57 protein-coding genes, 1 tRNA gene and 1 pseudogene (1 of these 59 only partly in view) are annotated in these 57225 nt (G+C 46.4%); 23 read left to right on the forward strand and 36 right to left on the reverse strand.

All coding sequences use genetic code 11. The features are described from left to right. Positions 1-256: 256 nt before the first annotated feature. Together NC997_RS05705 and NC997_RS05710 are read right to left on the reverse strand one after the other, a co-directional pair. Positions 257-550, reverse strand: coding sequence for a WGxxGxxG family protein (locus NC997_RS05705; protein WP_190438579.1), 294 nt, complete (start codon positions 548-550; stop codon positions 257-259). Between the two features lie 236 nt (positions 551-786). Next, on the reverse strand, positions 787-930 hold the full coding sequence (locus NC997_RS05710) for a hypothetical protein (protein WP_190530028.1): 144 nt from the start codon (positions 928-930) through the stop codon (positions 787-789). Between the two features lie 938 nt (positions 931-1868). Between NC997_RS05710 and NC997_RS05715 the strand changes: the two genes are divergently transcribed. The 4 genes from NC997_RS05715 (at position 1869) to NC997_RS05730 (ending at position 7643) form a co-directional block, all read left to right on the forward strand. Beyond that, on the forward strand, positions 1869-2723 hold the full coding sequence (locus NC997_RS05715) for a DUF4114 domain-containing protein (protein ID WP_190530112.1): 855 nt from the start codon (positions 1869-1871) through the stop codon (positions 2721-2723). Positions 2724-3000: 277 nt separating this feature from the next. Continuing rightward, entirely contained in the window at positions 3001-5964 is a 2964-nt protein-coding gene (gene polA, locus NC997_RS05720) for a DNA polymerase I (RefSeq protein WP_190530030.1), read from the forward strand. 25 nt (positions 5965-5989) lie between these two features. Continuing rightward, positions 5990-6907, forward strand: a complete 918-nt coding sequence (locus tag NC997_RS05725; RefSeq protein WP_190530033.1) for a DUF4351 domain-containing protein — start codon at positions 5990-5992, stop codon at positions 6905-6907. A gap of 163 nt (positions 6908-7070) precedes the next feature. Further along, on the forward strand, positions 7071-7643 hold the full coding sequence (locus NC997_RS05730) for a thermonuclease family protein (protein WP_190425059.1): 573 nt from the start codon (positions 7071-7073) through the stop codon (positions 7641-7643). A 36-nt stretch (positions 7644-7679) separates the two neighbouring features. On the opposite strand, the gene NC997_RS05735 is transcribed toward NC997_RS05730, so the two are convergent. After that, a complete protein-coding gene (locus NC997_RS05735) occupies positions 7680-7946 on the reverse strand; it encodes a LapA family protein (protein ID WP_190530035.1) in 267 nt (88 codons plus the stop codon). A gap of 74 nt (positions 7947-8020) precedes the next feature. Beyond that, positions 8021-9460: a phosphoglucomutase/phosphomannomutase family protein gene (locus NC997_RS05740; protein WP_190530037.1), complete on the reverse strand. Its 1440-nt coding sequence runs from the start codon at positions 9458-9460 to the stop codon at positions 8021-8023. A gap of 290 nt (positions 9461-9750) precedes the next feature. Between NC997_RS05740 and NC997_RS05745 the strand changes: the two genes are divergently transcribed. From NC997_RS05745 to tsaB, 3 genes are all read left to right on the forward strand, one after another. Further along, entirely contained in the window at positions 9751-10308 is a 558-nt protein-coding gene (locus NC997_RS05745) for an Npun_F5560 family protein (protein ID WP_190413034.1), read from the forward strand. Further along, positions 10301-10999, forward strand: coding sequence for a hypothetical protein (locus tag NC997_RS05750; protein ID WP_190413033.1), 699 nt, complete (start codon positions 10301-10303; stop codon positions 10997-10999). The genes NC997_RS05745 and NC997_RS05750 overlap by 8 nt, the downstream gene beginning before the upstream one ends. A gap of 78 nt (positions 11000-11077) precedes the next feature. Further along, positions 11078-11776, forward strand: a complete 699-nt coding sequence (gene tsaB / locus NC997_RS05755; protein WP_190530114.1) for a tRNA (adenosine(37)-N6)-threonylcarbamoyltransferase complex dimerization subunit type 1 TsaB — start codon at positions 11078-11080, stop codon at positions 11774-11776. Between the two features lie 95 nt (positions 11777-11871). On the opposite strand, the gene NC997_RS05760 is transcribed toward tsaB, so the two are convergent. The 7 genes from NC997_RS05760 to NC997_RS05790 all read right to left on the reverse strand — a co-directional run bounded on the left by NC997_RS05760 (position 11872) and on the right by NC997_RS05790 (position 19359). Beyond that, entirely contained in the window at positions 11872-12210 is a 339-nt protein-coding gene (locus tag NC997_RS05760) for a hypothetical protein (RefSeq protein WP_190530039.1), read from the reverse strand. Between the two features lie 485 nt (positions 12211-12695). Next, positions 12696-14471 (reverse strand): iron uptake porin, encoded by a 1776-nt coding sequence (locus tag NC997_RS05765; RefSeq protein ID WP_190530041.1) that lies wholly within the window; start codon positions 14469-14471, stop codon positions 12696-12698. Between the two features lie 146 nt (positions 14472-14617). Then, complete coding sequence (locus tag NC997_RS05770) at positions 14618-15763, reverse strand: ABC transporter permease (RefSeq protein WP_190530043.1); 1146 nt, start codon at positions 15761-15763, stop codon at positions 14618-14620. Positions 15764-15878: 115 nt separating this feature from the next. Continuing rightward, entirely contained in the window at positions 15879-16760 is an 882-nt protein-coding gene (locus tag NC997_RS05775) for an Npun_R2479 family HD domain-containing metalloprotein (RefSeq protein ID WP_190413028.1), read from the reverse strand. 554 nt (positions 16761-17314) lie between these two features. Next, positions 17315-18220, reverse strand: a complete 906-nt coding sequence (locus NC997_RS05780; RefSeq protein ID WP_206753381.1) for an alpha/beta hydrolase — start codon at positions 18218-18220, stop codon at positions 17315-17317. A 121-nt stretch (positions 18221-18341) separates the two neighbouring features. Next, positions 18342-18686: a DUF1815 family protein gene (locus tag NC997_RS05785; RefSeq protein WP_190413027.1), complete on the reverse strand. Its 345-nt coding sequence runs from the start codon at positions 18684-18686 to the stop codon at positions 18342-18344. 457 nt (positions 18687-19143) lie between these two features. Continuing rightward, positions 19144-19359, reverse strand: a complete 216-nt coding sequence (locus NC997_RS05790; protein WP_190413707.1) for a DUF2839 domain-containing protein — start codon at positions 19357-19359, stop codon at positions 19144-19146. Here NC997_RS05790 and NC997_RS05795 point away from each other — a divergent pair. Beyond that, on the forward strand, positions 19358-19498 hold the full coding sequence (locus NC997_RS05795; protein WP_348257766.1) for a hypothetical protein: 141 nt from the start codon (positions 19358-19360) through the stop codon (positions 19496-19498). The genes NC997_RS05790 and NC997_RS05795 overlap by 2 nt on opposite strands. On the opposite strand, the gene NC997_RS05800 is transcribed toward NC997_RS05795, so the two are convergent. After that, on the reverse strand, positions 19482-21110 hold the full coding sequence (locus NC997_RS05800; RefSeq protein WP_190530045.1) for an ATP-dependent DNA helicase: 1629 nt from the start codon (positions 21108-21110) through the stop codon (positions 19482-19484). The two genes, NC997_RS05795 and NC997_RS05800, sit on opposite strands and share 17 nt — an antisense overlap. A gap of 98 nt (positions 21111-21208) precedes the next feature. Beyond that, positions 21209-22789: a pentapeptide repeat-containing protein gene (locus NC997_RS05805; RefSeq protein ID WP_190429586.1), complete on the reverse strand. Its 1581-nt coding sequence runs from the start codon at positions 22787-22789 to the stop codon at positions 21209-21211. A gap of 643 nt (positions 22790-23432) precedes the next feature. Between NC997_RS05805 and NC997_RS05810 the strand changes: the two genes are divergently transcribed. Continuing rightward, positions 23433-24278 carry a prephenate/arogenate dehydrogenase gene (locus tag NC997_RS05810; protein WP_190530047.1) on the forward strand — a complete coding sequence of 282 codons (846 nt, stop codon included), beginning with the start codon at positions 23433-23435 and terminating at the stop codon, positions 24276-24278. Between the two features lie 146 nt (positions 24279-24424). Here NC997_RS05810 and NC997_RS05815 read toward each other — a convergent pair whose 3' ends face one another. The 5 genes from NC997_RS05815 to NC997_RS05835 form a co-directional block, all read right to left on the reverse strand. Continuing rightward, the gene (locus NC997_RS05815) at positions 24425-25024 is read right to left on the reverse strand and encodes a hypothetical protein (protein ID WP_190530050.1); all 600 of its coding nucleotides are present in this window, start codon (positions 25022-25024) and stop codon (positions 24425-24427) included. Continuing rightward, positions 25015-25848, reverse strand: coding sequence for a DUF692 domain-containing protein (locus NC997_RS05820; protein ID WP_190530052.1), 834 nt, complete (start codon positions 25846-25848; stop codon positions 25015-25017). The genes NC997_RS05815 and NC997_RS05820 overlap by 10 nt, the downstream gene beginning before the upstream one ends. A 6-nt stretch (positions 25849-25854) precedes the next feature. Continuing rightward, the gene (locus NC997_RS05825; protein ID WP_190530054.1) at positions 25855-26889 is read right to left on the reverse strand and encodes a TIGR04222 domain-containing membrane protein; all 1035 of its coding nucleotides are present in this window, start codon (positions 26887-26889) and stop codon (positions 25855-25857) included. A gap of 262 nt (positions 26890-27151) precedes the next feature. Then, positions 27152-27934, reverse strand: coding sequence for an ion transporter (locus NC997_RS05830; protein WP_190429584.1), 783 nt, complete (start codon positions 27932-27934; stop codon positions 27152-27154). 185 nt (positions 27935-28119) lie between these two features. Further along, positions 28120-29145: a sodium:calcium antiporter gene (locus NC997_RS05835; RefSeq protein ID WP_190530056.1), complete on the reverse strand. Its 1026-nt coding sequence runs from the start codon at positions 29143-29145 to the stop codon at positions 28120-28122. A gap of 498 nt (positions 29146-29643) precedes the next feature. Between NC997_RS05835 and NC997_RS05840 the strand changes: the two genes are divergently transcribed. Further along, positions 29644-30138 (forward strand): DUF427 domain-containing protein, encoded by a 495-nt coding sequence (locus NC997_RS05840; protein WP_190429582.1) that lies wholly within the window; start codon positions 29644-29646, stop codon positions 30136-30138. Positions 30139-30200: 62 nt separating this feature from the next. Here NC997_RS05840 and NC997_RS05845 read toward each other — a convergent pair whose 3' ends face one another. Beyond that, entirely contained in the window at positions 30201-30497 is a 297-nt protein-coding gene (locus NC997_RS05845) for a hypothetical protein (protein ID WP_190530058.1), read from the reverse strand. Positions 30498-30772: 275 nt separating this feature from the next. On the opposite strand from NC997_RS05845, the gene dapB reads away from it, so the two are divergent. Further along, the gene (gene dapB / locus NC997_RS05850) at positions 30773-31603 is read left to right on the forward strand and encodes a 4-hydroxy-tetrahydrodipicolinate reductase (RefSeq protein WP_190413020.1); all 831 of its coding nucleotides are present in this window, start codon (positions 30773-30775) and stop codon (positions 31601-31603) included. 83 nt (positions 31604-31686) lie between these two features. Next, positions 31687-32391, forward strand: coding sequence for a phosphate ABC transporter permease (locus NC997_RS05855; protein WP_190413019.1), 705 nt, complete (start codon positions 31687-31689; stop codon positions 32389-32391). Between the two features lie 41 nt (positions 32392-32432). Here NC997_RS05855 and NC997_RS05860 read toward each other — a convergent pair whose 3' ends face one another. The 7 genes from NC997_RS05860 to NC997_RS05890 all read right to left on the reverse strand — a co-directional run bounded on the left by NC997_RS05860 (position 32433) and on the right by NC997_RS05890 (position 38031). After that, positions 32433-33062, reverse strand: coding sequence for a precorrin-8X methylmutase (locus NC997_RS05860; RefSeq protein ID WP_190413018.1), 630 nt, complete (start codon positions 33060-33062; stop codon positions 32433-32435). A gap of 303 nt (positions 33063-33365) precedes the next feature. Next, positions 33366-34169, reverse strand: a complete 804-nt coding sequence (locus NC997_RS05865; RefSeq protein WP_190413017.1) for a TPM domain-containing protein — start codon at positions 34167-34169, stop codon at positions 33366-33368. Between the two features lie 271 nt (positions 34170-34440). Next, on the reverse strand, positions 34441-35088 hold the full coding sequence (locus NC997_RS05870) for a rhomboid family intramembrane serine protease (protein WP_190413016.1): 648 nt from the start codon (positions 35086-35088) through the stop codon (positions 34441-34443). Positions 35089-35114: 26 nt separating this feature from the next. Beyond that, positions 35115-35633 carry a DUF948 domain-containing protein gene (locus NC997_RS05875; protein WP_190429729.1) on the reverse strand — a complete coding sequence of 173 codons (519 nt, stop codon included), beginning with the start codon at positions 35631-35633 and terminating at the stop codon, positions 35115-35117. Then, a complete protein-coding gene (locus NC997_RS05880) occupies positions 35630-35998 on the reverse strand; it encodes a YtxH domain-containing protein (RefSeq protein WP_190438532.1) in 369 nt (122 codons plus the stop codon). The genes NC997_RS05875 and NC997_RS05880 overlap by 4 nt, the downstream gene beginning before the upstream one ends. A 130-nt stretch (positions 35999-36128) precedes the next feature. Continuing rightward, positions 36129-36464: a hypothetical protein gene (locus NC997_RS05885; RefSeq protein WP_190530060.1), complete on the reverse strand. Its 336-nt coding sequence runs from the start codon at positions 36462-36464 to the stop codon at positions 36129-36131. 298 nt (positions 36465-36762) lie between these two features. Then, entirely contained in the window at positions 36763-38031 is a 1269-nt protein-coding gene (locus NC997_RS05890; RefSeq protein WP_190530062.1) for an HhoA/HhoB/HtrA family serine endopeptidase, read from the reverse strand. Positions 38032-38406: 375 nt separating this feature from the next. Here NC997_RS05890 and NC997_RS05895 point away from each other — a divergent pair, with 375 nt between their 5' ends. The 3 genes from NC997_RS05895 (at position 38407) to NC997_RS05905 (ending at position 42387) form a co-directional block, all read left to right on the forward strand. Next, the gene (locus tag NC997_RS05895) at positions 38407-38868 is read left to right on the forward strand and encodes a DUF2127 domain-containing protein (RefSeq protein ID WP_347276166.1); all 462 of its coding nucleotides are present in this window, start codon (positions 38407-38409) and stop codon (positions 38866-38868) included. A 219-nt stretch (positions 38869-39087) separates the two neighbouring features. Further along, entirely contained in the window at positions 39088-39825 is a 738-nt protein-coding gene (locus NC997_RS05900) for a hypothetical protein (RefSeq protein WP_190530063.1), read from the forward strand. Positions 39826-40125: 300 nt separating this feature from the next. Further along, positions 40126-42387 carry a fused MFS/spermidine synthase gene (locus NC997_RS05905; RefSeq protein WP_190530066.1) on the forward strand — a complete coding sequence of 754 codons (2262 nt, stop codon included), beginning with the start codon at positions 40126-40128 and terminating at the stop codon, positions 42385-42387. A gap of 36 nt (positions 42388-42423) precedes the next feature. Here the strand turns inward: NC997_RS05905 and NC997_RS05910 are convergent, their stop codons facing one another. The 5 genes from NC997_RS05910 to acpP form a co-directional block, all read right to left on the reverse strand. Further along, a complete protein-coding gene (locus NC997_RS05910) occupies positions 42424-42684 on the reverse strand; it encodes a hypothetical protein (protein WP_190413006.1) in 261 nt (86 codons plus the stop codon). A gap of 349 nt (positions 42685-43033) precedes the next feature. Further along, positions 43034-43165 carry a hypothetical protein gene (locus NC997_RS05915; RefSeq protein WP_277877581.1) on the reverse strand — a complete coding sequence of 44 codons (132 nt, stop codon included), beginning with the start codon at positions 43163-43165 and terminating at the stop codon, positions 43034-43036. 81 nt (positions 43166-43246) lie between these two features. After that, the gene (gene tkt / locus NC997_RS05920) at positions 43247-45259 is read right to left on the reverse strand and encodes a transketolase (protein ID WP_190413004.1); all 2013 of its coding nucleotides are present in this window, start codon (positions 45257-45259) and stop codon (positions 43247-43249) included. A 287-nt stretch (positions 45260-45546) separates the two neighbouring features. After that, positions 45547-46800 carry a beta-ketoacyl-ACP synthase II gene (gene fabF / locus NC997_RS05925; RefSeq protein WP_190425191.1) on the reverse strand — a complete coding sequence of 418 codons (1254 nt, stop codon included), beginning with the start codon at positions 46798-46800 and terminating at the stop codon, positions 45547-45549. Between the two features lie 205 nt (positions 46801-47005). Beyond that, on the reverse strand, positions 47006-47257 hold the full coding sequence (acpP, locus tag NC997_RS05930; protein WP_190413002.1) for an acyl carrier protein: 252 nt from the start codon (positions 47255-47257) through the stop codon (positions 47006-47008). A gap of 380 nt (positions 47258-47637) precedes the next feature. On the opposite strand from acpP, the gene NC997_RS05935 reads away from it, so the two are divergent. The 5 genes from NC997_RS05935 to NC997_RS05955 all read left to right on the forward strand — a co-directional run bounded on the left by NC997_RS05935 (position 47638) and on the right by NC997_RS05955 (position 52210). Further along, positions 47638-48543, forward strand: coding sequence for a CoB--CoM heterodisulfide reductase iron-sulfur subunit B family protein (locus NC997_RS05935; RefSeq protein WP_190530068.1), 906 nt, complete (start codon positions 47638-47640; stop codon positions 48541-48543). A 220-nt stretch (positions 48544-48763) separates the two neighbouring features. Further along, positions 48764-49249: a hypothetical protein gene (locus NC997_RS05940; RefSeq protein ID WP_190413000.1), complete on the forward strand. Its 486-nt coding sequence runs from the start codon at positions 48764-48766 to the stop codon at positions 49247-49249. Between the two features lie 547 nt (positions 49250-49796). After that, positions 49797-50504, forward strand: a complete 708-nt coding sequence (locus tag NC997_RS05945) for a response regulator transcription factor (RefSeq protein ID WP_190412999.1) — start codon at positions 49797-49799, stop codon at positions 50502-50504. A gap of 1 nt (position 50505) precedes the next feature. After that, a complete protein-coding gene (locus NC997_RS05950) occupies positions 50506-51603 on the forward strand; it encodes a HAMP domain-containing sensor histidine kinase (RefSeq protein WP_190530070.1) in 1098 nt (365 codons plus the stop codon). Between the two features lie 406 nt (positions 51604-52009). Further along, positions 52010-52210, forward strand: a complete 201-nt coding sequence (locus NC997_RS05955) for a hypothetical protein (RefSeq protein WP_190412997.1) — start codon at positions 52010-52012, stop codon at positions 52208-52210. Positions 52211-52419: 209 nt separating this feature from the next. Here NC997_RS05955 and NC997_RS05960 read toward each other — a convergent pair. After that, a pseudogene (locus NC997_RS05960) lies at positions 52420-52528 on the reverse strand (WYL domain-containing protein); the annotation flags it as partial. 177 nt (positions 52529-52705) lie between these two features. Beyond that, positions 52706-52778, reverse strand: a tRNA-Phe gene (locus NC997_RS05965). Between the two features lie 222 nt (positions 52779-53000). On the opposite strand from NC997_RS05965, the gene NC997_RS05970 reads away from it, so the two are divergent. After that, positions 53001-53165: a metallothionein gene (locus tag NC997_RS05970; RefSeq protein ID WP_190413885.1), complete on the forward strand. Its 165-nt coding sequence runs from the start codon at positions 53001-53003 to the stop codon at positions 53163-53165. 114 nt (positions 53166-53279) lie between these two features. On the opposite strand, the gene NC997_RS05975 is transcribed toward NC997_RS05970, so the two are convergent. Beyond that, complete coding sequence (locus tag NC997_RS05975) at positions 53280-54158, reverse strand: metal ABC transporter permease (protein ID WP_190413887.1); 879 nt, start codon at positions 54156-54158, stop codon at positions 53280-53282. A 61-nt stretch (positions 54159-54219) separates the two neighbouring features. On the opposite strand from NC997_RS05975, the gene NC997_RS05980 reads away from it, so the two are divergent. After that, the gene (locus NC997_RS05980; protein WP_190530072.1) at positions 54220-54630 is read left to right on the forward strand and encodes a metalloregulator ArsR/SmtB family transcription factor; all 411 of its coding nucleotides are present in this window, start codon (positions 54220-54222) and stop codon (positions 54628-54630) included. Positions 54631-54661: 31 nt separating this feature from the next. On the opposite strand, the gene NC997_RS05985 is transcribed toward NC997_RS05980, so the two are convergent. Together NC997_RS05985 and NC997_RS05990 are read right to left on the reverse strand one after the other, a co-directional pair. Beyond that, a complete protein-coding gene (locus tag NC997_RS05985; protein WP_190530118.1) occupies positions 54662-55444 on the reverse strand; it encodes an ATP-binding cassette domain-containing protein in 783 nt (260 codons plus the stop codon). A 23-nt stretch (positions 55445-55467) separates the two neighbouring features. Continuing rightward, complete coding sequence (locus NC997_RS05990; RefSeq protein ID WP_190530074.1) at positions 55468-56499, reverse strand: zinc ABC transporter substrate-binding protein; 1032 nt, start codon at positions 56497-56499, stop codon at positions 55468-55470. Positions 56500-56834: 335 nt separating this feature from the next. Between NC997_RS05990 and NC997_RS05995 the strand changes: the two genes are divergently transcribed. Beyond that, positions 56835-57225, forward strand: partial view of an iron uptake porin gene (locus NC997_RS05995; protein WP_190530076.1) — the start only. Its footprint extends 1634 nt past the window's final position; only the first 391 of its 2025 coding nucleotides appear in the window; it begins with the start codon at positions 56835-56837; its stop codon lies beyond the right edge, outside the window.

Below are 57225 nucleotides of genomic sequence, written 5' to 3' on the forward strand. Positions count from 1 at the left end.
TAACTGTGTGTATGGCATCGCCCCCTCCTTAAGTTGCTCCTTGTCTCTCCTTAATTTTGCAATTCGACGATCGCCAACTGGCACACTATTTTCTCATTCATGCAGGAGGTCTAAAGACTAAAGACTCTGACTTTTGATTTATCTGGAATCCAAACAAGTTTAGAAAATTTCAAAAGCAAAAAGGCAAAGAAAAGATGTCCTCTTCTTTCTTTTGCCTTTTTTAGTACCGTTAATTTTCGTATAAGCCACCCGTTTTTTACTCTCTGTAGCCGGTACGACTTACTGGATCGGGGTCGCGGTAACGGGTTGGCTCTTCATGCTTGCGACCCGCTAAGCCTGCTAAACCAAGCAGTCCCAGCAAGCCCAACCAGCCCCAATCAAAATTGCGATCGCTTTCAACGGTTCTAACGTCTTGCCGAGGAGCGGTGTTTGTAGTTGTATTTGTATCAGTGTTGGTTTGAGCAGAAGCAGGCACAGTCAAAGGCAGAACCGCCATACTTAAGGAGAGAACGCCAGCTCCAATAAATTTGGATAAATCAGATCGTTTCATAAATAAGGCTCCTTATCCGTTCTTCACTCACAAACTTATAGATTTCCCTCCAAATCAGAATCAATCTACGGCTATAAATTAAAAACTTCTAGACTCTAACTATAGAGATAGAAAATGTCTCTTCTTTCCACCATTCTCCCCCTCTTTATAATTAGGTAATTTTCAGGGTATAAACCAAATTTAACTTTTTAAGACTGGGGATCAATAATAAGCTTGCGAATTTATGTGAGTTTGGCTTAAGCAGCAGGTAGTAAATGGTAGTCAATGGTGATAGAGGGCTGCTTGGTTTGGTGGCTCTTGCAATCAATCCGCACACCAGGTTGACCAGAAAGTTGCCCGACTGCGGTGAGGGAGCAGTCCATTTCTGGAAAAAGGCGCATGGAATTCTCTTCTAAAGAGACTAAACCTGCAAGGCAAGGGTTCTAAAGTCTCCGTACCGTCTGAACTCTGTTTGATAAAAGCTCTCACAACTTCTGCCCTCTTCATCTGAAGGAGATAGAAGTTGCCAGGCTTTGCTTGTCTCGATAGATAATGGCACCCATCAGGGTGCCTCCCTGAGGTGATGAGAATGCTCGCTCCGAGAAATGTTCTTCAACTGATCAACTTCAACTGGTCAATCAGTGTCTCAATCATCGACCGCTTTCGCAATAGCAGGTTAAACGTTCTCGTTTACAGTGTTGCAGCCCATCCGCGAAGCAATTATGGCTGCGAACAAGGTTCAAACCTTTAGCACCAGTTATCGACGCCGTAGAACTTTTCTTTTTATCTGAGCATCGGACAAGCAGATGGATGGAGAATTCAGCAGTTTCGGCCTATCTGTTATGGCTGTTCTTTATCCCGAACTCACGGTTACGTAATCTGCGTAGGCTGTCAGCATTATGCGTATTACCAGTTCCCGCTCGTGTTTTCACCTGACTCTGGAAATTTCCCCATTCTTGAGAATACTGAATTCTTATGGTTAGCGCTGTCCAAGAAAAAGCGCCATCCGCAAAATCCCTGAAAAGCTTTCAGAATATTTACCGATGTGCTTCAAAAAAAATGTTTTGAAGCTGAGGAAAATACTGCTTTAAATTCAAAACTAATTAGTAAAGTTGTAAGTGTATTTAAGGGTTTTACGTAAATATTCAATACTGTGAAGAAGTCAAAAAGAATTATAAAAGCTGTAGACAAAGAATTATAATTTCAGTTATTAATAAACAAGGAAAAGAAAACACACGTCTGCACCGGGCTTCTAAAGTAAAAACAAACTCAATTATTTTGGATTTATTTGCCGGTTGGATGGGGTGAAGTCGTTCATCGCCTTGGTAGAGGTACTCAAATGAAAATCAAACTAATTACTAGTCTGCTCGCCGCTGCTGCTGCCCTGACCGGCGTCATCTCTGCAACTGCACCGGCATCGGCTGAGATTAACTGGGGTTCTGTAAATACTGCACCCACAAAGAATGCATTGAGCCAATCTGATGATTTTTCAAACATCAGCACGCTTATCGATAGCTTAAACACGCAGATAAATAAGTCTCAAGAAAAATACGCATTTCCAGACTTGAGCCTTTTAGGCGGTAAATCATTTGATTTAAGCAAATTAACGTTGCAAAACGATACTGATGTTCGTGCTTACTTCGTTAATGAAGGAGCGGATTATAACAATCAGCTGGGTTATCAAGCACTTGACAGTAATGGCAATGTTGTTAAAGACGGATTGGCTTTCTGGGAACTCAACAGCAAAGAAAGCATTCGGGAAAATAGCACTAGCTTTACCAATCTAAAGCAAGGAGATTGGGTCAACTTAGGCAACTTCAGCAAAGGTACAACCCTGAACTTCCAGTTGAACGCTAATAGCTTATACAACACCGACAACGCCAAATACTCCTACGGCATTTACAATTCTGCTTTTAATGCTTCTAACCCTGATGGGCTACAGCACGCCAAAGGCTATCTCTTTAACTCCCGTTACCTGGTGATCGGTTTTGAAGATTTGTACGGAGATGGAAGCGAGACTGGCGTGACTCCAGCATCTGACCGGGATTTCAACGACACAGTTTTCATCGTCGATATCGGCAACCAAAGTCTGCAAAGCGTACCTGAACCATCTGCAACGTTGGCACTGGTAGCTGCAAGTACGTTAGGGATGTTTGGCCTGCGTCGCCGCCGCAACAGCCAAATCAATGGCTAATCCCCTGGCCTATCGCTGATAATCTTTGCAAGTTCAATTAGTCAATAACCCCTGTTTCTAGCCTGCGCCTGCGGGCTTTTTTATTGGGAAGTTTATCTAGCAGCAGCTTCGCTGTCGGCGTAGCAAGTGCTGAGCGCATAGGATATTTCCCCAGGGATAGCTAAAATCAGTCAGGCTGAGCCGTGGGATGAGATATCTAACGGCTTGTTCGCGTAAAGCGAGCAATCTGAGCCATCGTAAAGAATATCAGCTCTCTGGCGCTAGCTAAAATAAGGCTATGTCTCAATCTACCTCTGCCTCCAACCCCTCTAACTCCGCCGCTAGCTCATCTGATATGCGGCCTGTCTTCATCCTGGTGGATGGTCACTCGTTAGCCTTCCGCGCCTACTTTGCCTTTGCTAAAGGGCGGGATGGAGGCTTAAAAACAAAGACTGGGATTCCTACCAGTGTTTGTTTTGGCTTCCTCAAGTCGTTACTGGAAGTAATAGCATCCCAGCAACCTCAGGCGATGGCGATCGCATTCGACCTCGGCCTACCCACTTTCCGCCACGAAGCCGACGATACCTATAAAGCTGACCGCGCTGAGACGCCAGAAGACTTTATCATCGACCTGAAAAATCTTCACGACCTTTTAGATGCCTTCAATCTGCCAATTGTGACGGCACCGGGGTATGAGGCAGATGATGTCTTGGGAACGCTGTCACAAAAGGCGAGTGCTGCCGGGTATCGGGTGAAGATTGTTACGGGTGACAGAGATTTATTTCAACTGGTTGACACTGCAAAGGAAATTAGCGTTCTTTATCTCGGTCAAACCTTCTGGCAACGTGGCAGCAATACAGGACCAGTAGAATTTGGGCCAGAGGAAGTTAAAGAGAAACTAAAGGGCATTACACCAGAGCAGGTTGTCGATTACAAAGCTTTGTGTGGCGACGCCTCCGACAATATCCCCGGTGTCAAGGGAATTGGCGACAAAACAGCCGTGAAGTTGCTTACAGAATACGGCTCCCTGGATGGGATTTATGCCTCATTGGATGAGATTAAAGGAGCAGTCAAACAGAAGCTGGAAGCCGGGAAAGAAGAGGCATACCGTTCCCAGCACTTGGCAAGGATCGTTCTTGATGTCCCTCTAGACGTTAGTTTAGAAGACTGCCCGCTGAAGGGATTTGATAACGCCGAGCTAGAACCGCTGCTAGAAAAGTTAGAGTTTAGGACTTATCTAAGCCGAATTAAGCAGTTGCAGCAGGCATTTGGCGGTGTGGCAGAGGAAGCTAAACCCGTTGAATCTAAAGAAGAACTTGAAGAAATCAGTTTTGATGATGGCGACCTCTGGTTTTTCAGTGCCGCTGATACCGAAGCGGCTAGCAAGGCAGACACAAATGCTGCGAATCAGATTAGCGCCCAAATTATTGATACTCCAGAAAAACTGACAGAACTGATAAAGCAGCTGCAAAGTTGCACCGACCCTGACAAACCAGTAGCGTGGGATACGGAAACGGATGCCCTAGAGCCACGAGATGCCCAACTGGTGGGGATTGGCTGCTGCTGGGGCATCGAGCCATCTGAAGTTGCTTATATTCCCACGGGTCACAAAACTGGTGAAAATCTGGATAAAACGGCTGTCTTAGAAGCGTTGCGTCCGATTCTCGAAAGTGTTGACTATCCCAAATCGTTGCAGAACACCAAATTTGACCGGCTGGTGTTGCGCTGTCAGGGAATTAACTTGGCTGGGGTGGTGTTTGATACGATGCTTGCCAGCTACGTGCTAAATCCAGAAAACAGCCACAATCTCGGCGACTTAGTCTTACGGCATCTGGAGTTAAGTATCAGTAATTATGCGGATGTGGTGCCCAAAGGCAAAACGATTGCCGATATGGATATTCAGACGGTAGCCTACTACTGCGGGATGCAAGTCTATGCCACATTCCAGTTGGTACTAAAGCTACGAGAAAAATTAGAGGAAGTCCCCGCTCTTGAACGGTTGTTACGGGAAGTAGAACAACCTTTAGAGCCAGTTTTAGCCCAGATGGAATATGTGGGCATCCGGATCGATCCAGCCTATCTCCAGACACTCTCTCAAGAACTGGAAAAGGATTTAGCAGGAATTGAGCAAAAAGCTTATCAGGAAGCTGGAGAAAAATTTAGCTTGGGTTCACCGAAACAACTGAGCCAAATTTTATTTGACAAGCTCAAGTTAGATACTAAAAAGTCTCGGAAAATTCAGTCGGGTTATTCTACAGATGCCGCAACGCTAGAAAAACTGCAAGGCGATCATCCACTGGTCGATGCCGTTTTAGAGTACCGCACCCTCTCTAAGCTGAAATCTACTTACGTGGACGCTTTACCCTTGCTGATAAGACCCGATACTCAGCGGGTGCATACAAATTTTAATCAGACAGGGACGACGACAGGGCGATTGTCTTCTTCTAATCCCAACTTACAAAATATTCCTATCCGCACAGCGTTTAGTCGGCGAATTCGCAAAGGATTTGTGCCAGAAACTGGCTGGCTACTGGTTGCTGCTGACTATTCGCAAATTGAGTTGCGGATTTTGGCTCACTTGAGCCAAGAGCCGGTGCTGATTGAGGCATACCAGCAAAATGAAGATATTCACAGTGTCACCGCTCGGCTGTTGTTGGAGAAGGATACGGTGACATCTGAAGAGCGCCGATTGGGGAAAATTATCAATTTCGGCGTAATTTACGGAATGGGGGCGCAGCGATTTGCGCGGGAAGCTGGGGTGAAGGCGACAGAAGGGAGATTGTTTATCGAGCGGTTTAACGAGCGCTACCGTAAGGTTTTTGAATATTTGGAGCGGGTGAAGCGGGAAGCGATCGCTCACGGTTATGTCGAGACTATTCTAGGACGCCGCCGTTACTTTAACTTTGAGGGCGGCAGTCTCCGCAAGCTCCAAGGTAGCAATCCCGATGAAATTAACCTTGACAAACTCCGTAATTTGGGACAAGCTGACGCCGGTTCGCTACGCGCTGCCGCTAATGCTCCCATCCAAGGTTCTAGCGCCGATATCATCAAGATTGCAATGGATAAACTGCACAAAGTTTTGCAGAATTATCAGGCGCGTTTGCTATTGCAAGTTCACGATGAATTAGTGCTTGAAGTTCCTCCCTCTGAATGGGAAGAATTACAGCTTAAAATTCGTTCCACGATGGAAAATGCGGTTTCTTTGAGTGTGCCTTTAGTCGTTGATGTGCGTGCAGGGCAGAATTGGATGGAAACGAAGTAAAGAATCGTAACTTCAACAAACGCGGATGATTGACCATGACCGCTTATTTAAGGAACTCCTCACAACCTTTTTTGGGGAGTTCATAGAGTTATTTTTGCCAGAAGTAGCAACTTATCTGGAACGCGACTCCATAGAGTTTTTAGACAAAGAAGTCTTTACAGATGTTACTGCTGGCGAGCGTTATGAAGCTGATTTAATCGTCAAAGCTCAATTTCAAGGTCAGGAATCTTTTTTTCTAATTCATGTAGAAAACCAAGCTCAACATCAAACTGACTTTGGCAAGCGGATGTTCCGCTATTTCTCCCGCTTGTCTGAAAAATTCGATCTGCCTGTGTATCCTGTAGTGGTGTTTTCTTATAACAGTCCAAAAACTTCAGAACCTAACGTTTATCAGGTGGCTTTTCCCAATAAAGTCGTTTTGCAGTTCAACTATGATGTCATTCAGCTAAATCAGCTTAATTGGCGGGATTTTGTGCAGCAACCCAATCCAGTTGCTAGTGCCCTAATGGCGAAAATGAATATAGAGCCAAGCGATCGCCGCCGCGTAAAATTTGAATGTTTGCGTCTTTTGGCTACTTTGAGGCTAGATCCCGCCAAGATGCAATTAATTTCTGGATTTATTGACACTTACCTGCGCTTAAGTACAGAACAGGAAAGGCTTTTAAGAGCTGACATTGCTAGGATGGAGCCAACTGAGCAGGAGGTCATTATGCGAATTGTCACTAGCTGGATGGAAGAAGGTATTGAACAGGGAAAGCAACAAGAGGCACTGTCACTGGTTATGCGCCTATTGCCTCGGCGAATTGGCGCAGTTGCCCCTGAGTTACAACAGCGCATTCAGCAGCTATCTCAGACTCAGTTAGAGGATTTAGCAGAAGCGCTTTTGGATTTTTCATCGGCGGCAGATTTGGAGGATTGGTTACACCAGTTTGCAACTGAGTAAAGTGACTGGCAATAAATGCGTGTTAAACTAAGCGTCGATTAGAAGCGCGATCGCATTTCGCTGCACCACTCCAACTGCTAAAAGCCAGTAACAGGCGTCCGAAACTATTGGACAATGGAAACGTCTGTCCAGATGGACTTTTCTTTTGTAGTAAATATTTATAATGACCGGCACTCGCAAACTCATCCAAAATTCTCTCATCTGGACTGGTGCAGTTGTTCTCATCCTTGGATTGGTGGGATGTGAAGCTATTTTTGGTTCTCCTACTTACCCGGTTAAGCGAGTCAGCGATGGAGATACTCTCGCCGTAACGGATCGCAGTGGGAAAAACATCAACGTGCGTTTTGCTTGTGTGGATGCTCCGGAAGTTCCCCATTCTAGTAAGGAAAAAGCAAGCAAAAAAGCAGTAGATCAAAATCAATTCAAGTGGGGAATAAAAACCCAGCAACGATTGCAAGAATTGGTACAGCAAGGAGGCGATCGCGTTCGCTTAACTGTGACTGATACTGATAGGTACGGGCGTAAAGTTAGCGAGGTGCGCCTGCCTGATGGAACTTTTGTTCAGGAAGTGTTGGCAAAAGAGGGACTGGTACTGGTGTATCGTCAGTATCTAAAAGATTGCCCTAGCGCTGCTATCGTTGAGCAAGCAGAAGCTGAGGCGAAAAAGAGTCGGCGCGGCATTTGGCGTGACTCCAAGTTTCTGCCGCCGTGGGAGTATCGCAGTGAGAGTAAGTAGCAAAGGCTGATAGTTAATTGCAACAAACAATAACCATCAAAAGTCTTCGTCAGCATACTCACTGGCATCTTCTGATTGAGACTGATTACTGGAAGGCGATCCCCAAACAATGGGCACGATTGCACTCCCAATCGCCCCCGCGCCAGCACTAAACGCTAGCACGACGCCTACTGGCATCCGGATCGACTGGAAAGTTAGAAATTTCACCGATACCGGCGTGATGTTTTGAATGGACAACAGAGCGATCGCTGCGATGGAACTGGCTAAAATCAGCGAGGTAAGCAGGTTGGTAAGGGCTTTCATGGTGATAATGGCAACTGAGTAAGTTCCTGCTACCAAGTAGGAGCAAGAGCGATGTCCTTGCTCCTACCGATCGTTTAGACTATGACGGGTTCCAGTTGGTTAATGGTTTGTTCCATTTGCTGGGCAATTTGGGTCATTTTTTCTGGAGTATTCGTTTCTAGATAAACCCGCATTAGCGGTTCTGTTCCGGAAGGACGCAGGAGTATCCAACTGCCTTCTTCTAAGTAGAGTTTAATCCCGTCTTTGCGCCCTACTTCTTTCACTTTAATTCCTGCCACTTCTGCTGGGGGATTTTTAGTGAAATCATTGATGACAGCGGCTTTGTGGGCGTCATTTAAGTGTAAATCGAGACGTTTGTTGTACAGAGGGCCATCGGCTTCTGCGATTACTTCTTCTACTAGCTGACTTAAAGGCTTGCCTTCGTAAGCGATCGCTTCTGCCACCAGCATATCGGCTAAAATACCGTCTTTTTCGGGAATATGTCCGATAATGCTCAATCCGCCCGATTCTTCGCCGCCGATCAATACCTGCGTCTCGCGCATTTTCTCGCCGATGTATTTAAAGCCTACTGCTGTTTCGTAGATTTCCAAGCCGTACTTAGCAGCGAGGTTATCCAGCAGGTGGGTGGTGGCAACGGTGCGGACAATTGCACCAGTTTTGCCTTTGTTTTTGACTAAGTGACGCGCCAGCAGCAGCAGCACCGTGTTCGGTGTCAGCACGTTTCCTTGTTCGTCAACAATGCCGAAGCGATCGCTATCTCCATCCGTCGCCAAACCTAAATCTGCCCCGTCTTTTTTCACCGCTTCGACGAGTCCAATCAATTCCTCTCCTTTCGGTTCTGGCATTCCACCGCCAAAGAGAACATCGCGATAGGTGTGGAATGCCTCTGTATCGCAACCACAGCGCTCCAAGACGGTATCCAGGTAGCCACGAGAAGTGGAGTAGAGGGCGTCGTACTTCACCTTTAGCCCTGCGCTCTTAATTCGCTCTACATCCAGCAGGGTGTAAATAAACTGGAGATAATCTGGCTTGGGATCAAAGGTAGAAATCTTGTTGGCATTGTTGCCACTCGGCGGCTCATCCGTAGCGCCTTCAATATTTGCTACAATTGTATCCGTAATTTCCGGTGTAGCCGGACCAGCGTAATCGGGGATGTATTTGATGCCGCAATAGGGAGCTGGGTTATGACTGGCGGTGAACATCAGTGCCCCAGCAGAGTTGAGAAGCTTAGCGTTGTAAGCAATAACTGGCGTCGGGCAATCTCGATCGACAATTTTCACCGTCCACCCAGCGTCTGCCAAAACTTCGGCGGCAGTCCGGGCGAATTGGTCGGCTAAAAAACGGGTATCGTAAGCTACTAAGACGGGACGGTCTTTGGAATAGGCGTTTTCGAGATAACTCGCGATCGCCCGCGTAACTTTACACACATTGGCGAAGGTAAAGTCATCGGCGATAATCCCCCGCCATCCATCGGTACCAAATTTGATCTTGTTTGAACTGCTGGCTGCGCTCATCTTAACCACTTCCTCTTGATTCCACCTAAATACTACAAGACGCCTATCGCTTCAATCTCGCTACCGGATGACAAATGGTTTGTATAAACTGAACAATTTGTTCGCACCGGCAGAAAATCTAGCTGAATCTGAGGATACGATAGACCCAACCCTTAATTGCAAACAAGGGTAGCAATCAGGTGTTAATTGCCGTTGCAAATGGTAAATTAGCTGCAAAAGCAATATGAGCCATCCGCTATCGCCTCGCGCCTGCCATTAGGAAAATCATCTCAAAGGAGCCGTAAGCCATTGTGAGCCAGACAGACACGCCAAACCTACAAACGCTTCAATCTGACGCAACTCGCCTGCGCGAAGAGTTGCAGATGCGAGATCAACTGGTTCAGCAGTTGTCTCAAGAACTATTCCGGCTGGTTAAGGGCAATGCTAATTTTATGCCCAGACCGGAAGTTTCTGAGCGGCACATGGCTCAGATGAGAGCGCTGCGAGAACAACTGCAAGAGGTCGAGCAGCAGGTAACGTTCTACCAGGAACAGATTACAACCCGTGACACCGAGATTTATCAATTGCGGCAGTCTGTACAGGAATTAACCGACCGCAGCCGGATGCTAGAGCAAGTGGTGCAGGAGTTACCACAGATTTATCGCCAGAAATTTGCCGAACGCATGGCACCCGTGCGAGAAAAAGTGGCGATGCTGCAACGGGAAAACCGTCAACTCCATGCCGAGTTGCAAAGTGTCAGCTACCGTCTAGCTGTCAGAACCCGCCGCACGACGACCGGACTCGATCTGCCCAGTTTCCCGCGTACGGGTGTTCGTAATAGCCCGATTCCAACCTTTGGTCATGCGTAAAGTTCTGATTGTGGTTGATGCTGCTGATGAACTTCCGGTATCGCCCACAATAGCCGAAATTGTTTCTGCCCTCAAGCAAAGCGCGCTCAATTCCCCAGTACCGACAACGATACAAATTGTAGAGACGCAATTTATTGCCTCAGTCTGGGCGGACTTGCAAAACCAAGCAGAAATTCTTTGGTGTCCTTTAACGCTGAATTTGCCAGAAAGCTTGGAATTTCCAGCCCAATCCCTTTATCAGGCTTGCCGCGATGTGACTGGTTTACGCCAGTTGGTGGAGCAATTAGGATCGACGACGGGTGTCGGTGATTTCTGGTTGCCAATCGTTCTTACGGCAAAGGGGCCGCTCTACGGCGAGGTAATTGGTAGGGTTGAGGATGATGAAAGTAGGCGCTTAGAACCGACTTTGAAAGGTTATCGTCAGCCGGTGCATCTATCGGATATCTGGCGTCAGCCACTGTACCAACTGGGGCATCGATTGCTGCAATTTTTATCAGCGCCACCAGCTGTTTATTTATTACAGTTCGGCTTTCAAGAGCAAGGGATTTTTTTTGACCGACTTTTGCCGTTTCCAGGGGAACCAGCGATCGCTAGCATTAACGTCCAAAAGCCAGATTTATTTACCTGTCACTGGCACTGCTTGACGGGTCAAGCAATTTACGATCTCCAAATCAACGCTTTTCACGACTAAGAAGTCGCGGCTAGGCACTTGTAGGGACTCCGATTTATCGGGTTTCCCTATCTGGGCTATCGATCCCTTGAACTGGGCATAAATTCCGTGAAGCTCGATCCAACAAAATACGGCTTAGCACTACATACCAGCAGTCCTGAACTAGGTCTAGCACTCAATAACTTTTCTGGAGATTCGCGCTGTCAAACTTGGGATTTAGGGCGCGATTTATCCACTCATTTACATCATCATCTGGCTGAGTTTATTCAGCCGCAGATGTGGGCTGATTTGAAATTTATCTGTGTAGCAGTAGGTCCAGGCAGCTTTACAGGGACTCGCATCGGTGTTGTTACAGCGCGGACACTGGCGCAACAGTTAGATATTCCCCTATTTTCCGTCTCTACACTGGCATCTGTGGCTTGGTCAGAAGTCGGTAAAAGTAAACAGCAAGGCAATGGAAACAGTGAAGAATCTTCACTCAGTAATGCGATCGCTGTCCAATTGCCAGCTCAACGGGGTCAATTATTTACCGCCATTTATCAGGTATTGCCATCCAGTTCCGGACTCGCTCAGATGTTACCAGATAGCGTGATGACACCGGCAGTATGGCAACAAACGCTGGACAGTTGGCATCCCTATCAGCTAATTGATATCGCTGCTGGGGCTGGGCTAGGGGCAACCGTTTCGAGCCTACTAGAACTAGCCTATCTAGATTGGCAACAGGGGAAGCGTCCCCACTGGTCAGAAGCGCTACCCTTTTATGGTCAACACCCCGTTGAGGAGAAAACATCTGGGTAGAATAAGCGGATGCGATCGCTTAAAGATATCAAACAGTCGACCTCTACAATAATTTCGACACTATCTCAAAAATTGAGATGTATCACCCCTTGGCGCTACTGTCGCATAGAAGATACATCAAAAATTCTGCTTGACATGGGAATCCGTTGATTAGTGGCTTTACTGTCCGCTACAGGGGAGCTAGAATCAGTAGCTTTATTTCCAGCTTCAGAAACAACAACTTGCTCAGCATTGGTAGAATTGACGACAGTATTACCAACGTCAGATTTAACACTTGTATTCCACTCTGCGGTCTGTTCAGAGGAGCTTGAGTCGATAGTATCAACAATGTTAGTTTCTAAAGGAATAACCGTTTGGGCTTGAGAATTAGCCGCAATTAGAATAGAGCTTTGAGTTAAAATAAAAACTAGAAAAGAAAAAATAAATTTAGCCACTTTGACTCAACATCCTTCAAACAAATAATTAACTTTTGCAAAAGCAAAAATAATCTGTATCTATCTGCAATTACAGATAAAAATTTTGAAATCAACCCATAAGTTTTTCTGCCGTAAATGTTTTCCAGGGTAGACAAATACAGCAAAATTTACAATTTCTATTGAGGTTGATTAAAGAGCGACAAATAACAATTAGAGATTCTTGTAGTTGCCACTATAATTCCTTAACCGAACCTTATGTCAATTTATAGCTTCTACTCTTCTATCTACAAGCGAGATAACACTGAAAATAAAAAAATATTAAATTAAAAAAAAGTAGACTTAGTAAAATTACGGTAAATTTGGATAAAGTTTTTGTAGCTAAATAAAGGTTTGATGAGGTGTAAACTGGCATTTTGCATCAGAATATCATCCTGAGCGACATCCAAGAACTCCTGCGATGTTGCACTTTGCTGAATGTGACAAGTGTAGATAGGGAAATTTTCCTAGAAGGAGAAGCTAGTCCGTAATATACCTACAGCGATTGGGTCGCTAGCGGGTGTATGTCCCGGTTCAAAAATAAAGACTACCCCTGGCGTGATGCTAATGTTGTCCGTTGCCTGCCAACGATAGAACGCTTCTACATGAGTGGTCGTTCCAGGTTGTCCTCCTTCTCTGCCCAAACCCGTATTGAAAAAGTCAGGGATATTATTTCCTACGGGCAAATCGCTGCTAACAATTTTTGGTGGTTGTCCAATATAAATTCCTCCCAAATTTCCTTGTCCAAATAAATCGGGAAAATTGAGATACACCATATAGTTAGTTGTTTTTACATTTCCCGATCTTCCGGGAATGTGGGAATTGGTATAACCAGCCCATCCACCTAACGAAATGCGCGGCGTAATTCGCCAGTTAATCGTGGCACCAACGGCATTAGTTTGCAGGGATGCTGAATTACCAGTCAGTGGATTAATAGCACTCAACTGGTCGTCTCCAATCCCAGTCAGCAAAGAACCATTGGGAGAGTAGTCATTAACATAATACAAAGTGATATCAAGCGGATCGGTTGGGGTAAGCGCTAGTTGGACACCTGCGGTATTGTGCCCGTCAGGTTGTCCATCGCTATGAAAAAATCCTGGAATAGTAGTTGAGTAAACCGCCTGCAAACTGGCACGTTTAGCAAATTGCCAATCAAAACCGATACCGCCACGACCAAAGCCAATATTCAGAATTGGGTTTCTTTGGGCAAAAGCAGAAATTGGACCTGTAGCAGCGCTTTCCACACGATTTGGGCCTCGGAAAGCGTAAGCCATATTTACTCCTTCTGTCCCCACGAGAACAGCAAATTTGTCGGTGAGGAGGAAACGGTAGTTTAGATCGCTCAAAATCGCATCGTTATCATTAAACAATTCATAGCTCAGTAGGACATCGTTAGTTAGTCGAGGTGCAGTGGTTCCTTGACTCGCTTGGAGACCTGCTAACAGGTAACTACGTTCGTCAAATTGGGTAGTTAGATACAGCTGATTAAAATTAATTACGTTAATATTTGTACCCCGATCATCAGTCTCTTTTTTGCCATCTCTAGGAAATAAATCGGCGCGATTGTTGCTACGCCCTTGAACGCCAACAATTGTCAGTCCGCTCAATTTAGTGGTTGTAGAAAATTGGGTTGCTTCTATTTCCGCAGTGCGAGCTTCCAAGCTACCCACGGAACCCCGAAGACTGGCCAATTCGATTGCAAATTCTGATTGCAATCGCTGTAAGGTAGCCAATTCCTCTTGTCTGATTCCATCAGCAGTTGCTATCGGAACCAGGTTAGTAATTTGCTCCAAACAAGCATTTAACCCGGCAGCAAATTCATACCGCGTTAGGGCACGATTACCACGATAAGTACTGTCCGGATAGCCCGCGATACAGCCATAGCGTTCGATAAGCGATCGCAGTGCTTCATATGCCCAATCTGTGGGTTCCACGTCTGTCAGCTGAGAAACATTGGTCACTTGCTCCATCGAAGCTTCAGCAGCGTCTGACTCTTCTGCATTTTCCTCCTCTAGTTCCTCCACCTGTTGCAAAGTCGTGTTGTTATCAGGCTGATTATCCAAATTTGGTAAATCTGAATCTGTCTTTAGAAACGTACTAATTTCTTTGCTACCTTGAGGAGTTTTATCTACATCCGCAGAATAAGCAGTTTGAGAGACAAAGCCACTGACTAAAATCAAGCTAAATAACCCGTATTTCAAACTTGAACAAATAATTTTTTTGAATATAATTTTCAATATCATTTGCTTCCAACTCCTATCAGATCACACGTTTCCGAGCTATATGAATAGCTCGGAAACAAACTCAACAAAAAACTTAGCAGAGTCAGTTCACAAATATGACCGACTCTGCTAAATATGTCACACAAATTCGCAAAAAACTTTTAAAATTACCGCCGCAAACTCCGGGGATCGAGGGCATCCCGCAGCCCATCGCCTAGCAAGTTAAATGCTAATACAGTGAGGATAATCAATAGCGCTGGAGGCCAGATCAACCAAGGTTGTAACACCAAAATTGATGCATTTGTTGCTAGCGATAGCATATTCCCCCAAGACGGATCTGGCTGCTGAATTCCTAGCCCAATCAAACTCAGCACTGATTCCGCGACGATAAAACCAGGGATTGCCAAAGTTGCCGAGATAATCACGTAGGTAGCAGTTTGCGGCAACACATGACGAATGATAATGTACAGCGGTTTTGCACCCATTGCGCGTGCTGCTTGCACAAATTCCCGCTCTTTAATGGACAGCACCTGTCCCCGAATCACCCGTGCTAACCCAGCCCAGCCGACGAATGAGGTAATCAGGACAATTAATAAGAATCGCTGGGCACTCGTTAGTCCTGACGGTAGCACTGCGGCAAGGGCAACCAACAGATAAAGGCTGGGAATTGTCATCAGCACTTCCACAAAGCGCATTAAGATGCTGTCAGTTGTGCCTCCGAAAAAGCCAGAAATCCCTCCAACCAACAAACCTAGGGGGAAAGATATGGCAATTCCCACTAGACCAATGCTGAGGCTGATTCTGCCCCCGTGCAGTAGACGGCTGAACTGGTCGCGCCCCTGTTCATCGGTGCCTAACAAATTCAGTTTGCCTTCCCCAAGGGTGCCGAAGAGATGCCAATTAAAGGGAATACCGCTAAGAATTTCCACCTCATCAAATTTGGGTGGCAGCGGTAGGCGAAGCTGAAATAGTTGGTATTTCGGTCCCCGGACAAACAGGCGAACAGGTGAAGGTTGTTGGAACTCTACAATCACTTTGCGATCGCCCGTCTCTAAATCTGTCGGCCCCTGAGTCGTCGGGTAAACGTGCGGCCCAATAAATTGTCCCTCACGGTTGCGCCAGTAAATCTGAGTTGGTGGCAAAAGTGACGTATTTGGCTGTACATCACACAGTCCTTGAGACAGGTCATAAGAGTCACATGGACGATAAGGCGCAACAAAATCAGCTGCAATAACGCTAAGGTAAAAAATTAACAGGATTAAAGCGCCAAAACGAGCTAAGGGATTGTTTTTAAGCTTTTGCCACCAGTTCATAAAGTTAGTGCTTAGGAGTTATGAGTTAGGAGTTTTAAATTAAATCATAAGCTAGAATTTAGTATTTCCAAGCTTATTTGGATTGTTCGCTCCTAACTCCCCACTGGTTCCCTTTCTAAGCTCCAACTACTAACTGTTCTTCCAGTTGCCGCCGCTCATCTTCGGCACTTTCATGTTCAACAACAAACACGTTCGAGTAGAGGTTTGCAATGATTTGCTTACCCTGCTGAGTTAGCGACAGGTAGCGAAGCGCATCTTGAATATACGGAAATACCCCATGCCAGTAAAATTTGGGATAGTTCCGGCGCAAGTCTCCAGGATGCCGATAACCTAAGGCTTGATTGACGCCAGTTTCTTCAAACTCATAGTACAAGGCACCAATTTTCTTCAGGTAGCGGGGATCGCTCAGCTGACCAATCAAGTCAGATGCCCGAACCAAGCCTGGATAATTAACCGTATCTTGATGATCCTCTGCTTTTGGGACTGGAAAACGAGTGAGTTCAATATTGCGCTTGATCAATTCCGCATCAATCAGCTTATGACCGCCAAAGCGCTCTTCAATAAAGAGTTTGGCTCGATCGACGTGATACGGTGTCAAGCTGGCATCTGAAGATCCACGAGGCACGGAAACCATTTCTGCATCCTGCCCCGTCGCATACAGTCTTTCGTAGTCTCTATCTAGGCGACACACGCCCTTCACGTAGCCAATGTCATGGCAAACCAAGGAGAGAATGAAGTGCAACCAGTCTTCACAGGACACCCCGCCCTCGCGGATATGTCTACCGCGCAAGATTTCTTGCCCGACCAGAGCGACTAAAATCGAGTGTTCAACATTGTGATAAAGGGCGTCGCTGTTGGCAATGTTTTCCAGAGCCATACCCCCCGCCCAGGCAATAATATCTTCGTAGTCGGGCTTGTAGCCGCCGTAAGTGCGTCGGTAGCCTTCACGAATTCTTTGAACAAAAGAGTCAATTAGAATTTCTGTAGCGTTAAACATCCTTAGTTCTCGCTGATACTGAGTGCAGTGAGGGGGCGTTGCTGATTTGGGAAATAATTGAGCATGAGGCGATCGCTCTCACGGTACCCAATCATTTTGCTGGTGGCGCTACGCCATAAATCGAGTTAATCCGAGGATACAACCTTGTCCTCTGTCGAACGAAATAGATACAACCCCTACCCTTCCAGGATGCAACAAAATTCGGCGACTGGGGTTGTTAATTGTCATGGTTGCTCTGTGTTTCGCATCACAATTCGTTCTTTGACCGCCAGATGGGGGTTTGATACTGCCTTATGACTTGAGTTTGTTGAAAAATTGGAAAATGAGTCTCAACGCGATCGCCTAAAACTCTGTAGTTGAAGAAACTGGGACTCTAAGGCTTTTGGGCTGTTCCGGTCAATCGGCTTAGTTTCTTTTGGCTGTTGCTAAACTAGCATTTCCAACACCAACAGCGCCAATTAATTTGGCGCTTTCCAGGGTTTTGTTAAAGATTGTTGACACGAGAGAAAACGTTAGCTTTAAATCTCCTCGTACTGCCAGCAGTGTCTTCAGATTTACAAGCTTTTTTTTCCGGCAGTTAATACTGGGGAACGGAAAAAGTTTAAGAGTTCTCGATTTACGGTTTGGGGAACTTCTTGCTGCATCCAGTGACCGCAGTGACTAATAAATTTTAGGTTGAAAGGAGCAGCGATTAAGCGTTCCATGCCTTCGGTGAGTTTTCGAGTCAAAAAGGCGTCTTCTTCGCTCCACAAAATCAAGGTAGGCACAGTGACGGGCTCGGGCGATCGTCCCCAGTGATGCAGCCAATTTTGAGGCGACAAAGACGATCGATAGTAGTTAATTGCCGCCGCCAAAACCCCAGGCTTTGCCAGTGCTGCCTGATACACTTGGGCATCCTCGGCAGAAAACGCGCCTTTGCGAACCGCCTGTCCCCGAAACACGTTATTTACAAAATCTTTTAAATTTTGCTGAATCAGCCACTCTGGCAAACCAGGAATCTGAAACGCCAGAACGTACCAACTGCGACGCAGGTGATCCAGGTTTCCCGTCAATTCCTGCCAAAACCTGTACGGATGCGGCGCATTCAAAATAGCCAGACGATTCAGAACGTCTGGAAATTTCTGCGCTAGATGCCATGCGATCAATCCGCCCCAATCGTGACCAACAATATGTGCCCGGACATACCCCAAATTCTCAATCAGACCCCGAATATCGGCGCTAAGAGTATCCAGGTCATAACCACTGAGGGGCTTATCCGAATCATTGTAGCCCCGCAAATCGGGAACCACCACCTTAAAATGGCGAGCCAGTGCTGGGATCTGATGCCGCCAGGAATACCAAAACTCTGGAAACCCGTGCAACAGGATAACTAGCTCTCCCTCTCCTTGGGTGACACAATGTAAGCGAATGTTGTTGGTCTCAATAAAATGGTGTTGCCATGCACAATCAAGGGCGGTCATAGACATCTCTTCCGGCATCCATCGCCAGGGGTTAGCACGTAGGTTTCTCACTTTTCAGATTAGCAGTCCTAGGAGCTTATCTGTCTAAAGAGAGTGGTGAAACCTTGCTGCGCTAACTCCTTTAGCCTCGCTGGGGCACGGCAGGACGATACTCAGAAGGTTTGATTTGGTATTTAACTAGATTGGCTAGGTCTTGTAGCTGACAAATCGCTTCAGCGCCCTCTAGCTTCATTAATTCACGGTCATCCCGCATTTCTGTCCAGGTAATCCCATAATCCGAAACTAAAAAGCGAATTAGATGGTTGTCACCGAGACTAACCATAAATGATGCGCTATTCATTTGGCCTCCGCAGGTATAGCAAGAAGCCAGATAGCCTCGCTGCTCTAGCACAATCGCCAGAGCTTGGAGGTTCATCACTAGATCCTGTACAAATTGACGGTGTTGCTCTGCAAGTCGTAGAAACACGGTTGTCCTCCAACCACCACACCTTAGTTTAAACCTTTTATACTTTCTTAAGATTTTGCTCCCCAGGCATGACGGTAAATTAATTGAGGAGCATAGGAAAATTTAGAACTTGACGGCTCCCTGATTTGCACCAGGTTAACTTGACTATTCAGAAAAGCCAAGTATCAACCATAACAGTTTGAATGATACTCCTGCATCCTAAACAGCAGTGCTAAAGGTTACTTCTAACTAAAGACGGACTTAGCAGTAAAGTGTTGCCAGGGGCAGAATCATCGCTGCATTTAAGGGGATCGCTTGCTAAGGATAAGAATAATCAATTAAATCTAGTCCTATGGGCGAAACTTACTTATAGATTTAGAGACAAAGCCTCTGATAGCTTTGGTTTACCTGTTGGCAAGACAAATCTATCAAATACTTTGTCTCTAAGCACTTCACCCAACCAGATTTTTAGGAAGGTCTAGTTGACGACCTGCCACCAACCAAAGGAAGGTCCGATGAAGCGGATAGTTATCCAAAAAAGGATCAGGAAACCGATACCGTACCAAGCCCCCTGACCGGAGATTTTCACAAACTGTTGTGCCTGAGTTTTGGTAATCGGCACCCAAGGAAGGATGTAGGTATCTTGACCATACTTCTCTTTGAGTGCTTCTTTCCGACGCTTGGATTCACCCATGATTTTTGGTGATGCCTTTAGACATTTGCTTATCATAACGCTGGCGTGGAAGTTGCCGCTGAATTATTCATTAAATTACAAGATTGAGGCAAAGCGACGATCGCTGAGGGGTGTGGGAGAAGCTAGCGATCGCTTGTAAACCAGTTGCTGTCCAAATAGTTGATCCGAGCCAAAGGACTCAGTGCTTCCAGCACCTGAGAGCCGTAGCTGCGGTTATTTACGCGACCATCGAGGAGAGCAACGACGCCCCGACATTCTCGCACGGGGGCGATCGCTCGCTGCAATTCACTCAAAGCCACGGGCAACAAATACAAGCGAAACCAATCTTTACGCTGTTCCTTGTAATGAGCAACCCGACCCGCTACCAGGGGATTTTCTAGAGAGGGGATCGGCAACGTCGCCATCACTAGCAACTGGGGCGCAGGCAACGCCTCCTGATAATGCCGCCAAAATTCCCATCCCGTAACCAGAATGCCATTGTTTGACAAACTGGTTTTTTCTACTTGCACGCGGGAGCCAAACTCAGCCGCCATCACAGACGCCACCTGGGCTTTTAAAGGCGTGTCCTCGACCAGGATCACCGCTAGTCTTTGAATGTCGGGATTTTCTCCCAGCGACCGATCCATTGTCTCAACTAGCATCTGGACTTCTTGAATCAGAACTCCCTGAAATTGAGGCGTATTTGGCATGGGGAGACGATCGGGGAGATATAGCTGAATCAGTTCGTTCTGCCTGTCTGGAGAAAACTTGAGACACGTTAGGTTGCCCAATCCTACCCGCTGACGATAGGCGATCGCTTCTGTCTCTAAATCCAGTGCCGCACCAATCAATACCACCGGCTCGTGGTGCCAAATTTTTTCTAAAGCAGTTGCCACCTCAACGGGGCCGCAATACAAAGAAAATTGGCCCTGACTCCGAGCAATTTCTGCCCACATGAGTTGGTCTTCTGCTTGCAACCGATGCCAAAAATTTCTCCAAGCCGGGGGTAAATTTGGCGAGGCGGGAAATTCTCCCCCTCTCCCACTCCCCTGCTCTCCAGACGGGATCGTTCTTGTTTCGACAAGATTCTGTCTGCCTTCAACTCCTATCGCATTCTCTAAGACCGCATAGAGACGCCTCAAGATGTCTTGCTCAGCAGGTGAAATCAGATAGCACTCGTAAGGATTGGCTGGATGCTGGAAGACAGCTTTTGTTAGCTGTACCCGCGCATCCCGGATTGCCTTTACCTTACGGGGAAAGGCCAGCATCAACTCTTCCCAATCGCTGGGTCGCAAGCTAGCAGTCAGTTGGTCGCGTGCCCACTCTTCCAAGTCATCGGCACCATCAAAAATAGTCGGAATGCCAAAGGGTATCCGATTTAGCCCTTTGAGGCGGTCAGCTAACCAAACCTCTGGAGAGATTAACAGCAGTCCCTGAAAGTCAGCGTCAGGCCATGCATCGCCTGTTAGGATGGCTTTTTCCCTCCCCATCCACTGTCGCATCTGAGGAATTTCCACCTCTAGCAAGCGTTGCTGAACTGATTCTGGAGCCACCAGGATGACAGATTTCGTCCATAGCAGTGCTGGTGCTAGGTAACTCAGGCGATACTTCCCCGTACCGTACGAAGAAACTCCAGTCTGAATCAGGGCAGAACGCCCTAATCTTAAAGCCCGTGCCACCAGCCTCGCCATTGTCAGATGATGAGGCCAAGAACGATTCTCCTGCTCGCGAAGGAATGCACGTAGTGAGGAATGAACTTCTACCTCTATCACTTTAGATTTGAGACTTTAGAGTTAGGAAAGCAAAAAGTAAAAAAGATCGCTTTACATATTTTCTCTTTTTTTTCGCCTTTTGCCTGCTGACCCTTTGTTCAACTTTGCTGTAATTTTTCTAAATAATCAAATTCCTTGACAAATTCAATCAATGTACCTATTGGGGGGAGAATCAAGCTTTGCGCTTCCACCGAGTTGTTTTTCGGCAAACCGCTGGAATTAGATTGACTTTGATTCATAAACCGTTTCCCAAACACTGGGTGATGATAAACATTCAAGGTTTGATCCGTAGAATTATTTAGCACGGTCTGGGTTGGAGCCTGGAAGAAGTTTAATTTTCTTTTCAGTTCGGGCACCATTTTGCAAATATCGAGACTACCGACTTGATTGATTGTTTTATTAAGGGAGGCAGTTAATTGCTTGACCCGCTGAGCATCTTTATGCCCTAGTGATGATTGATTTTGAGATTGAAGTAGGTTCACTAGAGCGCTGATATTTTTCTGAGTTGCTACTGCATCGTTGAAGGGAAAAATAGCCACGTAAGCCAGGGGAAATAATTGATCGTTGCTATCAATTCTGAAAGTGAGAATTGTTTTTCGAGCGCTGACTTCCAAACTGGGAGGATGAGCGATCCCCGGATAATGCTTAGAGAGGTGATGATAAGTAGTGGCTAGTGCTAAATTTGCTTCTAAATCTAACGGTGCATCTACGATAATTCGGACGGTTGGCAGCGTTTCATTGAAGAACTTTTTTGATTCTTCAGTGGTAAGACGAAAAATTTCCGTGCGATCGCCATCCGGACTCAAGTCAACCCACTCGCAGGTTACTCCTTCAGTTTTCAGGCCGAAACGGGAGACTGCATACAGTTTTGCCCCAGTTAATATCGCCCCAGTCAGGTCAGCTCCAATCCAATCGGCTTTAATCAATCGAGCTTGGGTAAGATCGGCGTGAACTAAGCTGGCATTGAGTAAATTAGCATTGCTAAGGTCTGCGCCGATTAAGTTAGCTCCGCTTAATTTTGCACCGCTTAAGTCTGCCCAACGCAGATTTGCACCGCTTAAGTCTGCCCAACGCAGATTTGCGCCGCTTAAGTCCGCTCCGCTGAGATTTGCGCGACTGAGATTGGCTTGTCTTAGTTCTGTCTCTCGGAAATTGGCACCGCTCAAGTCGGTGCGGCTCAAGTCGGTGCCATTTAAGTTTGCCTGCTCCAAGTTGGCTCCCGTCAAAAAGGCACCCCGGAGGTTGGCTTCATTCAAACTGGCGCGACTGAGATTGGCTTCTCTAAGAGTGGCTTCACGCAAATCAGCACCGCTGAGGTTCGCTGATTTGAGATTGCATCCACTCAGATCGGCGCGAATTAGCTCGGCTCGAATCAAGACGGCTTGAATGAGCTGCGCCCCCCCCATATCCGCTCGAATCAGGTTAGCAACGTTGAAGTTTGCCTGGTTTAAGATGGCATTGCTAAGATTGGCTCCACTGAGCCTCGCGACATTAAGTTTGGCTTGAGTCAAGTTAGCGGCTTCGAGATTGGCACCGCTGAGATTCGCCACGCTTAAATTAGCGCCTGTCAAATTAGCGCCGCTGAGGTTGATGCCACTCAAGTTTGCCTCACTCAGGTCAATTGCCGCGAAGTTTCGCGCACCGGCTGCGTATCTTACTATCAGTTCATCGACATTCATTTCGAGCCACCTTGCCAGCATTCTCATTTTATGGTTAGGAGGAGGGCGCTACCAGCAAGCCTTGAGGTTCATTTGTCGTTTTGAGTGGCTGGGTGAGTTTGCAGCAGATGAACCCTGGCTTTGCTTGCGTTGAGTCGGGATTTTTCCCCGGCATCTATCTAAAGTTGTACAAAGTTGTACAAGCACTAATCTAGCGTGCCCCTCTGTAAATCTTAGAAGTAAGTTCAGTGAGGGCATCCTCAGAGTGATGAAGGATGAATGAAGAAATCTATTATGCTCCCTACCTCATCTGTTTGGAAGGGCTTTACTTTAAGAAAATAGTCGTCCAGCCATTTTGACAGAAGCCTAACGAGCGGCTGATTGGATCGTGGGGTAAGTTGGCACTGTATGCTAGAACATCATGCTAGAACATCGGTACAGTAGTCCCAGAGAGAACCCCTCTCCAGCCCTCCTTGTTTCGGGGAGACAGCTAAATTGCTCTTGTTTTCCTCATTTTGAGGAAATTTAGGAGCTTATACCATTTTAGATTTTGGATTTGAGATTTTGAACTGTAGAAGACTTGCGGCAATCGCGTCTGAGCCAGTAGCCATTTCCAGCAAGTTATTTGTGCCGATCTTACGGTGAAATAGTATTAGACAGAACCATGAATATTGGGATTGTAGGGTTGGGGCTAATTGGCGGCTCGCTGGGTTTGGACTTACGAGCGGCTGGCTATCAGGTTTTGGGGATCGCGCGTCGAGAGCAAACCTGTGTTGATGCGATCGCGCGAGGGGTTGTGGATGATGCGAGTGTGGATCTGGCACTCTTGGCAGCTGCCGATGTAGTTTTTGTGTGTACGCCCATTAGCGCGATCGCCCCAACCGTACAGCAGCTGATTCCTCATTTGTCTGCCAACGCCATCATCACAGACGTGGGTTCGGTCAAAAAGCCGGTGGTGGAAGCGCTAGAACCGATTTGGACGAACTTCGTGGGGGGCCACCCGATGGCGGGGACGGCAGAAAGTGGTCTGGAAGCAGCTCAGACTCAGCTATTTGCTGGGAAAGCTTATGTGTTGACGCCGGTGAAGACGACTCCCCCAGCAGCCGTGAATATTGTCGAGGAAATTGCGCGATCGCTCAAAGCTAAAATCTATCAGTGCCGTCCCGAAGACCACGATCGCGCGGTGGCTTGGATTTCTCACTTGCCGGTGATGGTCAGTGCTGGTTTAATTAATGCCTGTATCAACGAAACCGATCCCGCGGTTCTAGAATTAGCGCAACAATTGGCGAGTTCTGGCTTCCGGGATACCAGCCGCGTAGGCGGAGGCAATCCCGAGTTAGGCGTGATGATGGCGCGGTACAATCGCGGGGAATTACTGCGAAGTCTTCAACAATATCGAACCGGACTCGATCAAATTATTTCTCAAATTGAACAAGAAGACTGGAACGCATTGCAGGAGAAACTTTCTATCAACCAGCAGACACGACCGAAGTTTTTGAATCCAGAATAGATTTCTTGCAAAAATCTTTAAGTAACCAATTCCCAAATTTTTCCCTTGCTAAGAAGAAAGAAAGATTTGATTTCTTCTCTCTTTTACAAAAGCGTCTATTAGATTTTTGCAAAAGGTGTAATTATTAGCGCGATTGCTCTATCGACCTATTGCCAATGAGGCAACGAAATCACAATATGTCGTAATTGCGATCGCGCAGATAGACGAAACCAGAAAACAATTGTAGGCTGCAACAACAATAACGGCTCGGCTTCCTGTTGGGTCATTCGCGCCAGCTTGTCGATAGCATAACGAAATCGGCACATTGTCAAGCGGAAAGTAGGTTCTGCGGCTAAAAGCCATGATTTTTCGTAGCGGACTAAGTCCACCACCCAAGGCGGCTCGATCTCTTTTAACTGAGCATTATTTTCGATAAAAGTAGCGAAAGCGATCGCATCTTCTAAATGTTTTTTAATTCCTCCCGGTATATGGGTTTCCGCATATCGCCAAAACAACTCGGCAAAGCTTCTACCTAAAACGCGCTGCGTCAAAGGTAGCAATTCGCGAACTTCGCCTAGCCGTTTGCGCTTCAGCGAACTCGCGAAGAGATTAACCTGTTGAGCAGACAATTTAGCAAGATGCTGTGATTCATCGGAACTCAGCCCGAACTCCTCACCAACAGCTTGCGGATTGGCAAAGAAACGCTCTCTTAATAGAGTATTGGTATAAAGCTTGGCTAAAATTTGCTGCGTTTGTGCTAATCCCATTTTCCATGACGCCTGCCAATCTTGCGTGCCCCCTCTAGTTCGGCAGAGAGTTCTGCAAAAGGAGGCAAATTTTCATCCCGTTCTAAAACAATTCCTTTGACTGGAATTCGGGCAATAACTTCTTCCATAAGTGTCCATACTTCTGGATGTGTCGAGTGGGAATGGCTGTCGATGAGGATGCCGTTATGCCAATGTCCGCCGACAAAATGTAGCTGGACGACTCGCTCTAGGGGCAATTGCGCCAAAAAAGCATAGATGTCATGGTTATGGTTAACTGCATTGATATATAAATTCGTCACATCCAACAGCAATCCACAATCCGAACGCTCTAACACTTCCGCGAGAAACTGAGCTTCAGTCATTTCCGCACCGGGGACTGTCAATAGATAAGAGATGTTCTCCAAAATCAGCGGCACATCAATGTAGCGACGCACTTGGGCAATATTGCGGCAAAGAACTTCCACCGCTTCGTGTGTATAAGGCAGGGGCGACAGATGCCCGATATCGACTCCGCCTGCTTTCGTAAAGCAGATGTGTTCGCTCCACCAAGGCGGGTTAAGTCGTTTAATGAGTTCTGCCAGCTTGCGTAAGTAATCTGCGTCTAAACCTTCTGCACTCCCTAGCGATAGATTAATCGCGTGGGGAATTAACGGGAAATGGTCAGCCAGCAATTCTAACTCTTGCTGCTTGTAGGGCAGCACATCCAGATAGTGTTCGGCAACAATTTCCAGAAAGTCAACCGCTTGCCGATGCAAAAACAAGTCACTGCGGAACGGTTCCCGAAAACCCAGTCCGACGCCTAATGTTGGTAAATGAGAAACCATTCCTGGCTATCCTCCTCCACACCCACCACATCCGCCACCGCAACTACTGCCGCAGGAACTACCACCAGAACTACTACACGAACTACTACACGAACTACCACCAGAACTACTACACGAACTACTACACGAACTACCACTGGAACTATTACACGAACTACTACTGGAGCTACTGGATGAAATTTTTTGCCTATTATGCCTATTATTAGAGCCTCGACCCGATGAAGAATTAGACAATTCTGGAAGAAATGCTTCTTGATAGTAGAAGTAGGGAGTTCTAGCAAGCGCCTCCACGCCAAAAACTGCTACCAGCAAGTTGTAGTTGAGTTCATAAGGAAGACTCGCTGTTGCCTTCTGCTTTAGCTGAGCGAAGGTTCCTTGAAGTCGTCTCAGATATCTTTGCCCGCGATCGCTCAAGCGTGGCGGCTGGCTAATCAACCAAAGCAGCATGATGATTGAGAAAACGCCCATGATAATGAGAAAACCCACGTTATGGCGTCCTTTTGCTAAGGCTACCAGAAGCTTATAGCTACCTAAGCTAAAGATGAGCGTAGCTCCGATTAAGCCAATATTTATATTCCAGGCTTTCCACTCGTCTGCATACAGCAGTTGTTCATTTTGCAGATGCTGTTCGTAAACTGTATATTTCTGTGTCAAGCTAGCGGGTAATGACCAAGAGTATTTCATTTCGCTTGCTTTTCGCGAAGAAGAGAACCAATCAAACACTTCGCGTTCTATCGGCTTCAATTGACCCAAGTCCGGATGTTCTGACGCTTGCTTAAGGTACTGTCCGTTAACTTGTAAGTAACCGCGCTGGATTAACTCGAAGACTACTAGCTTCGTTAGTTCAAATTCTCCGCCGCGCAAAAAAGCAATTTCGTAAGGGTCGGGTTCGGCAGGAATTAACGGCAGAGATTGGTTTGTACTTGGATCTTGCACGCTCCGCCAACATACTAGCAACGTTGTCACGATAACACAGGCGTAAAACAATAGAAAATGCGGCCCATACATATCCCCAATTGGGTTGTGCAGCAACATATCCATTGGCAGTCCTCCTTGTTTTGGTGATGGCTCAAAAGCAGCGACATTGAGTGTTTCAATGGTTGCAGCCTTGTGCTAAAAGATTGGGCGAGGGCCTAACACTTGACTTCGCTAAGTTAACAGATAAAAATCTCACCCGCCACCGTAGCTATCATCCTGATTCTTCACCGCTACATCTTCTACTGCTATTCGGCTAACCTTTTCCCTGATGCAGTCCCGTAGCTTGTAAGGAATAGGTAAAACGCGCGATCGCTTTCCTTCGCTACTAGCTACCTGTTAGTTTTTCCAACTTTGCTCCGCAAATTTTGCAAAACCGAGCATCTGTATCATGGGATGATAAACCGCAAGTAGGGCAAAGGGTTTGTACCTGATTAGCTGTTTTAACCAATCGCTTGATCAAGTCGCCCAATTGCCAAGGAATCAGAGCAATTCCGGTCAAAATCATTAAGACTGTCATCAAGCGACCTCCTTGTGAAATTGGTGTTACATCGCCAAATCCAACTGTTGTCATTGTGACAATAGAGAAATATACAGCATCCAAAAAAGTAGCGAATACTTGAGGATTTACTGGATGCTCAACTTGATAAATCAAGCCGGAATAAACAAATATGATTGCTAATAAAGTAAATAATATTCGAGCTGAAATCTCTCCATCTTCATTGATGGTGCGACCAAATAATCTTTTACCTTCTATGAATCGAAGAAATCGCAAAATCCTAAACCATCGAAATACCCGGATAAAGCTGATATCTACCACTCCTAATAAAAATGGCAATATTGCTACTAAATCTATAATTGAATAAACACTTAATATATGTTGAACTTTATTGTCTGCACACCATAAACGAAGCAAATATTCCCATGCAAAAAGTAGGAAAATTGCATAGTCTATAGTATTAAGATTAATTCGGACGTAATTTGGGAGTGGATAGGTTTCGATAACAAAAATTGCTGAAGACAGCAAAATCATTCCTGTAATTAGGAAGTTGAACGCTTTTCCTGTTGGTGTTTCAATGTCTTCTAAATAAAAAGCAATTTTTTGCCGCATCTAGATAAAATCACAAAACGAAAAGTGGCAGCTTGATATCAAACAGGAGAAAGTCGGGTAATCGATAATCGGTAAAAATCTTTAAAGATAGAGCGATAAATCACGTTTGAATTTTGAATTAATTATTTTGAATAACTCAAAGTTTTTGTTTCTTTTTTAACAAAGCAAACCTCAGTGATAGTTGCTCAACTCCCAAAAAACAGCAGCGAAAACCCACTTAAGTATAGGAGTAGAATTAAAAAACTCTCGAAGCTAATATTTCCAATTCCATGTGTTTCCCGCCGCAACAAGCCCAAAACTAGAATGACGGTCATCAGGATCGTCAACGCGATCGCAAAAATCTGAGGCTGTGCCAAAGCATGATAAATCGAACCCTGCCGATAAGCAAAGTCAGAGAACGCCACCAGCATCACATCGAAGCTATTTCCCCCGATAACGCCACTCACCGCAAGCGTCAGCGCCCCTCGTCGCACCGCCGCGATGGTTGTTACCAGTTCCGGTAGGGCAGTTGACAAAGCGGTAAAAAGCCCTCCTACCATCGTTTCAGAAAGACCGCTGTGCATAGAGATCGAGATTCCAGCTTCCGCCACAAAATAACCGGCACTGGCAAGCAGCCCCGCCAGCAAAGCGAACCTTAACCACAACACAGTCAATTTAGTACCCTCGGAATTATCTGCCTCCGGTTCGTCAACTTGCGTTTCCGCAGTCCGCCGAGGCCACCACATGGGCGTAGTTTGAGCCTCTGCCGCCAAACGTAAGCCAAAGATATAAGCGGCTGGGATAAGGAACGAGGCGGGATGAATTCCAAAAAAACTGACATCTGGCCCAGACATTGCCATCAGAGGAATTGCTAATAAAGCAACCAGAAGTGTTGCCTGCATCAGATTTGGCACGGAGGCAGCTGCGTGTGTCAGGTTGGCTTTCCCATAGGCAAGATCGGCAATGCTGAGAAATGCTGTTTGGGCAGCAATCCCTCCTAAAGCACTACTGATGGCAAGTTCGGCGTGACCTCCGGCGGCGGCGGTGACAGAGGTAACAATGCCTGCTAATGAGGTGCTACCGCCGAGGAACAAGGCACCCATCAGTGCTTCTCCAAGACCCGTTTCATCCGCTAGACGATCCGCTGTGCTTGCCATCATCGTTCCTATAACGGCAATCACCGCAGCAGCGATAAAAAAAACACTAATACTCAGGGTTAAGGAATCAAACACATCCACCTACTATGGTTCGGTTAATTTTTTCAATGCAAAATATTTGATTGCCCCAAGCAGAGTTTCTAAGGGGAAAATTTCTCCACCCTTTTGCAAAGGAGGGAAATTGGCTTATAGCAATGTTTTCCAGAGGGTTGCAGGATCTCCCGATCCGGAAAAGCAGACCGTATTGTGTTTAGGGATACCTCCCCTAGAGTTTTGGGTTTTTGGGTATCTAACCCAAACTGTATTGGTATATCCACCGCTTTTGTCTGGTAGTTATTGTCAAAGTAAGCACCCTGAGAATGGCTCCCTAAGCTTCATTATTCCTTGCACAGCTTTTCAGGTGCCTGTACTAGAAGTCAGATTCAGCAAAAATTTCTCGTAGAGCGATCGCTCTTTTTGTATGCTCCTATACACGGCTTCGCGCGTTTCTTAGCGCTAGCTACAACAATCAGCAAAGCGACAGCGCGGCACATCTAAAATAGCGAGTGTGATTTTACAACAGAAGAAGCCAGCATGAAACGCGATCGCATTGCACCCGGACCCGGTCAAGAGTCAGTCTGGGATTACCCTCGTCCCCCGCGTCTTGAGGAATCATCCAAGCACATCCAGATCGTCTTCAACGGCGTCACAATTGTTGATACTCAGCGGGCAAAGCGCGTACTAGAAACCAGTCACCCGCCTGTCTACTACATTCCTCCCCTAGATATCAAAATGGAATATCTAGTGCGAACTCTTCAGGAATCGTTTTGTGAATGGAAGGGAGGCGCTTTCTACTACACAGTCGTTGTCAGTGACAAACAGGCACCGAATGCCGCTTGGGGTTATCCCAATCCCACACCAAACTTCGCCAGCATCAAGAACTATCTCGCTTTCTATCCCCAGATGATGGATGTTTGTTCGGTCGATGGAGAACAAGTGCAGCCGCAACCTGGAGGTTTCTACGGCGGTTGGATCACCAGCGATATTGTTGGCCCGTTCAAAGGTGAGCCAGGAACCTGGGGCTGGTAGTATTTTCCAGGGGTGTACACCAGATGTACAAGATGTACACCCCTACTCTGCCTAGAACTCATTTAAGAAAATCCGGTCAATCCCTGGCATTGCCGTCTCTTCCACCATCGTTCTGGCGTGCGTTCCGGGTCTTCATCTTCAAAATACTTCGGGACGCTACTCTCCGTAAGCGGGAGGTTTTGATTATTAAGAGTGGAATCCTCTGCTGACCCGTTTTTGTCGAGGTTACAGAAGAGTGGCGAATCGACAGAGGCGGCGTCAGCCTCATCCAATCTGTTCTCTATTTTTGCGGAGGTGGCATCAGCTTTATTGCCAAAACTTCTTAGATCGTAAGTAGCCGAATTGTTAGGGAATGGCATTGTTTTATAACCGCTGAATAAACTAAATTTGAAACTTTTAAACAGAAAGATGTTCTACTTTGGAGTATAGCTTATTGAAAATTAGTTTCAATAAGTTTTATGACTTAAAGCTAGAGAAAGCCACTGGTATATCCTCAGCCGTTCTAGCGAACAGTGTTTGAGACAGAAAGAGAAATTACAAAGAATATCTTCTTGCACGCGATGGCATAATTCAGTTATCGTGGGAAGCCCTTCTTGGTCTAGAATGCGCTTGTCGAGAAGGGTATTCTTAAATCATGGCAAATCAACAGTATCCGATTCCCGTTGTCGTCAACGGTGCGGCTGGAAAAATGGGTCGCGAAGTCGTCAAAGCCGTTGCTCAAGCAGACGATATGACTTTGCTGGGGGCAATCGATCGCTCTTTGGAATACCAGGGTCAAGACGTTGGAGAAGTGGCGGGTTGCGAACCCTTGGAAGTTCCCATTGTCAGTGACTTACAAGGGATGCTGGTGCTAGCGACCCAGGAAAAACAACAGGGCGTTATGGTTGATTTTACTCATCCTGACTCAGTTTATGAAAATGTGCGGACTGCGATCGCTTACGGCATCCGACCTGTCGTTGGCACAACTGGACTTAGCCCGCAGCAAATCCAAGAGCTTGCTGAATTTGCCGACAAAGCCAGCACGGGTGCCCTGATTATCCCCAACTTTTCCATTGGCATGGTGTTACTACAGCAGGCAGCTGTCCAGGCGTCCCAATACTTTGACCACGTTGAAATTATCGAGTTACACCACAACCAAAAAGCCGACGCTCCTAGCGGTACCGCCCTTCAAACTGCCCAGATGTTAGGCGAACTGGGTAAAACCTACAATCCACCGACGGTAAAAGAAACTGAAAAACTACCCGGTGCTAGAGGTAGCCAAGCCGATGAGGGGATTCGCATCCACAGCGTTCGCTTACCCGGTCTCATCGCTCACCAAGAAGTGATGTTTGGGGCACCGGGTCAAATTTATACCCTACGCCACGATACTTCAGATAGGTCTTGCTATATGCCTGGTGTTCTTCTCGCCATCCGCAAAGTTATCCAGCTCAAATCCCTAGTCTATGGGTTAGAAAAGATACTATAAGTGGCTAATCCCTAATCGAAGGAGCGAAGGATTGCTCTTAAACAATTAGCCATCCTTCAATTAGCAATTCGCTTTTGAACAATATGTTAGTCCCATTAACGCGCAAGAAATTTGAAGACTTGATTCCCCAGATTGCCACTGGCCCGCAGTATGCGTACTGCTGGGGCAAGTTCCCAGACTTTTTAAAGCGATTGCTAATTTCTGTAGTAGCTGTGGTGGTGGTTTTACTCGTCGGCAAGTTTTTGCTGGGCGAGGATCTGAGCGCGATCACCTTTTTTCTGGGAATCATTGCGGGTCTTTACTGGTTGTGGGCACCCGTCTATTGGGCGAGTCTCCGGAATGCTTCTTATCGCCGCTACGCCTACAGTGGATTCTGGCGGGGTGAAGTCGTGGATATCTTTGTTTCTGAAGAGTTAATTGGCGAAGAGCAAACCGTCAACAATCGCGGGCAACTAGTGATTGTTGAAAATCGAGAGCGTCGGTTGAACATCGAAGTTGGGGATGAAACCGGATTTACGACCCAGATGCAAGTACCGCTTCGCCGCATCCATAAAGCAGTTAAACCCGGTCAAGTTGCTGAGATGGTCGTGCTGTCCAATCAAAAAGACTTGGGTCGGATTGCCAAGGTGACAGACATTTATATTCCCAGTCAGAATCTCTGGGTGAGTGACTATCCTTATCTGCGGCGAGACTTTTTTGAGGATGTCAGCCGTCAGTTAGGAGACAATGACGATGTTTCCTATCCTGAAGACCGTACTCCTAAGCGTAGGCGATCGCGTCGCCCTTGAATCGAGAACCGGCTAATGGCTAATGCCCCGCCTCCCTGCCCTTAGCCGACACCATTCGTATCCTGCCCATAAGCTTGCCATGCTAAGTCAACTAAACCATTGACAATCGCCGCTGCTACCACCGCACTACCTTTACGTCCATCAATTCGGATATGAGAAACTAGCGAATCATTCAGCCGTTCCTTGGCAACATCCACATCCACAAATCCCGAAGGCGTGCCAATCACCAATGCTGGTCGAATTTCTTCTGCCTCAATTAGCTCGACCAGGGAAATGAGAGCCGTCTGAGCCTGACCTACCACAAAAATTCCTTCTGGATAGCGTCTAGCGAGGGTTTCAATTCCCCAGGCAGCGCGGCTTTTGTCTTTTTGAGGCCGCGTCAAGGCTTCCATACTGCAATACACCGGATTAGCAAAAGTACTTTGGATCGTGGGGCTAATGCCGACTTGTACCATTGGTACATCTACCACAATGGTGCTACGAGCTGCCAAAGCGGCTGCGCCAGCTTGGAGTGCCCTCTCAGAAAAGCGAATTAAAGACCGATATTCAAAGTCAGCGGTTGCGTAAATGACGCGACGCACAATCTCAAATTCCGCTGGTGAGAAGATGTGGTCGCCAATTTCTCGGTCAATGATTGCCAAACTTTGGGCATCCGTTACGTGCCATTCCATAGCGATTCGCTTTCAGCTTTTAGCTATCAGCTTACCAGCTAGCAGTCCGAAATGATTTTAGAAAACCAAAAGAGTGTTATTAAACGACAAAGAAATAAAGGAAGAGAAAGAAGATAGAAAGATGTTATGAAATCTTCTTGCTGTATGCAGGTATGTTTAGCAATTCGTTAAAAAATATCTGACAAATCAAATAGGATTGCGATATCAGCTTTTTCCGGGCAAGAGGTGTGAGGAGATGCCTCTTGCCTCTTGCCCTCATTCTCTGGCAAAGCCTGGAAATATTCTAGCCACTGACGGATTTTTTCAAGTTTCCGGAGCCGAAGACTGAACGATCATTGGTGATAGGTAAGCGACTAAAGCACCGATGAAAAAACCGGCGAAGTTGCGAAACAGGGGCAACCACTCCGAGGTGCGAGTAACAACGGGGCCGAGACCAAAAGCAATGAATAGAATTCCCCACAAGGGAGAGAATATCAAAGCCCACTGCCATGCAAAAATTTGTCCCTCTTTGCGGGGTACAGCGGCAAAGCCGCAGATAATTCCGCCCACAATGGAGGTAATTAGAGTGAGAATCCACTGTTCTCTGGGCAGTCCGGGTACAACCCGGCAACCGCCCTGACGCAGACAGGTTTGAATGGTTTCTAATGATTGAATGATGGCTTGGTCTTCGCCATTTTCGCGCACGAAGTAGAGATTGCCGAAGCGCGTTTGCAACTCAATCCAGAAGGTTCGGGGCATGAGTTTATAAGCGTCATCGCCTACATTAAAATTGAGAATATTACCGCCGCGTTGGTCGGCAACCAGCAACACGCTTTTATTATCCAAGCTCCAATAATCTTTTAAGGCAAGACCAGGGGTGCGGTCGTATTGAGTTAATACCCGCAGCTTCCAACCTGTTTCTGCTTCAAAACTCTCTATGTTTTTGACCAATCCCTCTTCCTGAATATTTGTCAAGGCTTTGGCTAAGTCAATGATTGGGGTAGGAGTCTCCGGCAGTAAGTCGGGATTGTTATAGGCGTGAGCAACGGGAGCGATCGCCCAAATGGACAAAGCCAGGAAAAATGCGACTAAAGATGCCACAATTCGTTGTTTAGGAAGAGGCTTCATTGGCAGTTCGGTTTCTTTAAAAGCGAATGGGTTAGGTAAACTAATATTTCTTTACACTTGTTTACCATATTTTAATACAAGGAGTCTCTAGGGGTATCTATTCAGGAGGGGAGAGGGAAAAGGACTAAGGATAAGGACTGAGGGCTGAGGGAAAAGGGGAGAGGGAAGAGAAAAAAGGGGTGATTCCATGCCAGCTTTGATGTTGCATGGAATCACCCCTGACTCTTGTGCTGCTCTGGTGCGATGTCTACTGCGATGTCTACTGCACTAACTAAGTTTTCCGAAACCGGGTGGGGTCAAGCCGCATCAAACCCATAATCAGCGCTACTCCTACAACAGCGCCTCCTAAGTGAGCAAAATGGTCTACCCCGTCTTGAATCCCAGTTTGTTGAAATTCAAAGAACACTCGCTCAATCACAAACTGACCCAAAATCAGAACTTCCAAGACTTTGCGCCAATTCCAGCTCAACTTAATCAACACGCTGACCGCGAATAAGCCAAAGACGGCTCCCGAAGCCCCTAAAGAATAGATTGGCCCATGCTGGAAAAGCCAACTCATCAGACTAGCGCCCAGTCCGCAGATGATGTAGGAAGCGACCACCCCGAAGATCCCTTCCTCTTCCTCAACTAGGCGACCAAAGATATAAAGAAAAAATAGATTTCCCGACAAGTGCGCCCAGCTGGCATGACAAAACATCGCCGTGAAGAACTGATAAAAGGCTGGGCGGGCATGATTGAGATATAAACCTTGAAGATTGAGGCTGAGAATATGGTCAGCAATAAAGATAACTAGGTTGATCAAAATCAGGGCAAAAACACCGTTGTATTGGGTGTTTCGTCTGCGGTTTGATGAACGATCCTCTAGTAGCAAGTCAGTTGCAGAATCGGTCGGTTCTGAGTTTCCCTGATTCTTTCTCATAGCTGGTATTCTCAACGGCATCTGTATTAATAATCTTCTGAGTCTGACGACTCCCACTCCTGATAATTTTTATGAGAAGTGGAGGCATTTTCAGTGTCTTGATAAGAATCACCGTATCCACGAGGCTCAAAACCATTTCTTTGCCCTGGTGGCAAACGCTCGATTGACCTACGCCCTCCCGTAGGACGCTTGAAAGTTTTCCAAGCAGCTTTCACACCGGCAAAGACGCTGCGGGTGCCAACTTGCACGTTTTGAGCCTGCTTCTTAGCACCGCTAATGCTTTGATCGACTTGTTTAACGACTTGACTAGCGCTCTTGACGCCTTCATTGACATCATCTGTCAAGTCACTAATTTCCAAACCCGTCAGGCGAATTGATTCTAGTGTGGGGGGCATTTCTCGGTTTAGCGTATCTGCTAACTTTTCTACACTGCGAGCTGCCCGCGCTAATTCTTGTACCGCTGGCAGCAGCGATACTAAGACGGCAGCTAAGCTAACCGCCACCAGTAAAACCGACAATCCTAACCAAAATAAGGGTTCAGTCACTCTTGCAATCGCCTATCGTCTGTGGTTACAAGGGGGCGTGCATCAGCCTGGACTTCTTCATCCGTGATTTGTTTGAGTGCTTCTTGTTCGCGTGCCGATGCTTCAATTCCAGCAGCGATCGCCTGTTTTAATCTCAAAAGCGTTTCATCCCAGTTTCGCAGTGCTGATTCTGAGAGGCGGTCAGCTTGCAGTTGCACGCTGGTCGATAGGTCTTCGGCTAATTCTGGTAGGGCATCGGCAGATTTTTTTAACAGCCGCCGCGTGTCTCGACCTGTACGAGGGGCAACCAATAATCCGGTAATGGTTCCAAGAGCGCTGCCTAGCAGCAGACCACCAATAAATGATCCAGCACGGTTGTTTGACATTTTCTAGTCTCTATGTCTTAATTCCAATTTTAGGCAGTTTTCCTTCATCCGTCGTTGGTACAGGCAGCAATACGAGTACCTTTGGAAAAAGAAAATCGCCCTTATCTTAACAGCAGTGGTTTGGGTAGTTTCAACTTCTGCGCCAGAAGCGCTGCGTTATTCCTATCGACTTTGGCTTATTCCGCAGCCACAGTTTTTGTCCCAAACCGAACAATGCCAAAATTTTTTGCACCCGTTGTAGTTGAGGATCGAGTTGCTGATATCGCTCTGTGAGCCGATTAACCCCAAGCTGACCTTTAGAAAGAGTTTTGGGGGCACCGCGTAACACTTTATAAGTATTCCGTTCGGCCGCGAGTACAATCTTTGTAATTTTTGCCAGACGCGATCGCAGTTTTCGGAGTTTCCAGGCAACATACAACAGCATCAACGAGAGCAGCACATTGAAAACCACAACAATTGTCACCATCTCTCATCCTGAAAGCACCCAGCCTCTCTAGTTTGACTCATCTACCGCTTTTTGAGCGTTCATTTCCTGCTTCATCAACCCCTCAGCTACCTTGCTAGTAGGTAGTGCTTAGGGTTGGATAATTTTCTGAGTTGAGGAGACTTGAAAGATCGTGAATTTATTAACCTCCCATTCCCGATCTAGGGGCGTATTTGCACCATGCCCCTATGGAATCTGATAATACATACAAAAAAGATGGGCGAAATACCCATCCTCAAAAACCTTGTCTTATTGACTGATTGAGAAAGCTGTTAACAGACTACTCGTTCTGGGTCGGGAGAGCCGCAGTGGTTACAGGTAGGTTAATCGTTTGCCCATTCCGAAGCACCTCCATCTGTAAACTACTGCCCACTTGGCTCCTTTCTACTTGCTGTTGTACTGTGTCTGTGTCTGTGACCAATTGACCGTTGATTTTTTGGATAACATCTCCCGTGCGTAACCCTGCATTGGCAGCAGGGGAGTTTCGCATGACTCTGACGACAAGAATGCCTCGATCCGCATTGATATTCACGCGACTGTTGGAATCTTCATTGATTTGCTGTTTGACTTCAGGCGTGAGTTTCACCATCTGGATGCCCAGATAAGGATGTTGCACGTTGCCAGTCGTCGCCAGCTGATTGCCAATGCGTTGAGCGGTATTGATAGGAATCGCAAAGCCTAATCCTTGGGCACCCCGGATAATCGCTGTATTCATCCCAACCACTTCACCTTTGGCGTTCAGCAGTGGCCCGCCTGAGTTACCCGGATTAATCGCGGCATCTGTTTGGATAAAGTTTACCCGCTTATCGGGAACGCCAACTTGAGAGCTAGAGCGTCCAGTGGCACTAATAATCCCTGTTGTGACGGTATTATCTAGACCCAAGGGGTTGCCGATAGCGATCGCCCATTCCCCAGGTCTCAGCCGATCTGAATCACCCAAACGCACCGTCGGCAGATTATCCGCCTGAATTTTAACGATGGCGACATCTGTTACCGGATCTGTACCCATCACCTTACCTGTAAAGGTGCGCCCATCCTTGAGAATGACGTTTACAGTGTCGGCACCAGCGACTACATGGGCATTGGTGAGAATTTGACCATCCGTATTGATAATAAAGCCCGATCCCGTACCCCGTTCGACTCGCTCTTGTGGGCCAGTCGGCAACTCAGCGCCAAAGAACCTGCGGAAGAGGGGGTCATTGAAAGCGTCAGGGAGTTGTTGTGTCACCGTGCGGGAAGAATTAATCCGCACCACTGCTGGTCCCACCTTGTCCACAACTTCTGTAACAAAGTTAGTGTCTGTGCTAAGTGGTAGTTGTGCCTGAGCAACCGCAACTCCTGGGGTTAGAGACACTTTAGAAGTAGACTCCTTGGAGGACAGCAGGGTATTTGACCCCAGATAGCCGCCTGAGAAGGTGACACCAGCTCCCAGCAGCACCAGCGATACATAGGTGGCTGCCTTTTGCCAGGGTTTAGGTGCCGAAGCGTCAAATCCTTTCTGGTTGGGTTGCCTGGAATTATAATCGCTATCTTGCTGTTTGCTTTTCATTGTTGACACCTGCGACAAGGAAGTTAAAATTCTGTACGCTTGGCTCTGGTGAAGACAGCTCTGTTATCCGCTGGTTTACCAAGTGCGTCCGCGTGAAAACGCTATGTAAATTTGCCTGTATAGATGCTTTGTTTAACATCTCTACATCTCTTAATTTAGACATCTCATGTGACGTGCTTGTGACGTTGATGTTGCACTCTAATGAAAATTCTTGGGGCTGGAGAGGAGATATCTACTTTTTGGAATACCTCTCAAAGGAGCAGCTTTGCCCCACTCGCCCGCATACGATCAAACGTAAGCGAGTGCCTAATTGTTCGGGTGTTCCAGAAGCGGCTGACTCATTCACCAAAATCACGGGTAATTCATGTGAAAAATATTACTAAGCGCCCAGCGGGTTTAGTGGCAATCGTTATTTACAAAATCTTCAGTGCTTTACTGCTTGCGGTGATTGCGATCGCTTTAGGATTAACAGTCAAAGAACACCAGCTTTTGGTTGATTTTTCAGAATCTTGTGCTTTAGAAGGTAAATTAGACATTATTAAATGGACTCTGGACAAGATTTTAAATTTTAACCCTAAAACTTTGCAGTTTACCAGCATAGCTGTTGGACTCTACGCGATTTTAACTGCGATTGAGGGAATCGGTCTTTGGTATCAAAAAGGTTGGGCAAAAATATTAGTTTTGGTACTGGTAGGGATTAGTATTCCACCTGAAATTTTTGAGCTATTCCGCAGAATATCGCTACTAAAGCTAGCAGTTTTTTTGGTAAATTTAGCTGTGTTTTGGTATTTGTTGCGTCATTCACTCTCTACCCGCGATGATGGGCAATCGCAGTAAAAATTGAAACCCGGCTTGAGCAGACAGCGATCGCTAACTTTAAAATCCCAGATTGGATATTTTTGATTAAAAGTTACTTGACTTAATTTAGCTGACCCCTGTTCTGACAGCTTTAGGAAGCGTTTACATGGTAGCTAGCCTTTTTAGACCCTACTCAGAAATTGGACTGTTATGATGGACTGACAATCCAGCAGTTTATATTGGCTATTTTCTGACTCTATGAACCGTTTAAAAGCTGAAGTTGTCCCTAAACCAAAAATCCAAACGTACCTAATCCGCTTGATGTATGACTTATATACCCAGTATTACGATGGCAGCAGTTGGGAAATTTTTCAACAGGATTTGAGTAACAAAGATTATGTAATCCTGCTGTGGAATGAAGAGGAAAAACTTCAAGGTTTTTCCACACTGGCGATTCTTTCGTTTGAATTTGAAGGAAAGCCGAAACGTGCTATTTTCTCCGGCGATACGATTATCCATCATCAATATTGGGGAGAACAAACCCTGCCATTGGCGTGGTGTCGTCTGGCTGGGAAGATTAAAGGCGAAGCAATGGAGCAACCTTTATATTGGTTTCTAATTGTTAAGGGATACCGGACGTATCGCTACTTGTCGGTATTTGCCCAACGTTTTTATCCGACTTGGCGATATCCAACGCCAGTAAATTCTCAGGCGTTGATGGATTACCTAGCTCAGACAAAATTTGGAGATGACTACGATCCTGCGAGTGGGTTAATTCGCTTTCCCTCGTCGCTAGGGCATTTGCGAGGAAGCTGGGCAGAGATTAAAGAAGGATTTCAGCATAAACCAGATGTGCGCTACTTTTTAGAACGGAATCCAGAATATTACAAAGGACATGAATTGGTGTGCTTGATGGAGTTGAGCGAGGAGAATATGCGATCGCACGCTCAACGCGGCTTCCTAGAAGGCTTGAGGGATGCGCGCAGTGAGGGATGAAGGGATAGAGCGCGATCGCTAGTTGAACCGACGCGCCAAGACGATATCTGCATCAGTTATGAGTTGGTGCAAAATCACAACGAATTGACTGATTTTACCTTTGAGAAAAAGTGGGAAATCGGCCAAAAATGGAAGCTGAATTTGACATAAGTATACATTAAAAAAAATAAGTCAAGATTAAACGAATTAATAGAATAAAAACTGGATTTTTTTAATTAGCTATACAAACTGAATTGCATTGTGGGCTGTTGCAAATATAATTAATGTAAGCCTCAGCTATCTACCAAAGGAGCAGTGCTTTTGATTATTCTTTTTTCTTTCACCCTTTTTGTTAGTGCTTTCCTCCTTTTCTGGGTACAATTGATGGTTGCCAAGATGATTCTGCCTTTATTAGGCGGATCTCCATCAGTATGGAACACTTGCCTATTCTTTTTCCAAGCAATTTTATTACTAGGTTATGGCTATTCCCACATCACAACGAGTTGGTTTAGGGTTCGCCACCAAGCTGTTATTCACACTATTTTTCTGCTATTACCAATAGCATTTTTACCCATTACTCCTGCTAAGAACTGGATTCCTCCTCATGATGTCAATCCTATCCCTTGGCTGTTAGTTTTGCTGCTTTTTTGTGTCGGATTTCCCTTTTTTGTGGTTGCTACCAGTGCGCCTTTAGTGCAAAAGTGGTTTGCTGAGACAGGACACCCAGCGAGTTCCGATCCTTATTTCCTCTATACTGCGAGTAACCTGGGCAGTATGTTAGGGGTTCTCAGCTACCCCATCTTAATTGAACCAAATTTTTCGCTGACACACCAAAGTTGGCTATGGACAATCGGTTACGGATTATTGGTTTTGCTCACTCTAGGATGTGCAGTATGCCTATGGCGATCGCCTGAAAAATTCAACAGTTTACAAGCGGGTAACGCCGGGTTTATTAAAGATGTTGCTGGCGACACCAATTTAGTCAATAAATCCGCACCTACAGAAGAACCTCCCACGATTCAACAGCAAGCGCAATGGGTATTGCTATCCTTTTTACCCTCTAGTTTACTTCTAGAAGTTACTACTTATCTCACGACAGACATTGCAGCAATTCCGCTTTTGTGGGCAATTCCTTTAGCGATTTATCTATTAACATTTATTTTAACTTTTGCCCGTAAACCACTTTTGCCTCATAAAGCTTTAGTGGCAATTTTACCTTTATGGTTGACTATACTAATAATTTTATTTTTGATTCAGGCGATGCAGCCAATATGGGTATTATTCCCCTTACATTTGGCGGGATTTTTTGTGGCGGCTTGTGTTTTTCACGGAGAATTGACTCGAAGTCGTCCCAGTACGCAGTATCTCACTAATTTTTATCTGTGGATTTCTGTTGGGGGTGTCCTCGGTGGATTATTTAATGCGATCGCGGCTCCAGTTTTATTTCAATCTGTCCTGGAGTACCCTCTGATTATGGTACTTTGTCTCCTCCTTATGCAAACTTCTAAGGAGGCAGACGATCCCCTATCTAACCTACAGCGACGTTTAACTTTTCCCATCAGTTTAGGTCTTTTAATCGGCACTTTGCTGGTTGGTTTTACTGGCAAGAATTTTACGAATAACCTGATAGGCGACCTTATCGGTTTTATCATCCTAGCTGGCATTTTTTACGCCTTCAAGCTACATCCAATCCGGTTTGGTTTAGGCTTAGTTTTGGTTGTTTTAATTAGCCAGTTTTCGATAGGAACTCTCGGTGGTGTTCTCGATACCGAACGCAGCTTTTTTGGCGTCTATCGGGTTTTAGATGATAGGCGCGGCAGCTATCATAGTCTTTTGCATGGAACGATCCTGCATGGGAAACAAAGTCTCGACCCAAAACGGCACAATGAACCTTTAACTTATTTTTATCCTACTGGTCCCATTGGGCAATTATTTAGCTCTTTGAATCAAACAAAACCTCCAAAAAATGTTGCGGTGCTAGGGTTGGGAATTGGGACGCTAGCTGCGTACTCAGAATTGGGGCAACAATGGACTTTTTATGAAATCGATCCGACTATTGAAAGGTTAGCTCGTGACACTCGTTACTTCACCTTTTTACAGAATTCAAAAGCGCCATTATCTGTAGTTTTAGGGGATGCTCGGTTGCGATTTACTGAAGTTCCAGATAATCGCTATGACCTGATTTTCATGGATGCTTTCAGCTCGGATTCAGTCCCCATCCACCTAATAACGAAGGAAGCCATTCAGCTTTACTTGAGTAAGTTAGCTAAAGAAGGGTTAATTGTCATTAACATTTCTAATCGATTCCTGAATCTTGAGCCGGTTTTGGGCGCTTTAGCTCAGGATTTAGGATTGTCTACACTGAGGCAGAGAGAAGCAGATATTTCTGAATCTGAGCGGGAAATCGGGAAATCTCCTTCTCACTGGGTGCTATTTGCTCGTAATCAAAAAGATTTGGGCAATCTCGTCAGTGACTCGCGCTGGCAACCCATCCCGGAAACAAAATCAGCGCCTCTGTGGACAGATGATTTTTCTAATATCTTCCGAGTATTACGTGCCTTTGCAGCTAGAAAAGCCGGGTGAATGACAGATGCGACGCGATCGCACGCCGTATACAATCTACCGTAGCTGCCGTAATACTTTGATTTGTGAGGTGTTGAGTGTGGATGAGTTGGCAAAAGCATCGAGATAAGGAGGCTGATTCAAATAAATTGATTGAGGCGCTGTCTCGGTAGCCATTCTCTTGGCTTTTTCTTTAATTGATTTGAGTACCAGACGAACGACCCATGAAGAGAGTTGTGGATTTTCATCTATTTCGGTCATCAGAGCATCTAAATCGTTAACAATCGCCATCATTGGGTAGTTCAGGTCTTTTTGCATGACTTTCGCTCTTTATTTTCAATATTTGCTCGATTTACGCCTAAATCGCTCAGATTGAGCGATCAGCGTGTTCTTGTTGCGGTACTTACTTAAAATAAGAAACTTTTGCATAGCCCACAATCGTTGTTGTGTCACTCTCTTAGCCGACTTTCTACCCTGATGCTATTTCTGTGTTGTTTTTTAGCCGATGTAGTTGGCTACTCCTTGCTGTATCAACACTTGCGGCTTGGGGAAAAACGAGCGATCGCGCTTTGAAGTCCAAACAACTACTGCCTCTAGCAGTAGACAATTCTTCAACCGGCACACACAATCAAATTGAAATTTTTTTTCCTGAAGTAGAAGATGGGAATCAATCGAAGTGACAATGCCATGTTAAATCCGCCTGATTCCCCGCCATTAAGCGCAACCCTACCCTGATAGAGCCTGCGGCTCCAGCTTTCCTTGCCAAGAGCAGGTAGGGATTAGGGTGAGGTTCTGGCATTGCCCACCCCTACTTAACTCAGATGTGAATAAAAAAGGGGGGACTTTTCAGCCCACCCTACAAGAGACTATTTCCTAGCTATTAGCCCAACAGAGCCTTCGCCTTCGCGACTACGTTATCAACATTGAAGCCGAACTTCTCTAGAGCAACTGGCCCTGGAGCAGAAACGCCAAAGCGGTCAATGCTAATCATCGCGCCTTCATTTCCGAGGTAACGGCACCAGCCGAAACTAGAAGCGGCTTCTACAGCTAGGCGCTTAGTGACAGCCTTGGGTAATACAGATTCCCGGTAAGCTTCATCCTGCTCGTCGAACAACTCCCAGCTGGGCAGGGAAACGACACGGACTTTCTTCCCTTCACCGCGCAACTGGTCTGCTGCCTTGGCGCAAAGTTGCAGTTCGCTTCCGTTGCCAATCAAGATAATCTCAGGCGTGCCATCGCTATCGGAAAGGATGTAACCACCCTTAGTGGTGCCTTCAATCGAAGTGCCAGCTAAGTTGGGCTGTGCTAAACGAGACAGCGCCAGAAGAGTCGGACGATGCTGGTTAGCTGCCTCAATCGCCACTTTATAACAACCAGAGGTTTCGTTTCCATCAGCAGGACGCATTACCGTTAGCTGGGGAATAGCCCGCAGGGAGGCAATCGTTTCCACAGGTTGGTGAGTAGGGCCATCTTCACCTAACTGGATTGAGTCGTGGGTCATTACCCAGATCACGCCCGCATGGGAGAGAGCTGAGAGACGAATCGCTGCCCGCATATAGTCAGCAAAGACTAAGAAGGTTGCTCCATAGGGAATCAAACCTGTGCCGTGCAGGGCAATGCCATTACAAATCGCTCCCATACCGTGTTCGCGGACGCCAAAGCGCAGGTTGCGATTTTCGTAGTGACCTTTGAGGAAGTCGCCAGAACTCTTGATTAAGGTCATGCAGGAACCAGCCAAGTCAGCTGAACCACCCAAGAGTTCGGGTAAAATTCCAGCTAGAGAATTCAAGCATTTGCCAGAGTGATTGCGGGTAGCATCTGCTTTGTCTTCTGGGGTGTAGGTGGGGAGAACTTTGTCCCAACCTTCTGGCAGTTTGTTGCTAATCAGCCGTTCTAATTCAGCAGCTTCCTCTTCATATTTGGCTTTGTAATTTTCCCAGTTTTTGTTCCACTCTTCCTCATACTTAGCACCGCGCTCGATTGCCTTGCGCCAATGGTTGAGGGCATCTTCTGGAACTTCAAAAGGCTCGTATTCCCAACCCAGATGCTCGCGAGTTGCTTTCACTTCATCCCCACCCAAGGCAGAACCATGTACGCCGTGGGTGTTGGCTTTATTGGGAGAACCGTAACCAATCGTAGTGGCAACTTTAATTAATGAAGGCTTATCAGTAACAGCTTTAGCGGCTTCAATTGCTTTGTGAATTGCCTCTAGGTCGGTGTTGCCGTCTTCTACCGTTAGGACGTGCCAGCCGTAGGCTTCATAGCGCTTGCCGACATCTTCGGTGAACGATAAATCGGTGTGACCGTCGATGGTGATTTTGTTGTCATCGTACAGGGCAATCAGTTTGCCCAGCCCCAGGTGTCCGGCTAGGGAACAAGCTTCGGCAGAGACGCCTTCTTGGTTGCAACCATCACCCAAAATCACATAAGTGTAGTGGTCTACGATCGTATGATCCGGCTTGTTAAATTTAGCTGCTAGGTGAGCTTCAGCCATTGCTAAGCCTACAGCGTTAGAAATTCCTTGACCGAGGGGACCTGTAGTGACTTCTACGCCTCGAGTCATGAAGTTTTCCGGGTGACCGGGAGTTTTCGATTCCCACTGCCGGAACTGCTTGAGGTCTTCAATCGTTAAATCTTCGTAACCAGTTAAATACAGTAAGGCGTACTGTAACATGGAGCCGTGACCGGCAGAGAGGACGAAGCGATCGCGATTGAACCATTTGGGATTTTTTGGGTTATACCGCATAAAGCGGTCCCAAAGCACAAATGCCATTGGAGCCGCGCCCATCGGTAGCCCTGGATGCCCTGATTTTGCCTTCTCTACGGCGTCAATCGCCAGAAAGCGGACGGAGTTAATACAAAGTTCTTCGAGTGATTGGGTTGCAACGGCCATAATCTCTTCTACTTAACGACGGTTTAGCACGCTAATTGGCTGAGCGGGAAGTTGAATGCTCTGGATCGCCCTAAGCACCCATTAACCGATCATCCCATTAGCCGGATGGATGGGCAAGTCGTGGGCAGTATTAAGGGATCGCCATTCCATCGAAATAGGTGGTCTTGCTTACCCCATGTCGATTCGGAATGGGAGATCCCATACTTTGTGAGAAACAGGATAAATTATAAAGGGTGAAGGATTAAATTTTTTTCCCCTCACCCGACCCGCTGATATTTTTATCGCCCCTATCTGTACTTTTTAAATGCGAGTGTCACGTTGTGACCGCCAAACCCGAAAGAGTTCGACAGCGCCACCTCGACGGTTTGAGAGCGACTTTTGTTGGGTACATAATCCAGGTCACAACCCGGATCGGGGTTTTCCAGGTTGATGGTGGGAGGAATCTGGTCTTGGGCGATCGCCATCACCGTAGCAACTGCTTCAATCCCGCCAGAACCCCCTAGCAGGTGCCCCGTCATCGATTTGGTGGAGCTAACCGCCACTTTGTAGGCAACACTCTCACCTAAAGCTTTTTTGATCGCTGCTGTCTCAGTCACATCGTTGGCTGGTGTGCTGGTTCCATGAGCATTGACGTAGCTAACTCGATCGGGAGCCAATCCTGCATCTTTCAAAGCTAGCTGCATGGCTCTACTAGCTCCTTCACCACCTGGAACGGGTGCAGTCATATGGTAGGCATCACAAGTCATGCCGTAGCCAACAATTTCTGCATAAATCCGAGCGCCACGGCTCAAGGCGTGTTCCAGTTCTTCCAACACTAAAATGCCAGCGCCTTCACCCATGACAAAGCCATCGCGATCGCGATCAAAAGGACGACAAGCATGAGCCGGGTCGTCATTGCGCGTCGAAAGTGCCCGTGCTGAAGAAAATCCAGCCAACGATAAAGGTGTCACGGCGGCTTCGCTGCCACCACAAATCATCGCTTGGGCATATCCCCCTTGAATCAGGCGAAAGGCATCTCCCACCGCGTTAGAGCCAGAGGCACAGGCTGTCACCGGGCAAGAGTTTGGCCCTTTGGCACCCGTGTGGATTGCCGTTAAACCCGCTGCCATGTTGGCAATCATCATGGGAATCATAAACGGGCTACAGCGGTCGGGACCACGACTCAAGTAGATTTCTTGCTGGTCTTCCAACACTTTAAGACCGCCCACCCCGCTGCCAATGATGACGCCGACTTGTTCTGCGTTCAGCTCATTAATGACAAATTGAGAGTCTGCGATCGCCTGCTTGCTCGCAGCTACCGCAAATTGAGCAAAGCGATCCATCCGCTTTGCTTCCTTACGCTCCAGGTATGTGTGGGGGTCAAATCCCTTGACTTCACCAGCGATGCGACAATCATGCCGGGAAGGATCGAACAATGTAATCGGACCAATGCCATTTGTGCCGCTCAACAACCCTGACCAATAATCTGTCAAAGTGTTGCCTATCGGTGTAATCGCGCCGAGACCTGTTACAACAACGCGCTTCCGTTCAAAATTTGTCATTATGCCAGTAATAGATGGGTTTTGCACCCAAAACGCAAAACAGTAATAGGACCGAGGAAAGAAGACTCAGAACTAAGTATCTATTGTTATTTTCAACTTAGGACTTCCCTGTGGGCGAGTTTTGCACCGAGTTTTAATTAGTTTTAATTAACGCGCCCGAAGAAAATTCTTCTTTACCCGCCCCTACAGCATTCAGCACGATTATTTATGCCGAAGCCGCCACTTTGCCACTGATGTAGTCCACAACGGCTTGAACGGTGGCAATTTGCTCAGCTGCCTCGTCTGGAATTTCGATATCAAACTCTTCTTCCAATGCCATTACGAGTTCAACCGTATCGAGGGAATCCGCTCCCAGATCGTTAGCAAAGTTAGCTTGTGGCGTGACTTCGTCGGGTGCAACCTCCAGTTGTTCCGCCACAATCTTCTTGACTCTTGCAAAAATTTCCTCTTGGCTCATATTGATCCTCTACCCATTCCCTCAAGCTATGTTCTTAGGGTTATACGGTTCTAAGCATCTCTTCATCTTATCTGAAAGAGGGGACAACAAAAGCGATAGATAGTCGCTTCTCCAAGTGGCACTGTTCTATTGAAACTTAAACGAATGTCACCAGTTGCCCCCAGTATGGGATGGACAAGCGATGATAGGGGTAAAGGGAGTGCTGAGAACTGTTAGCGTAGAGGCGTGAAAGTGCGGACTGAGTGAAAAAAAGAAAAAAGTAATTTTTTGCTCCTCCTGATTCCTGACATTCCTCTGCTCAGTCCGAGCTAACGCCCCGCTACGCTAACAGTCCTGAAATTCTCAGTCCTTCTGAATTGCCTTTGGTCTTTCGTCAAAATATGGCATCCCCGACTCTTAAATATGCTTACTTTCCCGGCTGCGTTGCTCAAGGCGCTTGCCGGGAGCTTTACCAGTCTACAGCAGCCCTCACCCAAGCCCTGGGCATCGAACTGATTGAGCTAAAAAAAGCTGCTTGTTGTGGTTCTGGTACCTACAAAGAAGATTCTCAACTGCTAGAAGATACGGTAAACGCTCGCAATATTGCTCTAGCAGAAGAACTGAATCTGCCGTTGTTAACCCATTGCAGTACCTGCCAGGGCGTCATTGGTCATGTAGATGAGCGTTTGAAGGACTCCCAACAATCAAACCCGGCTTATATCGAGCAGGTGAATGGCTTACTGAAGAAAGAAGGCTGTTCTCCTTATCAAGGCAGTACAGAAGTCAAACATCTGCTTTGGGCATTAGTCGCCGATTATGGACTAGAGGAGTTGCAAAATCGAGTTAGCCGCAAACTAGCTGGGTTGAAGTGTGCGGCATTTTATGGCTGCTATTTGCTCCGCGCCCAAACTCATATCCCCTATGACAACCCTCTCCAACCCGAATCGATGGAAAATGTGTTTCGGGCAGTAGGGGCGACGCCAGTTTACTACCGAGGACGCACCCAGTGTTGCGGATGGCCTCTTTCCAGCTATGCCACCACGCAATCTTTCAAGATGGCTGGGTCGCACATTCAAGAAGCCCTCGATGCAGGGGCTGATTGTATGGTGACGCCTTGTCCCCTGTGCCATCTAAATCTCGACTCTCGTCAACCGGAGGTTGAAAAAACGATCGGGCATAAGTTAGGTTTGCCAGTGCTGCATTTACCCCAGTTAATTTCTCTGGCGCTGGGGATTAGCCCGAAGCAGCTCGGTTTGGATAGACACATTGTCTCAACTCATCCGGTGTTGGAAAAATTGGGCTTTTAGAGGGTAGGGTGGGCTACTTTAGTCCTAGCATCGCTGTCGTCTAAGTTTAGAAAATTCACCACTTTGATTGTTTCCTAGAAACTGTCTCGGCGGCTTGGCAGCGCGAGGCAGTTTCTACAAAATCTGACAAATTTGATGTGACATGACAAAGGCTTTCAGGTTAAAAGAATGTTAGGCGTCGGCATAAGTTTATAATTCCGATTAGGGATTGAAATAAGCGATGGATTTTGAACCAGAAGTTACTGCAACCTCAATGCCCGAAGCAACTGAATTTGCTGAACCACCAGAGCGAAGCGCCTTCGGAGCTGCGACGCTAACACCTTTGGAGTTTCTGCGAGACACCGAAGGGTTGCTGCGACGCAAAACCTTAGCAACTCTGTCGCCGGTGTTGCCGCCGCCAGTGGCAATCAGTTTGCAAGATGCTTCCGAGGTGGCTGATGAATCTCTCAACCAACTGGCAGAGATTGACTTGGATGAAATCAGCGATGAGGAATTGAAACCAGCTCGTATTCTAATTGGTTTGACTTTTTCGGGATTTGGGGCGCTTTTTCTGGTTTTGTTGCTGCTTTATCTGTATCTCTTGCATCCAGAACTTAGCCCTGTTGAGCAGGTGCGGGAATATTGGTATCAGTATATTTGGTTTGTCTGTTTGGGCGTTGCCGGAATGATGATGCTAGGTCGAGAGGCAATGCGTCCAAAAGATTAAAAATTAAATTCCTTAATTCTTAATTATCAGGGTTCTGAAAGTAACCATTGTGGCTAAACCAAATATTCAAAAAGTAACCGCTATAGCTAAAGCAAATATTAAACTTATCCAAGTAGCTTAGCTCAATATTACAAGCTTCTCAACTCCCGGAAGCCTTGTCTTTGATTGCCCAACGCTGGGGCTATGTTAACGTTCGGTAGCGCGTTTTCACCATTTGCACTACAGCGGCTTGAACTCTAGCGAGTTACAAAATGATAGGCTAAAATCCTTGCTGAGTCTGAGTTTGGTGTATTCGCACGAGAAAGAAGCGCGATCGATTGGAGCCTATCAAAGCCCCGAATTACCATTAGAACTATCGAAGTATTGAGAATCTCAGAAGGAACTGGTTTAACATTACTTAGCTTAGGATTGAGTAAGTTAAGGTTTCATAGTTTATCATCACTGAATCCAATCCTTGCAGAATTATTTGCTGGTTCTGCACCAGATGGATGAATTTAAAATGACATAGAAAGAATTTTTTTTTATCTTTATATGTTTCTTGAGCAATATGGATATTTTGATTGTTGAGGATGAACCGGAAATTGCTAAACTCATCCAAATAACTTTAGAAAAAGAGGGGTTTTCCTGTCATCTGAGTCGCGATGGTCTGAGAGCGCTACAAGTTTTTCAGGAGCAACAACCAGATTTAATCATTCTCGACTTGATGTTACCGGGTTTGGATGGGCTGGAAGTGTGTGCCAGAATACGGCAGAAACCGGGAGCCAAAGATCCCTATATTTTGATGCTAACGGCTAGAGGGGAAGAAATTGACCGGGTAATCGGTCTTTCTACGGGTGCGGATGATTACCTTGTCAAGCCGTTCAGCCCTAGAGAACTGGTTGCCAGAGTTCGGGCGTTACTGCGGCGTAGCCTGCGTCAAGGCGGACAACATCAGGTTTATCGCACTCAGCATTTCACGGTTGATGTAGAGCAGCACTCTGCCTCTCGTCAACTGAGTCCCCATCCTTGGGAAGCACTTGATTTGACTACCTTAGAATTTAATCTCTTAACAACGTTTATCAGTCATCCCAGTCGCGTCTGGAACCGAACGCAACTCATTGAGAAGCTTTGGGGGAACGATTTTTTTGGCGATGAACGGGTGGTGGATACTCATGTGGCTCGGTTGCGGAAAAAAATTGAACCAGACCCAGCGAATCCTACCTTTATTAAGACAGTAGTTGGTGTGGGCTATAAGTTTGAAGATTCACCTCTATAAAATGCCCCGGAATAAAATGGGACTGCGATCGCGCTTGTTTCTTTCCCATCTCTTAGTAATGATGGTAGGAGTGGGTAGTCTACTCGTTATCAGTAAACTGTCTTCTCCCCGCTTCTTTATCGTCCAACTCGAACAAATCGAGGTCAGCGGCATACAGGTACGCTATGCTCGCAGGCAGCTGGTGAGAGGGTTTGAAACAGCCTGGAGTCGCAGCACGTTCTTGTCATTTATCGCGGGTGCTACAGCTGCTGGTGGCTTGAGTTACTGGGTATCTCGCCGAATTACCCAGCCTTTGACCCAGATGGAACAAATTACCCGCAAGTTTGCTGCTGGGCATCTAGATGAGCGACTACCAAAAAGTGAAATTCCCGAACTCAACCGCCTGGGTTCTAGTTTTAACCGCATGGCGTCTAGTCTTGAAGGTGTGGAACAGCGGCGGCGAGAACTGATTAGCGACCTGACCCATGAACTCCGAACGCCCCTAACTGTAATTCGCGGATACCTGGAGGAGATGGCTGATAGCAGGATTGAACCATCGCCAGAGATTTACCAGCGCTTGGTGAGGGAAACAATCCGGCTAGAACGGTTAGTCAACGATTTGCAGGAACTCTCTAAGGCAGAGGCAGGGTATTTACCAATTAATCTCCAGCCAGTTAATCTACGACCTTTATTAGAGTCCCTGTTGGAAAAATTTTCTGACCAGGTGCTGGAAGATGGCCCGGTGCTGCGCTTAGATTGTCCGCCCCAGATGCCCCCGGTCTTAGCTGATATTGACCGTGTGGAGCAGGTTCTGGTCAATTTGTTGGGAAATGCGCTGCTATATACCAGTGCTGGTTCGATTACGGTCAAAGCTTGGACTGAGCCAAAACGCCTCTGGATTGCGGTAGTAGATACGGGTCAAGGAATTGCACCAGAAGATTTGCCCCATATCTTTGAGCGATTTTGGCGGGCTGAACAGTCTCGAAGCCAAAATTCTAGAGGAACCGGTATCGGTTTAGCGATTTCCTCCCGGTTGCTCGAATTGCAAGGCGGTCAGATTGAAGTAGAAAGTGAACTGGGAAAGGGTAGTACGTTTCGTTTTTTCTTACCTTTAGCTTAACGGTTGTACTTGAGCTAATGGCTGTACGGGGCTTTTGTTGAAGCGCTCAATTTTTATAGATTTCCGGACTAACGCACTGTTGCTTGTTGCGCTTTCTATTTCCTACGGTTGGAGGGAACGTGTGTAATCTCCGAATTGCTTGCGTAAATGGCAAAGCAAGCGTTGATAAGTAATAGAGCGACCTAGCAAAGCAAAAATTAACTTTAGCAACAACCTTGATGGTTCGTTACTAGATCCTTGAATTATAAATTTTCGACATAACTTGCTCCTGTTGTTGGCATAACAGGCTTTGCCTCTGAGAAGGGGAGAAAATGCCTTATTGCTAAGTTTTGTTAAGCAATAAAAATTCTCGATCTCTGGTATGGGAATGCTCAATAGAGAGAGATAAAGGACTCCGGATAAACTTATGATCTGTATAGAAGTGATTTACCTGTTGATAGCTGCTACTTTGTTTACCCTCTGGCTAGAATTGTTTAAGCGCGATCGCAGTTGGAATACGGAAGAAAGATTTTCCTCTTTTATCACTTTGACGGTCGCAACAGTTTTCTGGCCTGTGGTTCTTCCCATCGCTTACATAGAAGTCTTAAAAACTAAACAGAAATTATAATATTGCGCTGTCGTAACAAGTGCGAGTGAAATTTGCCTAAATCCACTTGCGCGGGTTTCAAAAGTTCGCGTAAATTAATCGGGCTTGCCAAAACCAAGTGGTTTTGGCAAGCCCGATTGCGTGGATATTAGAGTTAAGCCAACTCTAACCAAGAGGCGCTGCTTTCACGCGCTCTTGGAGAGCCACTAATCCCGGATTTCCAGATTGTACTACTGGCAGAGGGATTTTATTTTGTCTGTTAAGCGCGATCGCACGCTCTCCGGCAATATCACTACGCAATCCGGTACGTACTGCATAGACCTCTCGAATAAACCAGAAAGAGCAGAACAAAGCCAATCCAGCAGAAAAGCGGGTTGCCGTGAATCTAAATTCCTTAATTTATCGCTATATAGCTATTTATTATTAATCAGGATTTATGTAGACTCTACATAATCCCGATAAGAATGTAGCAGTGACAATCAGCTAAAATTTGTGCTGAATCTATGTTTTAGAAAATGCCAGGACGGAGATTTGAACTCCGGACACGAGGATTTTCAGTCCTCTGCTCTACCAACTGAGCTATCCCGGCGCACTTTTTTTGGTGCTTTATTAAATTAACAAAGTTAGACAGTGTTGACAAGCCCCTAGTGGCAGATTCGGTAATATTTTTGTTTTTTGTCAGAGATCGCAGTTCCAGCAAGGGCGATCGCTATCTCTGTATCGCTATTTCTATGACGATTCCTGAAAAGAATCAATATCTGAATATCTGTTCAGATGTTATAGTAAATGAAGAGTTGACTAGGACAAAGCGATGACTACCGTAACTTCGATGAAATGTGCCTGTGAATCTTGCCTGTGCGTTGTTTCCATCAGCGAAGCGGTGGAAAAAGGTGGTAAATACTACTGCGGGGAAGCTTGTGCCAATGGTCACGAATCTGGACAAGGCTGCTCCCATCACGGCTGTAACTGCGGCTAACTGAAGGTTGAAAGCTTACAAGAGTTGAAGGTTGAAGGTTTACAGCAGTGGAAAGTTCTCATAAACTGGCTAACCTTCAACCGGCTAATCCACAACCCGCTAACCTTACTTGTCTCAGCTAGTTTGCAGATTCAGCTTTGCCCAGCCAAGAACGGCTAGAAACAGCAAAAACTGGACGAGAACAATACTAGGGCCAGAAGCAAAGTTAAAAAGACCGGATACAATCATTCCAGCAACGCTACTCATCGCTCCCAAGAAAACGGAGAGCCAGAGAAAGTAGATAAATTGGTGACTCAACAACTTGGCAGTAGAAGCGGGAATCACTAAAAAGGCATTGACGAGTAAGATGCCTACGGCTTTGATAGAAACGGCAACTGCCAGGGACAGCAGTACAACAAATAAGTAGCGATAGAGCTGAACTGGAACACCCTGAACCTTTGCTACATCGGGGTTAAGCGTCAATAAGATTTGCTCTCGCAGCGTTGACAGTAAGAAGATACCGCTGCCCACAAGCAATAGGAAAACCAGCACCAAGTCGGTGTTATTAATTGCGAGAATATCGCCAAATAGAGCGCCTAAGAGGTTGCCTCGGTATCCCTGGATAAAACTGCTGAGGATGACGCCAATTGCTAAGGCACCGGATAGCACAATGCTGAGGATGTTGTCGCTGGCGAGATTGGTTTGGTCAATCAAGTAGAGAACCGCTAAACCAAAAATTACTGTAAAGGGTAGTAGCATCCAGGTGGGATTTAGCTGCAATAAGACTCCCATCACTAGCCCGACTAAAGCTGCGTGACCAACGGCGTGGCTGAAAAAAGATAACTGGCGCAAAGTCACAAAACTGCCGAGAAAGCCGCCTAGGAGTCCCATCAGGACGCCACCTGCGATCGCTCGTTGCATGAAGGGAAACTGCAACAAGGTGATTAAGTTAGCGCTATCCGCGATCGCTAGCCAGTGAAAATGAAATGAGATCGACCAATCTAGGAGAGTCATGAGCTTTCCATCCACGTCAGCGAATCAGTTACGATAAGAGTATCTACCTATAGCTTGAGAAATGTCAGTGCAACTTTCATCTGATGAAGCTGTAAATAGCGACCTTCAGAAGACAGAAACTTTAAATTGTAATCCGCCACACCCGCTTGACATAGATAACGTTCACCAATTGCAAACTCAGATTCTCAGCACTGAGAAGTCTCAGCGAATGGCGGAGTTCTTTAGTCTCTTAGGAGACGCCAATCGCCTGCGGATTCTATCAGTTTTGGCACTCAAAGAACTGTGTGTGTGTGACTTGGCAGGAGCGCTGGCAATGAGCGAGTCAGCGGTTTCCCATCAGTTGAGAGCCTTACGTGCCCTACGACTGGTTAGCTACCGCAAGCGTGGGCGCAAGGTCTTCTATAGCCTTCAAGATAATCACGTTTTAGACCTCTATCGCTCTGTTGCAGAACATTTGGATGAAGCCAATTAAATATTAAAAACTCCTAGCATTTTGATTCTTTTTAGTGGTGATGATGATAGCGACTGAAACTTGGGCCATAAGTGGCTAGCAGGTTTTGGGGGGAAAGGGCAATTTCCGGGGTGCCAGTGCAGACTACCGTTTGATTGAGGCAGAGAACGCGATCGCAGTGGTGACTGACCATATCAATATCGTGGGAAACTTGCAACACCGTCCAATTTTGCTCGCGTTTGAGTTCATTCAGCAAAGCATAAAAATCTGCTGCACCTTGCACATCCACACCGGCAAACGCTTCATCCAGGACTAGAAGTTGACGAGGCATGACTAGACAATAAGCCAACAAAACACGCTTGAGTTGCCCACCACTCAGAGTACCGATGGATTGACGGCGCAGGTGATAAGCGTCTACCCGTTTCAAGGCAGAAGCGATCGCTTCTGATTTCTTTTCATCTTTCCGCCAGAATGACAAAAAGTTTTGAGCCGTGAGTTTTCCTGACTCCTGATTTTTCTTCGCCCATCCCAACCCCACCATTTCGGCGACAGAAATTGGAAAACTCCGGTCAAAGATAAAATTTTGCGGCATATAGCCTAACCAGTGACACCAATGCCCCAAACGTTCAACTGGACGGTCAAAAATTTCTACTTTTCCGGCACTTCGCGGAATTAATCCCAGAATTGCTTGCACCAGCGTACTTTTACCCGCACCATTCGGGCCAACTACTGCTGTATCAGTTCCGGGTAGCAATTCAAAAGAGACATCCCGAAGCGCCAGATAGCTGCCTAGATATACAGTTAAGCCGTCAACTTTCAGAATTGGCGATGGGATAGGGGCGTCAGAGTTTCTCACGTCTACTTGCAGGCAGCTTCCAGGGTTTGCAGATTTTGCTTCATCGCGGTGAAATAATGCTCCGGAGTCAGGGGGCCATTTTCCAGAGGATCGATGGTTCTCAGGGTTAATTTCAAGTCGGTAGAGAGACTTTCAAGCAATTTATTGTCAGTTCCTGGTTCGCCAAGTAGGGCTTTAACATTGTACTTTTTCACTGCCCCAACCGCCTTTTGGATGTCAGCAGGCGAAAGGTTATCTTCGGGAATCTGAACTACTGCAACTTGTTGAAGCTGGTAGCGCTGAGCAATGTAAGGATAGGCATCGTGGAAAGTGACATAAGTACAACCGCGATAGGGTTGCAGACGCTGCTGAAATTCTTTGTCTAGCGCCTCCAGTTGCTGAATGTAGGCGGTGGCGTTTGCTTGATAAGTCGCTTTGTTCTCAGGATTGGCTGCAATTAAACCATCCCGAATATTCTCTACTTGCTGTTTTGCTCGGACTGGATCGAGCCAAACGTGAGGATTACCTTCTGCATGGTCGTGTTCTTCTGCCTTTGCACCGGCTTCTCCCTCGTGGTTGTGGTCTTCGTGGCTAGCTGCTTGACCATTCACCACGGGTGAGGCGTCTTCTAAGGCGTTAATGCTTTTACTACTATCAATTTCTTTAATCTGAGCGTTTCCAGAATTTTTGATAGTTTCTTGAAGAAATTCTTCCAAGCCGAAGCCATTTTTTACCAGCACATCTGCTTGGGCGATCGCTTGTACGTTTGCGGGTGTCGCTTGATACTCATGCACTTCCGAGCCTGGTGACACTAAAATTTCTACCTGCGCTTTGTTACCCGCAACTGCCTTGGTAAACCAATAAATCGGCAAAAACGTTGCCACTACCCGTGGAGACTTCGGATTCTGCGCTGCTACTGGCGACTGCGGTGAAGCACTCTGCTGTGGGGATGGGACAGAAGTATTTGATGAGGTACACCCAGCAGCGAACACTGGCAGCAGTAATAAAGGTAGGGCAAGCTTGCTCGAATAATGTCGGATTCTAAGGCACGTCACGGTTTATCTCCTGATTGACGGTGGAAGTGTCAATCTACTTTTTTTGAGAATGAGTCTTGTTTTAATATTATGAGAATAATTCTCATTTTAGTATGATATTGCTGCCGATAGTTGAGTTTTGACTGGTAAATGCCATCAGGGGGGATTGTAAAAGTTGGAGAAATCTTGTCTCTTAAGTGTTTAAAAGCAAAATTTCTCAGCAGCAACGGATGCTTTTCATTGGAAAAAGGCAATTTATAAGCAAAATTCAGCAAAATTGTCAATAAATTGTCTTTAGCAAACTGTAGAGCAGTCAGTCGCTGCGGAGAATCTTGAAAGGGTGTCAGGAGTGAGAAATGAAATTTAAAAACCTGTGGAATGCGCTGCTGGTAAGCCCAGCAGTGTTCGGTGCAATGCTGTTAACGGATGCGGGGGCATTCGCAACGGAAACCCCGGCGGTGATGGAAGTTAAGGAGAACGCAATCGAGGATGCGATCGCTCCCACTCTCCCAATCAAGGAGGATCAAGAGGAATCTCAAGCGTTACATCAAAAAAATGAAGAATTGGAATCAAACTCGGTAGCCGTCGCAGCTGCCCTAATTACCACTTCTGAGATCAAGCTGGACGAGACATCTGCTGTCAAGGTAGAAACACCCGCATCAGAGGCGATCGCGCCAAATCAGTCAACAGTGACGGATTTAGCCCAAATCCCAGCTACCACCCCAACATCAGTGACGGCTGATGCCG

Source organism: Trichocoleus sp. DQ-A2 (assembly GCF_039961915.1).
GTDB lineage: Bacteria > Cyanobacteriota > Cyanobacteriia > Cyanobacteriales > FACHB-T130 > FACHB-T130.

Excerpts from the sequence above, each read along its gene's own strand:
- NC997_RS05775 (WP_190413028.1), bottom strand. The coding sequence starts at position 16,760 with ATGTTTAACGCTACAGAAATTCTAATTGACTCTTTTGTTCAAAGAATT.
- NC997_RS05870 (WP_190413016.1), bottom strand. The coding sequence starts at position 35,088 with ATGAGAAAGAATCAGGGAAACTCAGAACCGACCGATTCTGCAACTGAC.
- NC997_RS05820 (WP_190530052.1), bottom strand. The coding sequence starts at position 25,848 with ATGGTTTCTCATTTACCAACATTAGGCGTCGGACTGGGTTTTCGGGAA.
- NC997_RS05735 (WP_190530035.1), bottom strand. The coding sequence starts at position 7,946 with ATGAAAGCCCTTACCAACCTGCTTACCTCGCTGATTTTAGCCAGTTCC.
- NC997_RS05860 (WP_190413018.1), bottom strand. The coding sequence starts at position 33,062 with ATGGAATGGCACGTAACGGATGCCCAAAGTTTGGCAATCATTGACCGA.
- NC997_RS05780 (WP_206753381.1), bottom strand. The coding sequence starts at position 18,220 with ATGACCGCCCTTGATTGTGCATGGCAACACCATTTTATTGAGACCAAC.
- acpP (WP_190413002.1), bottom strand. The coding sequence starts at position 47,257 with ATGAGCCAAGAGGAAATTTTTGCAAGAGTCAAGAAGATTGTGGCGGAA.
- NC997_RS05865 (WP_190413017.1), bottom strand. The coding sequence starts at position 34,169 with ATGAAGCCTCTTCCTAAACAACGAATTGTGGCATCTTTAGTCGCATTT.
- NC997_RS05840 (WP_190429582.1), top strand. The coding sequence starts at position 29,644 with ATGAAACGCGATCGCATTGCACCCGGACCCGGTCAAGAGTCAGTCTGG.
- dapB (WP_190413020.1), top strand. The coding sequence starts at position 30,773 with ATGGCAAATCAACAGTATCCGATTCCCGTTGTCGTCAACGGTGCGGCT.
- NC997_RS05730 (WP_190425059.1), top strand. The coding sequence starts at position 7,071 with ATGACCGGCACTCGCAAACTCATCCAAAATTCTCTCATCTGGACTGGT.
- NC997_RS05900 (WP_190530063.1), top strand. The coding sequence starts at position 39,088 with ATGAACCGTTTAAAAGCTGAAGTTGTCCCTAAACCAAAAATCCAAACG.
- NC997_RS05950 (WP_190530070.1), top strand. The coding sequence starts at position 50,506 with ATGCCCCGGAATAAAATGGGACTGCGATCGCGCTTGTTTCTTTCCCAT.
- NC997_RS05970 (WP_190413885.1), top strand. The coding sequence starts at position 53,001 with ATGACTACCGTAACTTCGATGAAATGTGCCTGTGAATCTTGCCTGTGC.
- NC997_RS05810 (WP_190530047.1), top strand. The coding sequence starts at position 23,433 with ATGAATATTGGGATTGTAGGGTTGGGGCTAATTGGCGGCTCGCTGGGT.
- NC997_RS05915 (WP_277877581.1), bottom strand. The coding sequence starts at position 43,165 with ATGCCAGAACCTCACCCTAATCCCTACCTGCTCTTGGCAAGGAAAGCT.
- polA (WP_190530030.1), top strand. The coding sequence starts at position 3,001 with ATGTCTCAATCTACCTCTGCCTCCAACCCCTCTAACTCCGCCGCTAGC.
- NC997_RS05795 (WP_348257766.1), top strand. The coding sequence starts at position 19,358 with ATGATTTTTGGTGATGCCTTTAGACATTTGCTTATCATAACGCTGGCG.
- NC997_RS05955 (WP_190412997.1), top strand. The coding sequence starts at position 52,010 with ATGATCTGTATAGAAGTGATTTACCTGTTGATAGCTGCTACTTTGTTT.
- NC997_RS05725 (WP_190530033.1), top strand. The coding sequence starts at position 5,990 with ATGATTGACCATGACCGCTTATTTAAGGAACTCCTCACAACCTTTTTT.
- NC997_RS05880 (WP_190438532.1), bottom strand. The coding sequence starts at position 35,998 with ATGTCAAACAACCGTGCTGGATCATTTATTGGTGGTCTGCTGCTAGGC.
- NC997_RS05765 (WP_190530041.1), bottom strand. The coding sequence starts at position 14,471 with ATGATATTGAAAATTATATTCAAAAAAATTATTTGTTCAAGTTTGAAA.
- NC997_RS05790 (WP_190413707.1), bottom strand. The coding sequence starts at position 19,359 with ATGGGTGAATCCAAGCGTCGGAAAGAAGCACTCAAAGAGAAGTATGGT.
- NC997_RS05935 (WP_190530068.1), top strand. The coding sequence starts at position 47,638 with ATGGCATCCCCGACTCTTAAATATGCTTACTTTCCCGGCTGCGTTGCT.
- NC997_RS05710 (WP_190530028.1), bottom strand. The coding sequence starts at position 930 with ATGCGCCTTTTTCCAGAAATGGACTGCTCCCTCACCGCAGTCGGGCAA.
- NC997_RS05805 (WP_190429586.1), bottom strand. The coding sequence starts at position 22,789 with ATGAATGTCGATGAACTGATAGTAAGATACGCAGCCGGTGCGCGAAAC.
- NC997_RS05855 (WP_190413019.1), top strand. The coding sequence starts at position 31,687 with ATGTTAGTCCCATTAACGCGCAAGAAATTTGAAGACTTGATTCCCCAG.
- NC997_RS05815 (WP_190530050.1), bottom strand. The coding sequence starts at position 25,024 with ATGGGATTAGCACAAACGCAGCAAATTTTAGCCAAGCTTTATACCAAT.
- NC997_RS05975 (WP_190413887.1), bottom strand. The coding sequence starts at position 54,158 with ATGACTCTCCTAGATTGGTCGATCTCATTTCATTTTCACTGGCTAGCG.
- tkt (WP_190413004.1), bottom strand. The coding sequence starts at position 45,259 with ATGGCCGTTGCAACCCAATCACTCGAAGAACTTTGTATTAACTCCGTC.
- NC997_RS05885 (WP_190530060.1), bottom strand. The coding sequence starts at position 36,464 with ATGGTGACAATTGTTGTGGTTTTCAATGTGCTGCTCTCGTTGATGCTG.
- fabF (WP_190425191.1), bottom strand. The coding sequence starts at position 46,800 with ATGACAAATTTTGAACGGAAGCGCGTTGTTGTAACAGGTCTCGGCGCG.
- NC997_RS05715 (WP_190530112.1), top strand. The coding sequence starts at position 1,869 with ATGAAAATCAAACTAATTACTAGTCTGCTCGCCGCTGCTGCTGCCCTG.
- NC997_RS05910 (WP_190413006.1), bottom strand. The coding sequence starts at position 42,684 with ATGCAAAAAGACCTGAACTACCCAATGATGGCGATTGTTAACGATTTA.
- NC997_RS05845 (WP_190530058.1), bottom strand. The coding sequence starts at position 30,497 with ATGCCATTCCCTAACAATTCGGCTACTTACGATCTAAGAAGTTTTGGC.
- NC997_RS05890 (WP_190530062.1), bottom strand. The coding sequence starts at position 38,031 with ATGAAAAGCAAACAGCAAGATAGCGATTATAATTCCAGGCAACCCAAC.
- NC997_RS05770 (WP_190530043.1), bottom strand. The coding sequence starts at position 15,763 with ATGAACTGGTGGCAAAAGCTTAAAAACAATCCCTTAGCTCGTTTTGGC.
- NC997_RS05830 (WP_190429584.1), bottom strand. The coding sequence starts at position 27,934 with ATGCGGCAAAAAATTGCTTTTTATTTAGAAGACATTGAAACACCAACA.
- NC997_RS05705 (WP_190438579.1), bottom strand. The coding sequence starts at position 550 with ATGAAACGATCTGATTTATCCAAATTTATTGGAGCTGGCGTTCTCTCC.
- NC997_RS05980 (WP_190530072.1), top strand. The coding sequence starts at position 54,220 with ATGTCAGTGCAACTTTCATCTGATGAAGCTGTAAATAGCGACCTTCAG.
- NC997_RS05940 (WP_190413000.1), top strand. The coding sequence starts at position 48,764 with ATGGATTTTGAACCAGAAGTTACTGCAACCTCAATGCCCGAAGCAACT.
- NC997_RS05825 (WP_190530054.1), bottom strand. The coding sequence starts at position 26,889 with ATGGATATGTTGCTGCACAACCCAATTGGGGATATGTATGGGCCGCAT.
- NC997_RS05945 (WP_190412999.1), top strand. The coding sequence starts at position 49,797 with ATGGATATTTTGATTGTTGAGGATGAACCGGAAATTGCTAAACTCATC.
- NC997_RS05750 (WP_190413033.1), top strand. The coding sequence starts at position 10,301 with ATGCGTAAAGTTCTGATTGTGGTTGATGCTGCTGATGAACTTCCGGTA.
- NC997_RS05740 (WP_190530037.1), bottom strand. The coding sequence starts at position 9,460 with ATGAGCGCAGCCAGCAGTTCAAACAAGATCAAATTTGGTACCGATGGA.